The sequence below is a fragment of the Bacillus sp. NEAU-Y102 genome (assembly GCF_054788175.1).
On the sequence record NZ_JBTWFK010000006.1, the window covers coordinates 288,356 to 346,026 of the forward strand.

The following is a 57,671-nucleotide window of genomic DNA, read 5'->3' on the forward strand; positions in this document are numbered from 1 at the left end:
ACTCTACCGGGTTAAATAATGCTGATTTAAAAGGAAAACATCCTGAAGGAACAGATCCGACCGGAGAAAACTCCATGTCAGCTCGCGATATGGGTATTCTTGCAAAAACGATTATTACAAAGTATCCAGAAATGCTAGAGGATACAAAACAAAGATTTAGAAACTTCCCAGACAATCATCCAAAACCAATTCGTATGGAAAACTGGAACTGGATGTTACCAGGCGCTGCCTTCTCTTATGATGGAACGGACGGTTTAAAAACTGGTAGTTCTGATACCGCTGGATATGGGTTCACTATTACAGCGAAACGTGGTGATGTTCGTCTTATCTCGGTTATTATTAAAACAAAATCAATGGATGAACGCTTCACAGAATCTCGTGAATTAATCGAACATGGATTTAATAACTTTGAAAAACAAAAATTAAAAGTTAATAAAAACAATACAATCTCTGTAGTAAAAGGGAAAGAAGACCAAGTAACTGTTGCACCCGAAAAAGAAATAACAGTAATTGCGAAAAAAGGTAGCAAAGAGCCTTATAAAATTGGGACTGAATTAGATAAATCCCTTGCTGAAGATGGACATTTAGTTGCTCCTGTTAAGAAAGATACCAAAGTAGGCTCAATTACTTTAGAATCAACTGATAAATATGGTTTCTTAGACGGTAGTAAAAGTATGAAAGCTACTGCAAAAACGACAGAAGAAGTTGAAAAAGCAAATTGGTTTGTATTATCAATGCGCTCTATTGGAGATTTCTTCTCAAACTTATGGTCTAAAGTATTTTAATAATGATGAAAAGCTAGCTCACGCTAGCTTTTTTTATTTTCTTCTCTCCATGTAAAACTTCGTTTGGTTGTCATATCTGAGTCCTTTTCCTCATACGTATGAACTAGTAATTGTTACACACTTCATCTAGAGATAAAGTGAAACTTTAATCAGTGGGGGTTTTGTTCATCCCCACTGATTATTAGTTGAACTAATCGGGCTTTTACGGGCAGTTTGATCTCCCACCCACCTTCTTTGCTCCAGCCCAATTTTAAGGTGGGAGTCTTACTGCCCGTTAATGCGGGATAAACCTCTTTCCACAAGATATTCCAAAAAGAGAGGTGACACATAATGGGCGTTATTGCTTATAACGAAGAAGATGTAAAGTTATTAGCTAGACTGATGCGTGCTGAAGCCGAAGGAGAAGGACAACAGGGGATGTTGATGGTCGGGAACGTTGGGGTAAATCGTGTCCGTGGAAATTGTTTAGATTTTAAAAAAATACGTAATTTACGTCAAATGGTGTATCAAAATCCTGGTGGTTTTGAGGCAACACAAAAAGGGTATTTTTATCAACGTGCAAGGGAACAAGATATTGCTTTAGCAAGGCGAACGATTCAGGGACAACGCTTTTGGCCTGCAAATTTTGCCTTATGGTTTTTTAGACCTGAAGGCCCTTGTCCGTCAACTTGGTATAATCAACAAAACTCTGGTCGCTTCAAAAAGCACTGCTTCTTCCAGCCATCTGGCGAAGATTGTCCTAGCGTTTATTAAGGATTGATAATAAGGAGGGATTTTTGAATGGCACAGCAACAAAACCCGTATTACGGAACTGGATTTTATCAACCATCTGGAACTTATGTACAACCGCAGCAAATGACTCCACAACAACAGCAACAACAGCAAGCAATGCAACAACAAGCGGCGCAAGCTCAATATGCCGTTTCTCAAGGCATGTTACCATTAGAACAATCCTATATTGAAAATATCCTTCGTTTAAACAAGGGTAAGCAAGCTACGGTTGTAATGACTTATGAACGTGGTAGCTCACTCGGTACACAATCGTATACAGGTATTATCGAAGCAGCTGGTCGCGATCATATTGTAATTAGTGAGCCACAATCAGGGAAACGTTTTTTACTATTAATGATTTACTTAGATTATGTGGAATTCCCCGAAGAAATTACGTACTTACCTAGTCAACAAGCAACTTATGCTCCAAGACCATAAAAAAAGCTGGCATATGCCAGCTTTTGTTTTTTTATAAACCTTTTACAACTGCAGTTCCGACTAAAATCCATGCTACAATAAACGCTACGCCACCAAGAGGCGTAATTGGGCCAAAGAACTTAATACCTGTCGTACTTAATGCATACAAACTGCCTGAGAACATAATAATCCCAGCTACCATAAGCCAACCAGCAGTAGTTAAAAGTGATGATTGAACCTTATCCATCAATAAAGCAACTACGAATAGTCCACCTGCATGAAACATTTGATATGTAACACCTGTTTTCCAAACTTCTAACATTTTCGCAGAAATTTTATTTTCTAAACCGTGTGCTCCAAAGGCTCCTAACGCAACAGATAGCCCCGCTGCAATACAACCTAGTAAAAAGAAAATTTTCATCTTAATTCCCCTTTTTTACTTTTATCATAAGCAATTTTTTCATATAAGCCAAACGATTTAATCCTTAAAAATCAAATAAAGAATTACCATTTGCACCTTCTTCTTTAATATACACAGGTTCTCCAGAAACTGGCATAACTGGTTGAACTGTCTTTATAGGCTGCGATCCAATTACTTGCGATTGAATTTGCGGCTCCCTATACGTAGAAGATTCAACCTGTTCATCTAATAGTAAATCGCATAAAGCACGCACAACTAATAAATGATCTTTTGATTTTTGTCCTTCACTACTTTTTGCCTTTGCAATTTCATTCGCCATTTTATTTAAAATCTTATCGCTCGATATTTGCATTCCTTATCACCTCGTACTTTGTAGTTCTTTCTCAAATTGCTTCAGCTTCTCTACTAAACCAAATACTATTATCATATCATGTTCTTGCAGTTTTTCCTGCCCCGTTGGATTATGTATAATATCCCCATTTCTCAAAATCGCTAATATCGTTACATCAAACTGATTCCTCACATCACTCTCTAGTAACGATTTACCAACTAATATTGAATCTTTTCCAACTAAAATTTCTTCAATGACAAATGACTGTTCTATCCCATACAGCACTGTATCAATATAATGAACTGTTAATGGATTCGCAATACCTTTTGCAATATGAATTCCTGCCATACTGGATGGATTAATAACTTTATTTGCACCCGCACGCCTTAATTTCTCTTCAGTTTCTGGCTTTTCAGATCTCGCCACAATTTTAATTGCATCGTTTAATCCTCTTGCTGTTAATGTAATAAATACATTTTCAGCATCATTTGCTACGATAGCAACTAAACCAGCCGCTCTTGAAATTCCAGCATGATGTAAAACTTGATCCTCCGTCGCATCTCCATGTATATACAAAAGCTTTCCCTTCTCTAATACACTTTCATCTTTATCGACAACAACAAATGGAATTTTCTTTTCTTGCAATTCATGTACAACTTGAAGCCCCACTCTACCGCAACCACATACTATAATATGATTTTTCAACTGCGCTATTTGTTTATCCATCTTCTTCCTCCGCACTGCATGAAATAAATTCCCTTCAATAATCATAGCTGCCACTACCCCAATTGCATACGTAACAATACCTACGCCAACAGGAATAATAAGGAGCGCAAATACTTTCCCCGCTTGCGTTACAGGAACAGCATCTCCGTATCCAACAGTCAATACAGTAATCATCGTCATCCAAAATGCTTGAAACAAACTAATCTCTTCAATTGTCATAAATCCTATCGTTCCTAGAATTACAACAAAAGTCATACATATAACTGCGATCCATAATTGCTTACGTGCATTCATACCGTATTTCAACTCTTTTCTCTATCTACAATCTTTGCCAGTGGAAATAAAATACGTATATACTAGATACGGAATCTATGAAAGAGGTTGATATAATGAAGACATTTCTTTCCGCCTTACAATGGGCACTATTTATTTTAGCTGGAAGCCTTATTGTACCAATTAGTGTCGCAACTAGTTATGGTCTTGATGGCGCTGAAGCTATCGCATTCGTACAAAGAACATTATTTGTTCTAGGCTTTGCTGGTCTCTTGCAAGCTATATTTGGGCATAAACTTCCTATTCAAGAAGGTCCTGCTGGACTTTGGTGGGGAATTTTCTCCCTTTACGCAAGTTTAGGCGTCGTATTATTTGGATCAAACAATGAGACACTTAAAGTTCTTCAATATGCTTTCCTATTAAGCGGTATTATTTGTATTATTCTTAGCGCTTTTGGACTTATTGATAAACTCGTTCGCTATTTTACACCGACAGTCATTGGAACATATTTATTTCTTCTTGTTGCGCAGCTTAGTGGCTCCTTCTTAAAGGGAATGTTTGGCCTTGATGGAAAACATACAGAAGTACAACCTAACGTATTTATTCTTTCACTCATTGTTATTTTACTATCCTTTTTCATCATGAAGCTACCTATTATTGGACAATATTCTGTTCTTTTCAGTATCGTATGCGGCTGGATATTATTCGCATGCTTCGGGTTATCAAATCCAGTAACGCCTGTGACAGATATAATCCGTTTTCCGTCTCTATTTGTTTTCGGAATGCCTCGTATTGAATGGAACATGGCAATTACGGTCGTTTTCGTTACACTATTACTTCTAACAAATATGTTAGCAAGTATTCGTGTTGTGCAAAGGATTGTCTCTAAGTATGAAAAGAATGCAGCACCAGATCGTTTTAAACAAGCTGGCATTATAACAGGAATCAACCAATTGCTAGGCGGCCTATTTTCAGCTATTGGGCCTGTCGCTATTTCTGGATCAGCAGGTTTTATTGCAACGACTAATATTTATAAACGTCTCCCGTTTATATTAGGGTCAAGCTTTATTATTGTCGTTAGTATATTTCCAAAGATCACTTCATTCTTTGCAGCAATCCCTGTTGCAGTTGGTTATGCCGCTATTTATCCTGTATTCGCAAGCATGATTGGCCTTGCCTTTCGAGAATACGAAACTGTCCAGGATAAAGAACGATTATTTAAAGTAGCCGGTCTTTCAATCTTCACAGGAGTCGGAGTTATGTTTGTTCCAGCAGGAGCATATTCCACACTTCCACCATTTCTAGCATCGTTTTTAAGTAACGGTCTCGTTCTTGGATCTGTAATGGCCATTTTGCTAGAAATACTATTTTCTCGTTCCACAGCAAAACAAATATCGTAAATTGGAAAACTTCCATTATTGCACTCTACCTTTAGAGTTGTTACGATAAAATCAAACTTGAATCATTGGGGTTTTATCCATCCCCAATGATTATTAACCGATATTATGAGCAACACACTCATTATGATTTATCTACTTCTTTTCAAAGAGGTTTGATGTCTTACTATTATTCCTCAACATCTTCATGAACATGTATTTTGATTTCAATTAAAGAAAGGAATTTTCTATATGACTTATAAAATGATTGTTTTAGATTTAGATGATACTTTATTACGTGATGACCATACTATTTCACCTCGTACGAAAGAAGCGTTAATGACTGCACAAGAGCAAGGGGTAAAGGTTGTACTTGCTTCTGGACGTCCAACGTTTGGTATGCGCAATGTAGCCAAAGAACTTCGCTTAGAAGAATACGGCAGTTTCATTCTATCTTTTAATGGCGCAAAAATTATTAACTGTAAAACAAACGAAGAAATCTTTAGTAGTACACTATCTCCTGAAATCGTTCACAACCTATTTGAAATTAGTAAAACTGAAGATGTATGGATTCATACTTATATGGGCGATGATATCGTAACGGAAGAAAATAATCCTTATACTGAAATTGAGGGCGATATTACTGGTATGCCAATTGTTGTAGTAGATGACTTTAAAGCCGCAGTTAAAGAGCCTGTAGTAAAAGTATTAATGAATAAAGAAGCTGAACGCCTTGTTGAAGTTGAAAAGAAACTACAAAAACAACTAGAAGGCCAATTAAGCGTGATGCGTTCGAAACCATTCTTCTTAGAATTTACTGAAGCCGGTGTTACAAAAGGAACGAGCTTAAACAAACTGATTCAAAAGCTTGGCATTAAGCGTGAAGAAGTTATCGCAATGGGCGATAGCTATAACGACCAAGCAATGATTGAATTTGCTGGTCTTGGCGTTGCAATGGGCAATGCACCTGATGATATTAAAGAAATTGCAAATTACGTAACAGATACAAATATGAACGATGGTGTTGCAAAAGTTGTAGAGAAATTTGTTTTAAAAACGGATGTACTTGTTTAATATTTTCATTCACAAAACCTATTTGAAGTCAAATACTTCAAATAGGTTTTTATTTAAATTCTCATGCTTTTGTGACTATATTTTGAACTTTGCACTATTCTCGTAGTGTAAACTTTCTTTTTGTATATAATGAAACAAAATAGACTATTTTATTTTGAAAAAGAATACAAATTTACTATATACAAGCATACGTTAAAGGAGGCTACTTTATGTTATCTACACCAATCGGACGATTAAGAGCAATTGGACTAGTTGAGGGTATTTCTTTCCTATTACTATTATTTGTAGCAATGCCATTGAAATATTTCGCAGGATTTGCAACAGCTGTTAAAATTACAGGCATGGCTCATGGTGTTCTATTTATTCTATTCATCTTTGCAGTAATTCAAGTAACAATCGTACACCGTAAATCTATTTTATGGGCACTTGGAGCATTCGTTTCATCAGTTATCCCATTTGGTACTTTTGTACTAGATGCAAAATTAAAGAACGAGCAATAATAATAAAAAGGTAGTTAACGACTGTTAACTACCTTTTCTATTTATAAATTTGGAATTTCCCAATCAATTTCTCTTTCGCCCATATTAGCTAAAATCTTATTTACTTTAGAGTATGGCTTACTACCAAAGAAACCACGTCTTGCTGATAATGGACTTGGATGTACAGACTCGATAATATGATGATTCGGATTCGTAATTAACTTCTTCTTCGCCTGCGCATGGCGCCCCCACAATATGAAAATAACTGGCTTTTCACGTTCATTCAACAGTTGAATCACACGATCTGTGAAGTACTCCCATCCTTTTCCCTTATGAGAATTTGCTTCACTTTGACGAACTGTTAATACGGTATTTAGTAGTAATACTCCTTGTTCCGCCCATTTTACTAAATAACCGTTATTCGGAATTTCATAACCATATTCATCTCGAAGCTCTTTATACATGTTTAACAATGATGGTGGTGTTTTAACACCAGGTTGTACAGAAAAGCTTAAACCATGCGCTTGATTCGGTCCATGATACGGATCTTGTCCTAAAATAACAACCTTTGTATTTTCATAACTTGTATACTGAAGAGCGTTAAAAATATCTTCCACCTTCGGATAAACAACATGCGTGCTGTATTCTTCTGTCAAAAAACTGGATAGAGTAAGATAATACTCTTTCTCAAATTCTGGTGCCAGTAATGGTCCCCAATCATTTCTTAAAACATTTTCCATGCTTTCACTTCCTGTCCAATTAATTCAACATATCCTGTTTTGTAAATACTAAGAACGAAATAATAAGAGAAACAACTGCCCAAACAGTTAAATTCATCAAAGAAAATCCCATTGATAAGCCTTGTAATGCAGGTAATTTTCCTGATAAATAATCCGTTAATGATAAATTCACGCTAAAAATATATTTCGCGCCTTCCCAAGATGTTGCGAATGAGCTTAAGATACCGCCTGCAATTAATGCAGCTAGCATAACGCCCATACCAGCTGGTGTATTACGAATTAAAACAGAGACCATAAATGATATAGTTCCGACAACGATAGCAACAAACCAGGCTAGTCCATACGCCATTAAGATGTATTGCCACTGCGGAATAAGGTGCACAAAGTTCGTATTTAACGTTTCCTTATCAATGACGAATCCTGTTAAAACAGGTAAATTCCATCCCGAGTATCCAAATACAAGCCCTGATAATATGTAAGCAAACAAACCTACAAGGAGCAGTATGAGCGAAATGAAAAATAACATCGTCACGTATTTACTAAGGAGTATTTTCCAGCGCCGAATCGGCCGCGTAAGTAACATCTTCATCGTCCCATCACTTCGTTCTCCAGAAACGATATCAATGGCGACAATCATTACGAGAAGCGGAATAAACAATGTAATTCCTTGTTCAATAAATGCTCTGACAAAAGTCGGTGCACCTGGCGCCATCGGATTAATATCATGATCTAAATAATATTGTTGTTGTTCAACTCTTACCTTTAACCAATCACGCCATTCTTCTGGCAATCTAGAATTATTCAACCGGTTCTGAGAATCAACAATTTGCTGTTGCAATGAAACCTTCCAATCAGTTGTACCGAGTCTTTTTTGTGTCGTTTCTATTTCGCGATACTGCGCATACACAAAAAGCGGGATTAAGATTGCTAAAATAAGCATAACAACAAAAATACGTTTCTTACGGTAAATCTTTTCTGATTCATTTAAAACTAGATTCGCAAATTCACGCATGCTGCTCACCCCTTGTGAGTTCAATAAATAAATCTTCTAGCGTAAATACAAGCTCCTTAACACTATGTACATCTATTTCATTTTCTACCAAGTGTTTATTCCAACTACTTATAGATGCAATATCCATGCGGCATAATAATCGCTCGCCTTCTACACTCACTTCTCTTACTTCTTCGGCTGCTTCTAACATATCTTTCGCCTTAGAAATTGGTGTAACAATCCATTCTACACGATCACTTGCTGTTTTAATTAATTCTTCAACCTTGGCAACTGTTATCATCTTTCCTTTATGAATAATAGCAACGCGATCGCATATCATTTGCACTTCACTTAGCAAGTGACTTGAAATAAACACGCTCATATTTTCTTCTTTTACAAGCTTATGTATAAATTCCCTAAGTTCTCTAATCCCTGCTGGATCTAAACCATTCGTTGGCTCATCTAATATGAGCAATTTTGGATTCCCAAGGAGCGCCTGCGCAATTCCAAGGCGTTGTTTCATACCAAGTGAGTACGTTTTTACCTTGTCATGAATTCTTTCATCTAAATGAACCATTTCAGCAATTTCAATAATACGTTCATCTGATATATCACCTAACATACGAGCAAATTGCTTTAAATTTTCCCATCCTGTTAAATATGTATACAACTCTGGGTTTTCAACGATACTCCCAATTTGACGCATCGCCTCTCTGAAATTGTCCTTAATCGAATAACCACCGATAGAAATCGTACCTTCTGTCGCCGTAATCAATCCGACTAACATTCGAATGGTAGTCGTCTTTCCAGCACCATTTGGTCCTAAGAACCCGAACACTTCTCCTTGCTTTACATCAAAGGAAATGTCCTCTACAAGAGTCTTCTTTCCAATTACCTTCTTCAAGTCTCGTACGGAAAGTATCGTCGTCATTTTACCCCTCCTTGTTCTAGTTTTAATTTACTTACAACATTTTGAACTAAACGTTCTGCCATATACGTATAACCTACTTCGTTCGGATGAAAATGATCAGAGTATAATAAATCTTTTCCGCGGTTTTGGAATAAATCAAATGTCGGTGTAATATACACATTTTTATCGTTTAGCGCTAACTTCTCTAAAGATGCATTCCAGTCCACAACAATGTTTGAAGACCCTTTTAAATCTTCTACATCTTCAAAAGGATTGTATAAACCAAGCCAAAAAATCGGACTATCTGTATTTAATTTACGAATTTCTTCTATAATTTTCTTTGCTTCATTTTGAAACGTTTCTGTGTCAGGACGATACGTATCTAAATCTATCTTCCCAAGCGATTCCCAGCCTGGGAACAAATCATTCCCACCAATCGTTAACACGATTACATCTGCTTGCTTAATTGAATATTGAGCGCCATTACTTTCAATTTGTTTTAATAAATCGGGCATTTTTGCACCACTAACTGCTAAATTTGTTAATGCAATTTTTTGCTTATAATCTTTTTGTAAATCCTCTTTCATTCGCCCAACATAGCCAATTCCTTCTTTATCACCAACGCCACGCGTTAATGAATCACCTAAACTAACGATTTGTAACGTTCCCGTTTTCTTTTTCTCTTTTGCCACTACATCGGTCTTTTTAATTAAATTTGAAGCTTTCGGATTTAATACATCATTTACACCTGAAACAAAGCCATATGCAAATAAACAGAAAGATGCAATTGTAATGAGTAGAATTACTTTTACTACTTTTGATCTCATATCAAAACCCCTTTTAGCCCTCATAGATTGTCCATAATTATACCAAACGAAATTTTGAAAAGCGATTTTCACACCTTCTCAATTATGTCGTTTCTCTATCTACTAACTCTGGTAATAACTCTATATGCTTCACATCTAATTTCTCTTCATTAATCTTTTCATATAATAATTCAAACGCTTTCAATCCAACGTTTTTACTAGAATGCGAAATCGTCGTTATACCCAATATATCTGCCACCTCTTGATCATCACACCCAATAATCGTAATATCCTCTGGAATACGAATTCCTTGTTTTTTTGCTTCTGTAACCATCCCCGCTGCAATATGGTTACAAGATACAAGGAACGCCGTCGGTTTTACTGACATATGAGCCCATTCTCTAATTACATTGCGTCCATCTTCCACTGTAAAACACCCCTCAAATTTCCAGATCTCTAACGGTGTTACGATACTCTGTTGAAGCGAATCTTCATACGCCCTCTTTCGTCTTTGGCTATTAACGCTATTACTTCTTCCAATACAATATCCAATACTTGTATGACCGGCATCTATTAAGCTTTTCATCCCACGTGAAAATACTTTGTAGTAATCAATATGGACACTTGAAATGCATTTTGAATCTATTTCTTCACACATAACAATCGGGCCGAATTTCGTATATTCTTCAAGCTTCTCCTTACTATTTGCCCGAGAACAAATAATAACCCCATCAAGCTTTTTCATTTTTAACATATTTAAAATTTCTAGTTCTCTTTCTTCGCTATAATTTGTCTGGCAAAGCATCATATTATAATTATTCTTTGCCGTTTCTTTTGATATCCCCTCAATAATAGCGCTATAATATTGATCATTTACGTGTGGCAATAAAACGCCAATTACATTCGTTTTTCCTTTCACTAAATGAATTGCATTCACGTTTTGCGTGTAATTTAATTCTTCTATAATCGCTAAAATTTCTTTTCGTTTCTGTTCATTTACGTACGGATGATTATTTAGTACACGTGAAACAGTTGAAACAGATACTCCAGCAAGTTCAGCAATCTTTCTTATATTTGTCATCTCACTTTCCCCTTCTCACAAAAATTCTCTCTTGACCTGGTAAGCTTTCCACAATATATCCTTTCCTAGCAAATACATTTAGAAAGGATATACAACTATGCTTCGATTCAAATTAGAATATATATTTTTCATTGGCGGTTTACTCATTCTTGCCATCGGTATTAATATGATGACGACAATTACTTCCTTTGGACTTAGCCCTTATGATTCCTTCTTTATTGCACTATATCAAAATTTTGGGATAAGTATTGGTTTTTGGATTTTCATGATTAACTTTGCCTTTACACTTATCGTACTCTTTTGGAATAAAAAACAAATTACAATCGGTACAATTGTAACGATGGTTCTTATTTCTCTTTTTGTTGATTGGATTGGTTCCATTATAACTATTATGGACGCTATCCGCTCTCTTCCAAAATATATAACACTTATTTGCGGAAATCTATTCGTTGGAGCTGGAATTGGTCTTTACGTCTCTACAAACCTTTGCGCAGCGCCTCAAGAAGCTTTCGTTTTAACCGTTGCTGAGAAGAAAAAATGGACGTTTAGAAGAACAGAGATTTCATTAGCCTTTTTATTTTTAACTTTAAGCTTTTTATTAGATGGACCTATCTATTTTGGAACCATCATCTTATCCTTTACAACAGGCTGGATTATCCAAGCATTTATTCAAGTTGGTACACAGATTTTAAATAGAAAAGAACCTATTAAGCAAGCTGCTTAATAGGCTCTTTCTGTTTTATGGTAAGAGATACTACTTAGCATCACCTTCAATTCGATAGTTCGCTTTCAAACAATCTATTTCTTCATACCCTTGCAACGTATGTAGAATATAATCATAATCAGCAAGAGACGCACGATGCGTTACAATTACAATTTCAGCCTTTCCTTTCTCTTCAAGCGGCATTTGAATAATTTTCTCAAAGCTAACTCCGCGCTCAGAGAACAATGAAGTAATTTTTGCAAATACACCAATTTCGTCTTTTACATGCAGTCTTAAAAACTTTTTCACGACTATTTCGTCTGGCTCTTTTAATACTTTTTGATACTGTGGGACTACAGCACTATTTCCTGTTACCCCTAATCTAATATTTTGCATTACAGCAACTAAATCCGAAACAACAGCTGTCGCTGTCGGTAAACTTCCTGCCCCTGGTCCATAAAACATCGTTTCCCCAACTGCTTCACCGTACACATACACAGCGTTATATTCATTTTGTACTGCCGCAAGAGGGTGTGTATTTGGAAGTAAAGTTGGTTCAACCGTAACCTCCAATTTTTCACCATCTCGTTTTGCAAGACCGATTAATTTAATTGTATAACCTAAGCTCTTACTGTATTCAATATCTTCCTCTGTAATAGAGGTAATTCCTTTTACGTTCACATCTCCAAGCTCTACATTTGTAGAGAAACCGAGAGTAGCTAAAATCGTCATTTTTCTTGCTGCATCTAAACCTTCTACATCTGATGTTGGATCTGCTTCTGCAAATCCAAGTTGTTGGGCTTCTTTTAACACGTCGTTATATGCTCTCCCTTCGTCTGACATTTTCGTCAAAATAAAATTTGTCGTTCCATTTACAATTCCCATGACTTTCGTAATAAGATCTGAAGAGAGTCCTTCTACAATACTGCGTAGAATTGGAATTCCCCCTGCCACACTCGCTTCATAGAAGAGATCAGTTTTATTATCTTTTGCTGTCGCTAATAATTCAGCTCCATGTAATGCCATTAAGTCTTTATTTGCAGTTACAACATGCTTTCCGCTTTTTAAAGCTTGTAAAATATATAATTTTGCATCATCAATGCCACCCATTACTTCGATGACAACATCAATATTTGGATTATCTAAAATTTCATTTGCATCTTGTGTTAATAGAGTAGAAGGTACCTCTACTTCTCTCTCTTTTTCAATATTTTGTACTAGTACTTTCGTTACTTTTACAGGACAACCTACTTGGTGGATAAGTCGCTCTTGATGATCTGTAATGATACGAACTACACCACTCCCAACTGTCCCAAGACCTAATAAACCAACTTGAATTTCTTTCATAGTACTGTCCACCCCTCAAAAATTGTGTTTAGATGAAATTATATGAATAAAAAATCTGAAAAACAATGTATTTCGAACATTCGGAAAAATAAAGGTTAATCTTTACAAGGAAAACGTTGCCACGTGTTACACAATCTTTCTTTACAATATATAAGGGGTTTCTTGATACACGTAATAATTCAACCAATTAGAAAACAATAAATTCCCATGACTCCTCCACCTAACAAGGGGCTTTTCATCTGGATTATTATGTTTAAAATAGTTTTTTGGCACATCAATATTTAATCCCTTGTCACGATCTCGTTCGTATTCTTGCTTTAACGTATCACAACTATATTCACTATGCCCAAGGGCAAACACTTGCCTTCCTTCTTGCCCAATGACAAGGTGAACACCCGCTTCCTCAGAATTTGCTAATAATGTTAAGTCTGTCACCTCTCTAATATCACTCTCTCGTACTTCTGTATGACGAGAATGGGGAGCAAAAAACAATTCATCAAACCCTTGTAACAATTTCACATGTTGCTCGCAAACTTCATGTTCAAATACACCGAACATTTTTTCCTTAAGAGGATACTTTGGAACACCATAATGATAATACAAGCCAGCCTGTGCCCCCCAGCAAATATGGAGCGTAGATGTTACATTCGTTTTTGAATACTCCATAATACGTTTAAGCTCTTCCCAATAATCTACCTCTTCAAAAGAAAGAGTTTCAACTGGTGCTCCTGTTATAATGAGCCCGTCAAATTTTTCATTTTCAATATCACGAAATGTTTTATAAAAGCTCATTAAATGGTCCTGCGCTACATTGCGAGACAAATGTGATTCCATATGAAGCAAATGAACATCTAATTGCAACGGTGTGTTGCCAATTAAACGAAGTAATTGCGCTTCTGTTTCTTGCTTTGTAGGCATTAAATTTAAGATAGCAATTTTCAATGCCCGAATATCTTGTGTTTCTGCTCGCTCCTTCGTCATTACAAATATATTTTCCTTCTGCAACACTTTGCGAGCTGGTAAATCTTTATCAATTATGATCGGCATGTTCTTTGCCTCCGACTAGCGCCGCTTCTAAATCTGCAATAATATCAGAAACATCTTCTATGCCAACAGATAAACGAATTAAATCTGATGTAACGCCAGCTAGACGCTGATCTTCAGCACTTAATTGTCTATGCGTTGTGCTAGCAGGATGTATAACGCAAGTTCGTGCATCCGCTACATGCGTTACAAGAGTTGCTAGTTTTACATTTGCGATAAATTCTTTCGCCGCTTCTAATCCGCCCTTAATGCCGAATGTTAAAACACCACTAGCACCTTTTTTCAAATACGTTTGTGCTAACGAGTAATTTTCATTGCTATCTAATCCAGGATAATTCACCCATTCAATACGTTCATGGTTAGCAAGCCACTTAGCAACTACGAGAGCATTTTCACTATGACGCTCCATTCTTAAATGCAGCGTTTCTAAGCCGATATTGCTAATATACGCATTGAATGGGCTCATACAGTTTCCGTAGTCCCTTAATAATTGAACACGCGCCTTCACAATATAAGCTGCTGCACCAAAATTTTGAACGTAACTTACGCCGTGATAACTTGGATCCGGTTCAACAAGTTCAGGATATTTCCCATTTGTCCAATCGAAGTTCCCTCCGTCAATGACAATGCCGCCTAAAGAGCTTGCATGACCATCAATATATTTCGTCGTAGAATGAACGATAATATTTGCTCCGTGCTCAAATGCTTGGCATAAATAAGGAGTTGCTAATGTATTATCCACGATAAAAGGCACTTCTAACTCTTTCGCTGCATCTGAAAATTCTTTAAAATTCAAAACGTTCATCGCTGGATTTCCTAATGATTCTGCATAAATGAGCTTCGTCTTATCGTTAGCAAGTGCCGCAATTTCATCTGCCGTTAAATTGGGATTAAAGAACGTAACATCAATGCCAAGCTTACGTAAACTCACCCCAAATAAATTAAACGTTCCCCCGTAAACAGTTGAAGAGCAAAGTAAATGGTCTCCACTACTACAAATATTTAAAACTGCGAGCATAATAGCCGCTTGCCCAGAAGCCGTTGCAACAGCTCCTACCCCGCCTTCTAAATCTGATAACTTCTGCTCAAATGCAGCTAGAGTAGGGTTTCCAATACGCGTATAAATATATCCTTCTGCCTCTAAGTTAAATAGGGCTGCTAAATCATCCGAAGTATCGTATTTATACGTTGTACTTTGATAAAGTGGTAAAACACGTGGTTCACCATTCTTTGGCGTATAGCCACCTTGCACACAAATCGTTCCTTTTCCCCATGATTCTCCCATCTCTCATTCTCCTTTCTTTTATACAAAATAAAAAACTGCCCCTTTCCTGAAAACAAGAAAGGAGCAGTTTGAAAACACGCTCTAAAGGCTCTTTCTTATCTCTCAGGATTACTACCTGCAGGATTTGGCACAATTCCGTTATACGGCTGTTGCCAAGGTTTCATCGGGCCTGTCCCTCCACCTTTTCTTGATAAGACTATGCAATTACCGTTGATTTTATAGCAATAATTTCCTAATGTCAAACAGTTTTTCTGAATGTTCTAAAATAAATATTAACAATTTCATATAAAGCAACAAAAGAAATATATTCCATACTAACTCGAAAAAGACCTTTAGAAAAAATGATTCATGTAAAATAAACCCCAATCATCTATTTTCATTAAACAAACTGTTTTAATAGAGCGTATAATTCTTCAAAATTATGCACTTCATATGTCGGTATAATCCCACTATCATTTAATTTCCTTTCTGGATTAAACCAACAAGTATCAATTCCCGCTACATATCCACCTTTAATATCGGCACTTAATGAATCCCCAATAATCAGCCCTTCTTCAGGTGCAAAGTTAGGAATCCGTTCAAAAACATAATCAAAATACTCTTTCATCGGCTTTTGAAAACCTGTATCTTCCGAAACAAAAACATCTTTAAATAATGAATGTAACCCTGCATTACGCAAACGTTTATCTTGCGTCTTAGAAACACCATTTGTCACTATATACAACTCATACTCCCCTTGAATTTGATTTATAAATTCAAACGCACCTTGCATGAGTTGATTTCCTTCTTCTAAGTAGCTACGATAATTATTTTCGAATAATATACCGTCTACTTCTTCTCCATACTCTTTAAACAACATAGAGAATCGTTTATTTACAACTTCATTACGTGATAGTTCACCTTTTTCAAAAGCATTCCAAAGACCTTTATTTATTTTTTTATAACGAGCCCCTATCTCCTCTGTTAAAGGGATTCCCTTCTCTTCAAGAAGCACCTGTAAAGCTACTTTTTCAGCCTTTTGGAAATCTAATAATGTATCATCTACATCAAATAGCAATGTTTTATATTTTTTCATAAATTCATCACACTCTCTTTTCTACAAAAACAAATTTACATAAATCGTATCATTCCTTCTTGTAAAGATAATAGGAGATATCTCATACTATAAATAGGGGTGAAAATATGAAAATCAGCAAAAATGAAGAAGAAATTTATCAATACATGCGAATCCATCAATTCCATACCCTATTTTCATTTCATGTCTTGCCATATGTAGAGCTGCATTCTTTTCAAACGAAAGAGATGATATGTAGCGAAGGAAACGCCCTCCCTTATCTCTATTACTTAATTTCTGGGAAAGCAAAAATATATATGAATCATAAAAACGGGAAAGTTTCATTAATTAATTTTATTCAAGCACCATCTTTTATCGGGGAATTAGGATTAATAGGAGTAGAAAATATCACCAAGTCCGTTGAAGTACTAGAAGATTGTGTTTGTTTAGCACTTCCTCTTAAAGATTGTCAGCAACTTGTATTACAAGATGCAACGTTTTTACAGCACTTATGCAAATTTATTGGAGAAAAGACAATTACTCGCACTGAAAATTACGCAAAAAACTATAGTTATCCTTTCGAAAATCGATTAGCTGCTTTTATTTTATTAACAGAACAAAATAATTGTTATATAGAAAAGCATACTGAGGCTGCAGAATACTTAAATGTCAGCTATCGTCATCTTTTATATGTATTAAACCAGTTTTGCCAACAAAATTATTTAAAAAAAGAAGGCCGAACATATTATATACAAGATCGAAATACATTAGAAAAGCTTGCTGACGAGCTGAAAATATAAAGAAACAGCATTAACATAAACGTTAATGCTGTTTCTTTGAGTGACGATTATAATTTAAATTAAAATTTACTTGCTACTTTAGCTGCTTCTTCAAGACCTGCAGCAATGATTTCTTCTGCTTTATCTGGGAATTGGTTATGTCCTTCAATAACTACTGTTTCCATGTTTGTTGCACCGAAGAAGCCCATCATGCTTGCTACATATTTAACAGCCATTTCTACCTCAGCTGCTGGACCTTCTGAATATACGCCGCCGCGCGCGTTTAATAATGCAATCTTCTTATCTCCAATTAAACCAACTGGACCTTCTGGTGTATATTTGAACGTTTTACCAGCACGGTTTAAATAATCAATATATGTGTGTAACACTGCTGGAATCGTTAAGTTCCATAATGGGAAGCCGAAAACAATTTTATCAGCTTCTAGAAATTGATTTAAATACTTATCAGCAACTGCTACTGCTTTTGCCTCTTCTTCTGTTAAATCAAATCCTTTACCTGCCTTAAATGTACCATTGATCATGTCTACACCTACATATGGTAATTCTTCTTTATATAAATCAAGTTCTACTACTGTATCATTTGGGTGTGCTTCTTTATAGTTCGCTAAAAATGCCTCATATAATTTTACACTAACTGCTTGTTCCGCTGGACGGTTGTTTGCTTTAACAAATAAAACTGTTGCCATTATTTCTTCCTCCTAGTACTCACTCTTATGTTGTTATATGCTTTCAAAAAAGGTATCCCTTGTAATTGTTGTTTTGTTGCTTACAAACATATTTTATCTTTATATCAATACATTTTCGTCCTCACATAGACGTATTTTTCCATAAAAAAAGTCCACCTTCTAAAGGCGAACTAGGTCTTACGACTTTTGTCTTATACAATTCCATTTTTCACTGCATATAACGCCGCTTGCGTGCGATCAGATAAATTCAACTTACTCAAAATACTACTTACATGAGCTTTTACCGTTTTTTCTGTAATAACTAAAACAGAAGCGATCTCTTTATTACTCATCCCTTTCGCTAATAGCTGCAGCACTTCATTTTCTCTCGCCGTTAGCACATCCACTTGAATAGAAGGTTCTTCTTCCTTTTCTTCCACAGGTAGTGTTTGAGAGAGAAGAGTATTTGCTATATCCGGATGTAATTGAATATTACCTTTATATGCGCTTCGAATAGCTTCAACAAGCTGATCCGGTTCTACATCTTTTAAAATATACCCACTTGCCCCCGCCCTTAACGCTGGTAAAACATGCGCCTGATCAGAAAAGCTAGTTAATACAATTACTTTCACATTCGGATATTCTTTTTTGATGCACGCCGTCGCCTCGACACCATCCATTTCGGGCATATATAAATCCATTAATACAACATCTGGATTCGTCTCCCCTACTTTCACTAACGCTTCTTTCCCATTATTTGCTTCTCCAACTAACGTTAAATCTTCCTGTGTACTTAAGAAAAATGCTAATCCTTTTAAAACGACTGTATGATCATCGACTAACAATACTTTTATTTTCACAAACTTCCCTCATTTTCACATCATAATGGTACATTTACTTTTACGCTCGTTCGCTTCTTACTACTTACAATTTTAATTGTTCCACCAACTAATTCTACTCTTTCACGCATCGTAGTCATGCCGAGTGATTTCTTCTCTTTTATATCCTTTTCTACAAAGCCGTTTCCTTGATCGACTATTTCTAATGATACATTCTTCTCTGTCACTTTGAAATAAATCGTTGATTCTCTGACATTCGCATGTTTACTTACGTTATTCAAAGCTTCTTGTCCAATTCTCCATAACGCTTCCTCTACTACACGCGGTAAATCACGAACACCTGTAACTTGTTCCCGAATTTTCAGTCCCAAGTTTTCACCGTACTGCTTTAAAGCTGGTAATAAACCTTTTTCTAATCCTGCCGGACGAAGCTGCCAAATTAATGTTCTCATTTCCTTTAAAGCTCCTTGCGCTAGTTCCCGCATCTCATGCAAAGATTGGTCAACCTTTTCATTTTGACCTTTTAAAACGGCCTCAGCCCCTTTTGTCATAAAGGTTAATGAAAATAATTTTTGCGAAACAGAATCATGTAAATCCCTTGCTAATCGGTTTCTTTCTTCCAGTCGTACGAGTTCACGGCGCTGTTCGTTTAACCTTAGATTCTCTATTATTAATGAAACGTGATTCGATAATGCTTGAATTATATCTATTGTATTAACATCAAATTCTCCATTATTTAAACTAACACATAAAACACCAAATATATGATTTTGAATATGTATTGGCGTAGCAATAACAACTCCATTTACACGTTTTAATAGAGCTAGCTCACCTTGTTCTAACGCCTTCTTTGCCGCTTCTTTTACATCCTCTTGTAACTCTTCCTGCCCATAAGAAGCTCGCAAAGATAACTCTATTTCTTCCCTAATAAAAAACGCCACTTGATTCCACTGAAATACTTCACCTACGTGATTTACCACCTTTTCAGATAATACATTAAACTTATGAATCGTTTTTAAAGCTTGAATAAACCGCTCCAATTTCACATAGTAATGTGCTCTTCGCTTTTCATTTTCATATAATTTTGTTCGCTTTAAAGCCGTCCCGATTTGGAAAGCAACTGATTGGAGCAATACTAATTCTTCTTCCGAAAAATGTGTTTTACCTGGGCTAGCTACATTTAAAACACCAAATTTCTCTCCTCCAGCCTTTAAAGGAACCGTAGCATGATGAAGAATTCCTTCTGTATCTCCCCAATTATATTCAATTGCATTATTAATTCTTTTACATTCAATAATATTAACGGCTCTCTCTAATTTCCCATCTACGAAGCCGCGTAAACACCAACACTCACCTTCACACATCGGGCGTTTATTTTCATATTTAAGTGCCTCTGGTAACTGGTAATCGATCACCTTCGTATACTTCCCATTTTCATCCGCAAGAAAAATCCAGCCTGTCGTTAAACCTGTTACACTGAGCAATTTTTCTAGTACTGCTTGCAATACATGATATGTATCATTTGATGTATTTAATGTTTCTGCAATTTCCTTTAATATAACTAATTCATTTGTACGATTATCTCGAAACATACTCAGTCTCCTGCATACAAGATTTTAAATAGCTCTTAAAATAAATCATCTACTTTTCACTTTGTACTTATTCGTAACATTGATATAATGGTGAAAACATAGTTTTCATTATATCACTTGAGGGGGCTTTCATAATGACATTAAATAAAGCACTTACTATCGCTGGTTCTGACACAAGTGGCGGTGCTGGTATACAAGCAGATTTAAAAACATTCCAAGAACTTGGCGTATACGGAATGACATCTCTTACAACAATCGTAACGATGGATCCACATAACGGTTGGGCACATAACGTATTTCCAATCCCAGCTTCTACATTAAAACCACAATTAGAAACAACAATTGAAGGTGTTGGCGTAGACGCTTTAAAAACAGGTATGCTTGGATCAGTAGAAATTATTGAAATGGTTGCAGAAACAATCGAAAAGCACAATTTCAAAAATGTAGTAGTTGACCCTGTTATGGTATGTAAAGGTGCAGATGAAGCATTACATCCTGAAACGAACGATTGCTTACGTGACGTTCTTGTGCCAAAGGCATTAGTTGTAACACCAAACTTATTTGAAGCTTACCAATTAAGCGGTGTGAAAATTAATTCTCTTGAGGACATGAAAGAAGCAGCGAAGAAAATCCACGCTTTAGGTGCCAAATACGTACTAATTAAAGGTGGAAGCAAACTTGGTACGGAAACTGCAATCGACGTCCTATATGATGGAGAAACATTCGATCTTCTAGAATCAGAAAAAATCGATACAACCAATACACACGGTGCAGGTTGTACATATTCTGCTGCAATTACAGCAGAACTTGCAAAAGGAAAACCTGTGAAAGAAGCAGTAAAAACTGCTAAAGAATTCATCACAGCTGCTATTCGTTACTCATTCAAAATTAACGAATACGTAGGTCCAACTCACCATGGTGCATATCGTAAATTCGTTGTATCAAAAGAACTTGTCTAATATATAAATAAAAACACTCACAAGGTTCATACATTGCCTCTGTGAGTGTTTTTTATAAGCTTTATGTCTTCTGGTCATCTTATCTTTAAGATGCAGAGCTGACCTTATTTCTACCATTTCGTTTCGAGTAGTATAACGCATCATCCGCCGCTTGAATAAATTGCTCTGATGACCCTTCATACTCTGAAACCCCTACCGAAACCGTAATTTTTATTTTTGTTCCATCTAACAATTGAAATGGGTGACTTTCAACAGCTATACGAATTTGCTCGCCCATACGAATTCCGTAAGCTAATCCCTTATTCGGTATCAAAAGCGCAAACTCCTCTCCACCCTTTCGAAAAGCCAAATCTGGAAATTGTGAAGTTTCTCGTAAAATACATCCTACTTGTTTTAACACTTCGTCCCCTGCAGGATGCCCGTACGTATCATTTACATACTTAAAGTGGTCAATATCTATAAGTAGTAAACAAAGCGAATCATTTTTCATGTTCTTATTACTAATATGACGATTCATCTCTAAATCAAACTGTCTTACGTTTCCTAGACCTGTCAATGCGTCTACCGTTGCGTATTGCTTCATCGTTTGGAATAACTCATTGGATTGTAAAACGTAATTTGCACTTATGAATGTTATGTAGCCTGTAATAATACTAGAAATTAAATATAATCCTACTATGTTAATATCTTTAATTAACCATATATATAGTGAGGGGATTAGAATAGATAAAATATATGTATGTAACCATGCCCACTTTTCTCCTAGAGAGATATTTAGACGCGAAATAAAGATACTACCTACTCCTATCGCAATAATTGTATAAAAAGCTACTTGAGAAGCTAATGAATAATCCATAAATAATAACCTAGTTACTAAAATCATACTAACAGCTATAGTACTCGCTATCGGGCCTCCAATTATAACAGCTAAAATAACAGCTAAGTAGCGCAAATCCAATAGGATGGTACCAACATGAACACCGAAATACATTAGTAATATACCTAATATTCCAGTAAGAATACCTACTACACATTTCTGCCAAAGAGAAAACTCTTCTTTTAACGGCCTATCTCTTAAAAGCTGACCTCCAACAAAAATAAAGGAAAGAATAATTGTTGTATTTACAAATAAGTCCCTTAACATAAAATACTCTCCCTACTTTTCCATCTATCCCCTTCCCCACTTTATTGTATACGAAATCCCTATAATTCCCAAAGTTTTTTGTTTATTTTTTTGCTGTTCCACGTGAAACAGCAAAAAAATAAAAAGGGCGAAAACTCGCCCTTTTTCATTAACAACAGCGTGATATTTTTCCACCCTTTGCATTAAATCTTGCTTCTTGTGCCTCAGCAAAAAATTGCTTTTGACATACAACCTCTTCTTCAGGATGATGCTTTTTCATATGCTCCACATATACTTCATAACTTGGTACCCCAACGAGCAAACTAATAAAGCGTTTTCTTTCCCCCCATACTTTCCGTAGTCGTTTAAGCATAATAGTTCCTCGACTCACTTTCATCTCTAGAAATATATGCTGCCTCTTTTAGCAGCATCGGCTTATTTCTTAATACTTGAATCCAAATTCGAATTGCAGAAATTAATACAGCGATTACAACTATCATAAAAATCCCGCAAAGCGCTGCATCAATATAATCATTGAAAATAATTTGCTTCATTTGAGCAACATTTTTAGCTGGTGCTAACACTTTCCCCTCATCTAATGCTCCCTGGAACACCTTTGCATGAGATAGAAATCCTATTTTAGGGTTTTCATGAAATAGCTTTTGATAACCCGCCGTCATCGTTACAATAAGCAATCCAACAGTTGGAATAAGTGTCACCCAAACATATGCCTTTTTCCCCATTTTGAACAAAATTGTCGTTCCAAGTAATAATGCAATACCTGCTAACATTTGATTTGCAATACCGAAAAGTGGCCATAATGTATTAATTCCACCAAGCGGATCTACTACCCCTTGGTACAAAAAATAACCCCATCCTAATACACATAACGTTGTAGCTATTACATTCGCTAATGTAGAATCTGTTTTCGCAAACGGCTTATATACATGCCCTAAAATATCTTGAATCATAAATCGTCCTACACGCGTTCCTGCGTCAATCGTTGTTAAAATAAATAGGGCTTCAAAGAGAATAGCAAAATGATACCAGAATGCCATCATCGCCGTTCCACCTATTACTTGTGAGAAAATATATGCCATACCTATCGCTAACGTTGGTGCGCCACCTGTACGTGATAAAATTGTTTGCTCTCCAACATTTACAGCAAGTTCTTTTAGTTCATTTGGTGTAATAGCAAATCCCCATGAAGAAATAACTTGAGCTGCCTGCGATACATCCGTACCAATAAGTGCTGCCGGACTATTAATCGCAAAATAAGTTCCTGGTGTTAATACACAAGCTGCAATCATTGCCATCGCAGCTACAAACGACTCCATTAACATTGCTCCGTAACCAATTGGCTGTGCATGTCCCTCTTGTTCAATCATTTTTGGCGTCGTACCTGATGAAACAAGAGCATGGAATCCAGAGACTGCACCACAGGCAATCGTAATAAATAAGAACGGGAATAAATTACCGGAGAAAACAGGACCTGTTCCATCAATAAATTGCGAAACTGCTGGCATTTGTAAATCAGGTGCTACAATTAAAATACCAATCGCCAATCCAACAATTGTTCCAACTTTTAAAAATGTACTTAAATAATCACGTGGTGCTAATAACATCCAAACTGGTAATGCAGATGCAATAAATCCATATACAATAAGCATAATAGCAATTGTTTCGCCACTAAATGTGAACATACTTGCAAGTGTTGGATTTTCTGCTACATACTGTCCTCCAATAAGAGATAAAATAAGTAGGATAATACCAATTACTGACCCTTCTCCAACACGACCAGGCCTAATATAGCGCATGTAAACTCCCATTAAAATAGCGATGGGAATCGTTGCTGCTATCGTAAACATTCCCCAAGGACTTCCAATCAGTGCCTTTACTACGACTAACGCTAATACTGCTAATAAAATAATCATAATTCCTAAAATACCTATCATTGCAATTAGTCCTGTAACAGGCCCAATCTCATCCTTAATCATTTCTCCTAACGATTTACCATTACGTCTCATCGAAGCAAATAAAATGACAAAATCTTGGACAGCCCCCGCAACAACTACTCCAACAATAATCCAAATGGTCCCTGGTAAATATCCCATTTGTGCTGCTAAAATCGGTCCTACTAAAGGTCCCGCCCCAGCAATCGCTGCAAAGTGATGTCCAAACAATACCCACTTATTTGTTGGAACATAGTCTTTCCCATCGTTTAATGTATGGGCTGGTGTTTGACGATTATCATCTAAATTAAAAACCTTTCTCGCTATAAATCTACTATAAAAGCGATAAGCAACTGCATATACACATACAGCAGCTACTAAGAGCCATACAGCATTAATGGTTTCACCTTGTGATAAAGCTATTACCCCAAAAGCCCCTGCTCCTACTGCTGTAATAACGCCCCAAAGTAAGATCGATTTCAATGTCTTCACATACAATTCCCCCAATACTATTTCTTAGTGGAGATTGTACTAAATTTTCTGAATATTTAACTTGAATCCTCCCTATCATGAAGGATTTTCAGTTTATCATGTTAAAATACTCTCATTACCTACTATAATTCAATGTTATTTCGAAGGCGTTTTACATAATTACGACTGACTGGAATCGGTTGCTCATCATACCTATCTAAATACAAATTATACGTGCCATTATAATAAGGTTTCAGTTCTTTTACATATGACATATTAATTAAATAGCTTTTATGCACACGTAAAAAATCATATGCATTTAGCTTATTTTCTAATTCCTGAAGTGTATATGTTGAAATATACTGATTATTCGTTGTGTAAATTGAAACAGTTTTATTTTCTTTATTTTTACTTACATATACGATATCTTCTGGAAGAATATATCGTATACCCTCTTGACTTTCTATCGGTAGTTTCCGCAAATAACTCTTTGCTTTCTCACCTTGTTCTTTACCTATTTTATATAAAAGAAATTGTAAATCTTCTTCACGAAATGGTCGTAATAAATAATAAAATGCTTGGAAACGAAAAGCTGTAATAGATTCCTCTATGTTTTCACCTACAAAAATAAATTTTGTATAGCAATTTATTTCTCGTAATAAACTTGCATATTCAAAACCAGTACCATCTAGTAATTTGGAACTTAAAAAAACAAAGTCTGGTATATGTTTTTTCATCATAAATAAAGATTCTATTCCTGTCTTTGCTTCAAAACATTCTACATTTCTCATATTTTCAGTGAAATTTTCAGCTAACTCTCTTCTCTCTTCTGCCTCTTCCATGATCAGTAAAATTTTCATTTCTTCAACCACCTAATTCTTTGTCCATATGTCCTGCTGTATACATTCGCTTTTATAAGAAATAATCCCTTTTTCTTACTATACCATTATTTATCTAAAAAAACAGAAAAAAGGAAACCACTTCGGTTTCCTCTCCCCCTTTATCCTACATTAACTGCCTAGAAAGAGCGGAGTAGTGTAGGGTAATAAACGGTCAGGGCTACGTTTAAAATTTCACTTTATACTAATTCTCGTTGCTTCGTTTCCTGTCCAAGTATTACTACAGCGAATACACCAATTAAAATTGATCCGCAGAAAATCGTAAATATTAGTGATAGTGAAGCTTCTGAGGCAACTAAATACCCCACTAATAGTGGCCCAAGAATACCACCAATACGCCCAAATGCTGCTGCCATTCCTGCACCAGTACCACGAATAACCGTCGGATACTGTTCAGGTGTATAGGCGTATAATGCTCCCCAAGCACCTAAGTTAAAGAAGGATAGTAACATACCTGCCACGATTAATACTGTTAATGAATCCGCAACCCCAAACAAATAGGCACTGCAAGCTGTCCCGATTAAATACGTAACCAACACAAATTTACGACCGAGACGTTCAATAAACCAAGCAGCGGTGAAATATCCTGGAAGTTGAGCTAATGTCATAATAAGTACGTATTGGAAACTTTTTATTAAACTAAATCCTTTTAGCACCATTACACTCGGTAACCAAAGGAACATTCCATAATAAGAAAAGACAACACAAAACCATAGAATCCATAGCATAATTGTTGCTTTACGATATTCCCCAGACCAAACTGATTTTATATTTTCAATAACAGATGGTCTTTTTTCAACTTTTTGGAACCTTGGGGAATCCGGTAAATTCCATCTTAAATATAAAGCATATAGTGCTGGAACTGCACTCAATACCATCGCAATTTCCCAACCATATTTAGGAATAACAAAATACGAGATAAGGGCTGCAATTAGCCATCCACCTGCCCAAAAACTTTCTAATAACACAACAATTTTCCCACGCTCATGCGCTTCAACACTCTCTGATACTAGTGTAGAGGCAACCGGAAGCTCTCCGCCAAGCCCCATACCAATTAAAAAGCGTAAAACGAGAAACATCGCGAGTGTCGTTGTTAATGCAGTTAAACCACTACCGATAGAGAATAATAATAATGTAATAATAAAGACTGATTTTCGGCCTATTCTATCTGATAGTATCCCAAAAATAAGCGCTCCTACTGCCATACCGATTGAGTTAATACTGCCTATCCAGCCCATTTCCTGGCTCGTTAATCCCCAATCCTTTTGCAAGGCTACCATTACAAATGAAAGCATTCCAACATCCATTGCATCAAATAGCCATCCAAGTCCAGCTATACCAAGTAGTTTGCGCTTCGAAATTTCTTTTACCTTGCCCACTAGAAGTCCTCCTCACACAGGTGTCTTTACACATCATTTTACATGTGTGAATTGTATAAGTAAAATACTTTTGTGTAAAAAATTCTCCTTCATCATTCCCAAAAAGTAAAACGTCTATCCCGATTGGTGAGGGCTAATAATCAGTAGGGATGCCTCACTGATTAAAGTTTCACTTCATTAAAAATGAATAAATAAAAAAAAGTAGCGATATTTCGCTACTTTTTCGAACGCATTACTTCTTTTAAAAATTCCGCTAATACTAACTGACGACGCCAGCGTGTTGGATTACTACATAATCTATAAAACCACTCTAAATGAATCGCTTGGATCCATTTTGGTGCACGTTTTACCTCTCCAGCCCATACGTCTAAACTTCCACCCACTCCAACAGCCATTTTCGTTTCTAAACGATGCTTATTGTTTTGGATAAAGTTCTCTTGTCTCGGGAAACCGAGTGCAACAAGTAATAAATCTGGTTTTGCTTCTTGAATGCGAGAAATAATATTCTCTTCGTCTTCTTGTTTGAAATAACCATCTTGTGTACCGGCGATGGATACAGCTGAATATGTCTTTGTTAAATGATCTGCTGCAGCTTGTACAACATGCGGCTTTGCACCTAATAAGAAAACAGATACTGGTTTACTATCTTCTGATAACTTCGCAAGTAAATTACACATTAAATCAAAACCTGCTACACGTTCTTTTAAAGGTGTACCAAGCATGCCGCTTGCCTTTACAACCCCAATACCATCAGGTGTAATTAAATCTGTATTCAATAATGTTTGATAGAACTTTTCATCCTTTTTTGCGCACATAACAATTTCAGGGTTTGCTGTTACTACCTGAAACGTATGAGTTCGCTCCGCTTCTAGTTGTTCTTTTAAATATTGGACCGTTTCATCCATTGTCATTGTAGAAAAAGGAACGCCTAGAATATCAACTGTTTGTACTGCCATAGTTAACTATCCTCTCTATCATTACAAGTTTTTCGCTATTAATTGCTTATATGTTTCCTTTGTATCTTCATATAGTTTTTGAAGTGAGAAATTCATAGTAGCGTGCTCATAAATATGTTTACCCATTGCTGCTAATTCTCCAGTTTTCCACTTATCATACGCTTCTTCTAAAGCTAATGCTAATGCCTTTCCATCACCTGTTGGCACAATCCATCCGTAAGTTTCATCTGCGATTAATGGTTCAATTTCTCCAGCCCTAGTCACAATTGATGGTACGCGTTGATTTGCCGCTTCTAATAAAACTAGTGGGAACCCTTCACTATGAGAAGTTAATAAATTTACATGTGACGACGCAAATAATTGTTTTACATCTTGACGATGTCCTAAAAACTCTACTTTATCGTTAATCCCTTTTTCAGTAGCTAATGACTTTAGATTTTCTTCTAATGGGCCATCGCCAACTAATAATACTTTAATTTTCTCCAATTTTGTTTGTTGTAACGCATCGAATAAAACTTCATGTCCTTTGACAGGATGTAATCGCGCTACTTGGATTGCCGTAAATACATCTTCAGCAATATTGAACATTTCTTTTTTATTATAGCCTTCTGCTTTTTCATTATCATATTCAATTCCATTATAAATAACATGCATCTTTTCATTTGAAATCCCTAATGCTGCCAGGCTTTTTTTCAATCTATTTGTTACTACGAAAAATAAGTCTATATTTTTTAAGGCTTTCAAATTTAATTTCGTAAAAATCCAACCTTTTAAGCCCTGTTTAGTAAAGTCTTGAAATGGATCACTATGAATAGTCGTTACCCATTTTGCCTTTATTCTCTTTTTCATTAAAGAAACATAGAAATTAGCCCTAGGACCATGCGTATGAACTACATCAAATTTTTCTTTATTAATAAATTCACTTATATTCTTTAAAATGGATAAATCATAGCGCGATTTTTGTGAAAACACATGGACTTTTATCCCTAATTCCCTTGCTTCCTTCGCAACAATTCCATCTTCAAATACTGCTAATTCTACTTCACCAGTTGGAAACTGATCGAGAAGTGAAATAATATGTGTTTTCCCTCCCCCATCTTCTGCTCCTGCATTCATATGCAATATTCTCATGTTTTTTCCTCCTTTAAATCCTCGCTACGTTTCCAGCTATTTTTATTTTACTGTACTAAAAAATAAAAGCTAACAAAAGTTAGCTTTTATTTTTATCATTCAATTTCTAGGTCTACTATTAGATAAGCTAGCACCACTACAAAGTAAATCCCAACTCCTGGTGCTGCTAAAATATGTCCTGCAATATAAGCAATACCTAACGCTAACAATAAGCTTGCTGAAATCATTCCATATTTTATATTAAATATGTCCTTAAATCTCGTAGCAAATGCTAGTAGAATTCTTAGCCCGTAATAAATAAATGGAATCATTAGTAATACAAAGCCAATAATCCCGAAATCATAAAACCAATCATGGAAGTCCATTTCAATTAATTTTGGATCTGGCTGCTTTTGTTCATTGTATTTAAAGTTACCTGCATAACCCATTCCTAATAACTTTTGTGACATTGGCGCTTCTTTAAAGAACTGCTTATGTCTTTCTTCATATACTTGACGTCCACTGAAAATAAGGTTTTCTTGATTTTCTTTCTTTTGCTCTTTCTCAAGCTCTTTCTTAACTTCCTCTTCTATCTTCGCCTTTTCTTCTGGTTTTTCAGCCTTATGGTGCTTTTCTTCTTTTTCTTTAAGTTCTTGCTCTTTTTTCAGCTTCTCTTTAATTTCTTTTTCTTTTTGACCTTGCTGTGCCACATTTTGCTCTGATAAATAATTATTGTGAATACCCATATTTTGTGCTAATGGCGTTTGTTTAAACGTTCCAACTACACCGGCCAATAGGATAATAGCAATTACTGCATTAAGCGCAAGGGATTTTTTGTTCGGATTTTTTCTATCAAATAATAATTGAAGTAAAATAATCCCGATTGCTGCCGCTAACGTAGCACCAATTGAGCCCATTCCTACTTTCGTACCAACCTGAATTAGCGAATAAATCATTAAAATTGATGGAATCCAATATAAAATGTGTTTCCAGCTCTTTGTTTTTTGAATAGAATATAGTACCACAATAGGGAAAATAATAGCTAAGATTGAACCTAGTTCATTCCCTGCATAGAACCAACCTCGAGAACCAACCTTCATCCATTCATAACTACCAAAGTCAGTAGATGTTGAAATAGAAATAACCATAATTGCATTAATGATTAATGTAGAATATACAATACTATTTCGAACCTTATCACTAATATTAACTGTCTTTTTCAATGATTTTAAAGCTAAAATGTATGACCCCAGCATAATATATATATATAATGCTTTCGCAACGAATTTAACTTCTTCACTAAGTACAATGGGATCCTTAACTAGTTTATTATTAATAAATCCTACCCCTAAAACTCCGGCTAATAATATAAGATAAATTAAAAACTTTCTATTTTCCTTCTCTTTTGCCTGAATTAAAATGTAAATACCACCAACAGCCATAATAAGGAATCTTACTAAAATTCCAACGGTAGCATTTGACTTTAATAAAGTGATGCTAAGAGACGTTAATAAATCTAAAACAGGCTGTAAAATAATAAAAAAGAGCAAAAAATGCTCAAATCTAACCCTAGCTTGATTTGCTAACATTCCAAGACCTCCATACAAAATCTTAACATTATCTTTTAATCATAATTTATTATCGTTAAAACACACCTAGCAATTATAACATAACTCATATTTAAATTGAGAACTATTTTTATACCGAAACTAGCCAATCCATCGTAACTAGTAACTAGAAAATATTATCCTTTAGCTATCCTTCCCTATCTCTATAAAAACTATCTAACACTCTTTCACTTATTATCAGCATTATAGCAAACATTTATTAATCATTTTATTAATATATAGAATTTAACGGTTAAAAAATAACATTCACTCGGCTACCCTACAACTAAAAATTAACCTTGCTTCGTTTTCCCCTAAACATTTTCAAACGCTTTCTTTATGTATTTTATCCGTTTTTCTACATGTAACGAAAAGTAATTGTTATTTCCAATACTTTAGTGTATATTTTTTCTCTGGAACATCTTTAAGAGGAAGGGATTAAGGCCATGTTATTAATCGATATATTTACGTTTCTTGGCATTATCGCCGCTGCCATTTCTGGTACATTAGTTGGTTTAAAAAAAGATTTAGATTTATTTGGTGTCCTTTGTTTAGCTGTAGCTACTGCGCTCGGCGGCGGTATTATTCGTGATATCATGATTGGTAACCTGCCCCCTGTCGCATTTGTAAAACCCATTTACTTTTTCGTAAGTGTATTATCAGCATTATTTACTTGTATGTTTTTTGAGCGCATCAATAAACTTCAAATCGTTATTATGCTTTCTGATGCTGTTGGCTTAGGCGTTTTTACAGCTATTGGTGCAAATGCGGCAATGTCACATCATGTTGACGCCTCATTTTTAGTTGTTTCAATGGGAGTCATTACAGGTATTGGAGGCGGTATTTTGCGTGACATTTGTGCTCAAGATATCCCTTACGTATTCCGAAAAGAGATTTACGCAATCGCTTCTATCTTAGGAGCAATTAGCTTCCTAATCACACACGCTATGGGCGCGCACGTATTAGCTTTCTATGTTTGTTTATTAGTAACATTCGTTATTCGTGTCGTCACTGTAATATATAATGTGCATTTCCCTGTTTTCTTTAAAACACATGCTAAAATTAATAAAGGCCATTAAGAGAATTCTATCTAGAATTCTCTTAATTTATATACTATTCTACGAACTAATATAGAGTAATTATATATAAGCATATATAATTACTCTATATTAGTTTTAAAATTGAAAACGTTTTATACACAGGGGGAAGAATGATGCTTGGGGTTTTCAAAAAAAATATTAATAAAACAAACGCTAGTATAATCGAATTAAGTAAGGACCAACAAATAACTTTTAATGTACCTACTAATTCTGAACTGAAAATTCAAATGGATATGCTACACATTTCAAAAGAAGATTTACAAGTTGTAAAAGTACTACAGCCTTTTATTTATGCAGAAATTGATTGGATTACTGAAAAATTCTATGCCAACATTACAAAACAACCTAATTTAATTACTATTATTGAACGTTACAGCTCTATTCCAAAACTAAAGCAAACTTTAAAAACACATATTAAAGAATTATTCAGCGGCAATATGCATGAAGATTTTATTGAACAGCGTGTTAGGATTGCCAAACGACATGTACAAATTGGCTTACATCGAAAATGGTATACTGCTGCTTATCAAGAATTATTCCGCTCTATTATGAAGATTTTGCAAACAAAAATAACAACAATCGATGATTTTTCCTATTCTATAAATGTCATAAATAAATTATTCACTCTTGAACAAGAACTTGTTCTTGCAGCTTATGAATCTGAATATGAAAGAATGCAAAAAGAGCATGAGAAAGAAAAAGAACTAACTGCTATGACAATTACGCATATCGCAACAGAACTAGCTGCTGTATCTGAAAAGACAAGCTCTTCTATTCAAAAACTAACCGCTAAGTCTGAAACTATTGTAGAGATTGCTAAAACAGGTACATCATTAGCTACAACATCTGAAGAAAAAGCGAATAAAGGGAAAGAACAATTAAACCAGCAAAACAAACGAATGGGATCTATTCAAATGAATATGGAAACGATTATTACAGATACTCATGAACTTCTCGATATTTCTAACAAAATTAACGAAATCATAGATATCGTTAAATCGATCGCGGAGCAAACAAATTTACTCGCACTAAATGCTGCTATCGAGTCTGCACGTGCTGGAGAATTTGGGAAGGGGTTTTCTGTTGTTGCTGGTGAAATCCGAAAATTATCAGAGCAAACGAAAGAATCGATATTTAACGTTACAAAGCTCGTCGAAAAAACAAATGAACAAATTACCCGTGTCTCGTCTTCCGTGAAACAAATTAGCTCTCTCGTATCGGAAGGAACGGATAGTATGTCGGCAACAGATCGATACTTCCAAGAAATTGTAAAAGATATGTCTAACTCAAAAGAACAGAATAAGAAAATTGAACATGAGCTACAAACTATTTCACAAGTCATGAAAGGAATTCAAGATGATTCCTCACAAATGGCTCTAACAGCCGATAATTTGCAACTAGAACTAAATCGATAAGACAAAATTCAGGTCAGGCATACTTTTCATCTGCACTGACTACTAAATTTCATCTTTCATCAAAAAAAGAATCCAGAATGGATTCTTTTTACTTTCTGAAAAATATTTTTTGACAATACACATAACTCATATAAACACCAAAGCTCTGCAAAATAAACAATGCCGGCATAATTACATTGTAATATGCCATATCTACTTGGAAGAGCTTTAACAATACGTAGCCACTAATTAAAAATAAGAACAACATATATCCCTCATTTTGTTGTTTCTTAATTAGGAAGTGTAATAGAGCTATATTCATAAACAATGTTACGGCTATATATATCAGTTTTTCACATTTGAAAAGAATAGAATTTATCCCCTCCTCTGAAAACTGATTTATCATCGGTTCTAAAAGTTTAAATCTTTCTCCCTCAATCTCTTTTAACTTTTGATCAATATGCTCTGTTACACTTTGATTTTTCGATATTTTTTCCTCATGTTGCGTTTTTCCAATTAAGACAGATTGAACATACGTCTCATTCGCAATCGTATATTGTGACAGTCCCATTGTCTTAATTCCATAATTCACACTAAAATGAGCAATATAAAATAGAATAAGTATCCCTATCATCTTTAGTAACACTTTTTGTTTCGTTGCTGATTGAAACACTTCAATTAATAATATATATACCGTGATAAAAATAGGAAGAAATAATCCCATTGGGAAAATCATATTACTAAATGCAAATAAAATCGCTGAAAACACCCACATATAAGGATGATCTAATCCTTTATATAAAAGTATGTAACAAGCAAAATAAAATAAAAATATTGCAAGTGACTCAGGAGTTAATACGGAACTCATGAATATATTTGGAATATACAGAGCATAAAATATAGAAGCAATACGCCCGCATTCTTCTCCAAAAACCATTGCCGCAATACGATAAATAAAAAATGCGGTTCCTGCGCAAAATAACACATTAAATAGTTGTAAAGCGAATAATGTATCACCAAATATACGAATAATTACTGACTCGTATATAATAAAAGGCAAATGAGTTACAGTCCCTATATTATTACCAATTGCAATCTGCTTTGCAGACTCATACATCACTTTCATATCACCAATTATTGGAGCATCTACAAATAACAGCATACTAAGTCTCACAACTATAGATATACTTATAAGAAAAATAAGAAATTGTTTATCTGTAAAACGATATTGTAGGATTGATGCCACTAACAAAATGAGTATGACGAAAATTGCCAGTATGATTGTTACACTTGTTGTACTTCCTCCAAAAAATTGCTTACTTGTCTCAAATGCTGCCCAACAACTATAAACAAAAAATGCGAGCATCGCACCGATCGTAATTTTATTGAAGAAAGATGAAAAATTTGTTTGTATATGATTCATATGTCCATTGCACCTCTATTTCCATTCATAACAAAACGATTCTATCATGAATGGGTACACGGCTGATAGGGAATTTCTATGACAAATACATAGTCATTACTTTTTACTTGCAATGTAAGCGAATCCTCTTTTACACTACATTTTAGATAAAATAAATTTTCTTTCAGTTATATGAATACAAATACAGAAGTTTAAATCATTCTCTTTTGGAATACACTTTACTTCATTAAATATCTAATATGAGTACTCCGCTTACACATATTATTCTGATTGAAAACAGACTATAGGGGCTGAATATATGGAAAAGAAATTCATGCGAGAATCTAAAGCAATTAAGACAACACGTGTTTTTCCTAACGATTTAAATAATCACCAAACACTTTTTGGAGGGAAATTATTAGCAGAAATTGATAGTATTGCTTCAATTGCGGCTGCAAGACATAGTCGTAAACATTGCGTAACAGCATCTATTGATTCAGTTGATTTTTTAACTCCAATTCACCAAGCTGATTCTGTTTGTTATGAAGCATTTGTATGTTATACAGGGAAATCTTCAATGGAAGTTTTCGTAAAAGTAATCGCAGAAAATTTATTAGCAGGCGAGCGTAGAATTGCTGCTACTTGCTTCATTACATTTGTGGCAATAAAAGATGGAAAACCTTCGTCCGTACCACAAGTACTCCCTGAAACTCAGGAAGAACATTGGTTACACACAACCGGTTTAGAACGTGCGGAAAACCGAAAAAAGGGACGTTTAAAAAGTAAAGAGATGGCTGAAGTTTTAACTTTAAGTAAGCCATGGAATATATAATACGCTACTCTCACTTCATACATGCACAGGTTTATTTCATCCTTGCATGTATTTTTTATTATAAAAAAATTCCAGCTCTTATCTTTTATTTACTGTTTGTCTCCTAAAATAACCCACCAGTTTTTCCTTTATTTTGCTATACTATTAATGGTATATTAGATAAGGTTCGTTTAAAAATAACTATAATATAATTAAGTATATAAGGGATGGTGCGATAATGTCTATTGAGGTACCAATTTCAATACCAAAAACGTTAATTATTATTCCTGCGTATAACGAGGAAGAAGCAATTGCAGATACATTAACAAGACTATTAAAACTAAAACAGCATTTTACAGAATTAAGCATTTGCGTTATTAATGATGGATCACATGATAAAACAGCTCAAATCGTAAATGATTTTCCTGTTCACCTTGTGAACTTACCATATAACCTAGGTATTGGCTCAGCTGTACAAACTGGTTATAAATACGCTTATGAAAATGGATATGATATTGCAATTCAGTTCGATGCTGATGGGCAACATAATCCTGATGACTTGTACAAAATTATAAAACCTATTGCTGAAGACCAATGCGATATGGTGCTAGGTTCACGTTTTACAGAGAAAACAGCTTATAAAGGTAGTATTTCCAGAAGAGTTGGTATTTTTTATTTTACTGCTCTACTGAAAGTACTAACAAAACAAACCTTTATGGATCCAACTTCTGGGTATCGTGCTATCAATCGAGAAGTAATTAAGATTTTTGCACATAATTATCCAAAAGATTATCCAGAACCAGAAGTCCTTATTCATTTAAAAAAGAAAAAATTACGCATTAATGAAATATCCGTAAATATGCAAGAGCGCCAAGGGGGACAATCTTCTATTACACCTCTTAAATCTGCATATTACATGATTAAAGTAAGCCTTGCTATATTGATGCAAAAAATTGTGAAAGGTTGATAATAAATGCCTATAATTACCTTTTCATTTATCTTCATTCTATTATTATTTTTATTAATTATTAATTCCATTCGTCGTGGAGCTTTAGAAACTAAATATGCCATTTTATGGATTTTCGTTTGTGTTTCAATGGCAATTTTAAGTTCTACTGAAAAAATTATAAATTGGATTGGACAACTATTACACGTAGAATATCCTCCATCTGTTTTATTTTTATTTGGACTATTATTCTGTTTCATCTTAATTTTTGACTTAACAAGAAAAATTTCTAAATTACATCATCAACTTGTAACATTAACGCAAGATTATGCGTTATTAAAGCAAAAATTAAAAGTAACGCAAACTGAAACCGATAACGAATAGTTTTCTATTTAAATATGAATATATACAAAAAAACATCTTAATTTTTTAAAAAAATTAAGATGTTTTTTATTGCAAATTATTTTTTTCTAATTAATAATTTATTAATTTTCATAATCGTTGCCACGGTCCCTACTCCAATTATAATAAATAAGAATGGTATTAACGGTAATGCATATCGTTCATATGCAACATAAAAACATGTTAAAGCTGTTTGCAGTAAAAGGATTGACCATAAAAATGTAGTCTCTCTCCACCTTTTTAAAAGGAAAATAAATGAAAGTACTGTACATATTAAAAACGTCGTCTTAATAAAATTATATATTTCATTCATATCCTTTGCAGAAACATTGAATACTTCAATATTATGCTCTATAGAATAATACGGTTTTTTCCAAAGAATTTCTGGTTTCAAGACTAAATAACTCTCTATCATAGAGCCCTTATTCGTTTTCCACCATTCTTTCATTTTATCAATGGCTATTTTTTCTTCTAACTCCATAAATTCATGCGCTTCAAGATTAGGGTACTTTGCATGTAATTCTATTTCAAGTTCCCCCATATCCTTACCTTCTGGGTAACCTTCCCCTTGATACGTTCCAAGTAATAACGGATTCCCTGCCCCTGCAGTTAGTGGGATAAATTTATCAAATTGAATGTAATTGCGGGCCCACCATGGTCCAAGTACGATAAGTCCTATTCCTATGCTTATAATCGCCTGCTTCATCATAATCCGGAATGGATAGCGTTTCATTAAAAGATACCCAAATAATAAGATTGGATATAAGGCAATTTGTACGCGGAGGTACAGTGCTAAAAAATAGAAAATTAATACAATCAGAAGATGTTTCGTTTTATGAGTATCAGCTAATTTTAAACTCCAATATACTAATCCTAATGAAAGGAATAGAAACGGCCCTTCTGTTAAAGTTAAATTTTCCATAACAATCTCTGGAGGATACACAGCTAATAAGAAAGCACCTATTAATCCTGCAGCAGGATTCAATAAATAAGTACCAATCTTATAAGTTAGCAAAATACTAAGTACCCCTAATAGAATAATGATTAATTTGGCTATAAAAAGACCTTCACTGCCATTTCCAAAAAAGTAAAATACAGCAGCTAATAAGGCTGGAAAACCCGGCATAATATGAATCGTTGGTTTATCTGGTTCATGGTATGTTAACATCCCTGTTTCCAATAAAATATTTGCCGTTTTTTGATAACCTATATCATCGCTAGCTATAGATAGATCTGCACCATGTGTTTGTAAAGTTGCAAAACGAAGTGCAAACCCGACAATCATAATAATCCCTAAAAGGACTATATTAGATTTGCGAGTAAATCGCCCTAACATCTCATCTTCTCCCTTCAGATACATAACCTTCAAAAATTTTTTCTATATTTTTACAACACAATACGTTCTATAATAAATACTTTTTATACAAAGTACAACAATAGAAAGTTGATTTACAAAGTTTATATGCGTTAAACTTATACAGATGTTCTTGTAATCTTCTCCCTTTCAAAGGGCTTGTATATATGGTGCAAGACATAAAAAACTTGAGGAGATAAAAATTCTATGATGGAACAAAAGCAACTTGTTTCTGTTGTCATACCTCTGTATAACACGGAAAAATATATTGAAGAAACGATGCAGTCAATACTAGATCAAACATATAAAAACATTGAAATTGTAATTGTAGATGATGGAAGTAAAGATCAATCACCTTCTATCGTGAAAAACCTTGCCGAAAAATATCCGGGTCAAGTAAAGTACGTTCACCAAAAAAACCAAGGTGTTTCAGTAGCTCGTAATACAGGGATTGAAAATGCTAGCGGAGAATACGTCGCTTTCCTTGATAGTGACGACTTATGGCATCCAACTAAAATTGAGAAACAAATCGAGAGTATGCATAAAAACAACATGGACGCGTGCTATTGTGGTTATATGAATTTCTACGAAGAAACAGGCGAAAAGGTTGAGCATACAACAAACTTTATTAAAGGTGATATGGCAAAAGCATTCTTAACACACCAAGTTGTTGCTCAAACAAGTACTTGGATTTTCAAACGCTCTATCGCAATGAATCATAATATCCGTTTTACACCAGGATGTAGCTGGGGAGAAGACTTGGAGTTTTTATTTAAACTAATGAGTGTGACAAATGTATGCTATGTCGATGAATATTTAACATATTATAGAATCTTATCAGAAGGAAATCTTTCTTCTAAATATAAAGATTACGAATTAAAAACAACTAAAGAACTGGAAGTATTCAATCGTATGAAAGACTGGGTACATAATAAATCTCAAGACTTCATTACGAAAGACCCTCAGTCACTTATTGAGATTCTTGAGACTTATTTATTCCCTTATACGGTTATCAATAATGCTTGTATATACATTAAAGAAAACTCTCAATTAAATAATGCCCAAGTTCAATTAATCAAAAAAGATATAAAGAAATATTGCCGTAAAATCTATTCAAAAAACGGAAAGCGTAGTAAAAAACTATATGCAATGCTTTGGTTTGTACGAATTAAATTTCTGTTTTCTTAAACTGAAAATATAGTACTCACCTCTCTTTCCGTAAACAAATCAAATTTACAAATAGGACAGACAAAAAAGGTCCTAAAGAATAGAAAGGTTTTTTCCCATGAAAACAAATAAGATTCTTAAAAATGCCTCCTACCTATTTGTAGGAAATATTACTGTTCGATTTGTACTGGCTATTGCAACCATTTTCTTTGCAAGATATGTTTCTCCAAGTGATTACGGTATGTTTACAACTGCGTTAGCAGTTTCAGCTGTTATTTGTTACTTTACAGATGCAGGCTTGACACATACGTTTATGCGTGAAGGAACGAGAAGCGATGCTAATATTAGCGTGCTAATAAGTAGTTATTTACGTATTCGTTTAATATTAGCTATCGTAATTTCTGTACTTTTCGCTATTTTTGCCCAGTTCTTCTATCCCGATGCTTACTTACGTGCGATGGTATATTGGGTTGTTCTACCAACAATGTTCGGAGCAACCTTACAAGGTGTTGGGATGGCTTACTTCCAAGTAACAGAACGCATGCAATTTACAGCTATTATTTCTGTACTACAAGGTGTAACAGCTGCTGCTGCCCTATTACTAGGGATGTCTTTCCAATGGTCACTTATGATGGTTGCTGCCATGTACGGGGTATCTAGTCTTGTAACAGGTGTTATCGCCTTTATAATGACAATACGCTATACGAAAGTCCATAAGGGTTGGGATAAAGGTATTTTAGATCAACTACTTATTTTCACAATCAATGGAATCATCATTATGCTCTTACCACAATTGGGGCCTATTATCTTAGAAAAGGTTTCAACATATAATCAAGTTGGATTCTTTGGTGCTGCATCTAAAATACCAGCTGTACTATATCAAATACCGGGAGTAATTGCAGCTGCCTTTTATCCAAGGCTTTTTGCTTTTGGTAATGAGAAAAACATCGAAGAACATAGAAAATTATCAAGTTTTGAATTAAAACTTATGTCTTTTTTAGGAATGGGAATTTCTATCCCCTTTATTGCTGATCCAAGTTTCTGGATTGTTAGTTTATTAGGAGAAAAGTACGCTCCCGCTGGTGACGCTCTTGCTATTTTAGCGTTTATGGTTATTTTACAATCAATTAACTATCCACTAGCCGACAATTTAACAACAATTGGCCAGCAATGGAAACGCGCAACAACAATGACTATTGGATTAGTTGTTGCCATCATAGGTTATATTGTACTAGGTAGTAAATATGGAATGATGGGGGCAGCTGCCGCAGCTATCCTTACCGAAATTACACTATTAATCGGATTTACCCTCTTTATTCGTAAAGGCATGCAATTATTAGTTAAAGGAATTATATTTAATTCCTTAGCCTTTATTATTAGTTACGGTATATACCGAATCGCATTAATCAACTTACCACCATTAGTTGCTTTAACGCTTACTGGTATACTATACGGTATAATCGGGGTTTTAATTGACCCTCAAATACGTGGATTCGTTTTAGGGTTTATAAAACAAAAGCTCATTCGCAAACATGCTTAAAAACAAAAAGCTTTTCCTATTTAAAAATGGAAAAGCTTTTTGTTTTTTTATATACCACTATTTTTCTTCAGTAAAAAAATTCTATATATTCCAGGTCAAATTGACTTACTTTCTGAAAATGCCTTATACTAAATTACATGTAAACTATGAATTTCAACGCCTGTAAAAATATATATGCTTCAACAAAAATATATATTTTCTCATGTTAAAACTAAAGAACACACCTTTAAAAATTGGTGTGTTTTTATATGCTACCTAAAAACAAGTTGCTACATGATAACAACTTTTAAAGGAGGATTATCAATTTTTATGAGCATAAAGCCGAATAATAAGTTCTTTTCCAAGAAAACGATAATAATTATGCCAATATTATTATTGTGTGCTTTTGCTTTTCATTATTTCTTTTTAACATCTAATCAAGCCTTTTCTGGTACAGGGGATGCATTACGCCAATTTGGCTTCTTTACGTTTCTTCTGCAACATGCCTTTAAAGATGGCAACCTTTTCTGGTCTTTTGATTATGGGTTAGGTGGAGATTTATTTGGAGAGTTTAGTTATTATTACAGCACATCACCGTTTTTCTGGATTACACTGTTACTACCTAAACTAAGTCTTGAGCAAGTGTATGACGTGAAATTATACATGAGTATTTTAAAAAACTTTTTAGCTATGTTATTCATGTATGGCTCTTTACGTTACCATAATAAAACAGCATTCTCATCTTTTGTTGCTGCTATTATATATGGTGGCTGTATTACTTTCATCCGCCACTCTTTACTATGGGATTTCATGGCTGATGCCATTGTATTTTTACCATTAGTAATATGGGGACTTGATAAATATATTATCGAAAAGAAGCGCGGACTTTTCCTAATCGCTGCTACTTTAATGTTAGCATCAAACTTTTATTTTGCTTTTATCACAAGTATTTTCATATTCATTTATGCATTATTCCAATACTTTGCGACACAAAAAAATAAAACGATTGTCTCTTTTCTAACTTATTATATTAGAATCGGCTTATTGTACGGACTATCACTCGGTTTAGCCGCCGTTTGCTTCCTCCCATCAGTTAATGCCGTATTTAGCGCCGATCGACTATCAAAAAAGTTTGAGATACCACTATTATTTGAAGATAAATTTTATAAAGATTTAATGGAAAATATTTTCTTCATGTATAGTGCTGAAAATCATCAACTAGCTTTACCAGCTTTAATTTTATTCTTAATCGTATTTGGAATGTTTATACGTGATAAACTCGTTAAAAATAAAGTATTCTTTACGTTATTCATGTTCATTCTGTTTATGCTTCCATATACATATTCTGTATTTAATGGTTTTTCAGCAATGCAATCTAGATGGTTTTATTTATTTGTATTTGTCATTGCCCAAACAATTGCATACATTCTAGATTGGATGATTATTCATAAGAAAGACTACAAATTACCTTATTTAATAAGTTTATTAGTGTCTATTGGATTATTCATTTATGCATTTTATAGAAAAGCAAATATAAATGTAACTGATAAACCTTTACAAGACGTTGATAACATTTTACTCGGAACTGTCGTTCTTTCTGTTATTACAGTATGTTTATGGCGTTATATTTCTAAACCTTTCATACAATTTTTAGTTGTATTGAACATACTCGTTAGCACAATTTCTATGAATTATATGTATGCGAATAATATACTTAGTACCGTTTACGGACAGAGCCAGATTTCAACTGAAAAGTTACACGAACCAGGCTATGATAATAAAGAAGAAATTGCTGCAATTCGCTACATACAAGAAAATGATAAAGACTTTTATCGTATTCTTAATCCATATAGCGAATATAACACACCAATGCTACAAGGATATCATGGCGTAAGTACATATCAAAGCTTGGTTAATTATTATGTCCATGACTTTATGAAAAATAAATATGGCGTATTCCAAATGTACGATACACCCTCAATGTTTTATCAAGCTGATAGTCGACTGCTACTTGAAAATATGCTAGGTATAAAATATCGCGTATTAAGTGCTGATACAGATCCAAAGAATGTACCTTATGGATATAAACTATTACAGCAAGTAGGACCATATAATATTTACAAAAATAACTATACCTTACCGTTAGGGTATGTATATGATTCGGCTATAAGTGAAGAAGAGTTTTCTAAATTAAACTTCGCTCAGCGTGATCAATTATTATTACATGCTGTTGTCGTTAATAATACAAAAGAATTTTCATTAAACCATTTTAATAAACAAGACCTTAAGTCAAAGGCAGTATCTATTAAAATGGAAAAAGCAAAATTCGAAAATATGGTAAAAGAAGGAAACAAACTAATTGTTCATGGCTTTGGAAATATGATCGTACCTATCAATTATCCTAATACGCCTGGTGACCTACTGATAGAATTAAAATTGAAAAATACAGGTACATTCAATGCAACTGTTAATGGAAAAACAATCGGAAAAGGTGACGATGCTGGTGCATACTCGTATCCGTTAGAAAGATTTGTTTACAATTTAGGCACTGAGCGTCCAGAAAACCTAACTATCTCTATTGATATGGCAGGTGAGTATGAATTAGGTGACTTACAAGCAAATATCGTAAACTATGAAAGTGTACAAAAAGAAACAAAAAAATTAACTGAAAATAGACTTGAAAATATTTATTATAAGAACAATTATTTAAAAGGGGATATCAACTCAAATAAAGACGGGCTCCTATATTTATCTGTTCCATATAGTAAAGGTTGGACTATAAAAGTTGATGGAAAAGAAAAGGAATTTACGAAAGCGAATTCTGCCTTTATCGGTGTTCCCATTACAAAAGGCTCACATGTAATCGAAATGACTTACGTTACACCTTACTTCAAATTAGGTATGATTATATCAATTATCTCACTAATTATTTGTGTAGCTTTACTAATTTTCACAAATCCAAAAGCACGACGAAAATTTTCTTTTAAAAAGCAATAATGAGTAATCAATGAATCATGAAGCTATCCAATTGGATAGCTTCATATAAAAACGCATAACATTGTTTTAACCCACTACAAACAAGGAGTGTCAAAAATGACTCTTTCAATCGTTGTACCATGCTACAATGAAGAAAAGGTGCTTCGAGCCTTTTATTCAGAGACTTCTCTTGAAATTCATAAATTAACTACCGATTATGAATTTGTTTTTGTTAATGATGGTAGTAAAGATGATACATTAAATATTTTACGTGATTTAGCTAGTTCAGATTCATCGGTACACTATATATCGTTTAGTCGAAACTTCGGAAAAGAAGCTGCAATGTTAGCTGGCTTAAAATACGCTACAGGCGATGCCATTGTTATTATGGATGCTGACTTACAACACCCTCCTACGTTAATAAAAGAACTGTTAGAAGGATATAACGATGGCTACGACCAAGTCATTGCAAAAAGGACAAGAACTGGTGATTCTCCCGTTCGCTCTTTCGTCTCTCGTCTTTACTATAAGGTGATGAATAAGTTTGTAGATATTGAATTAGTAGATGGTATTGGTGACTTTAGACTTTTAAGTCGAAGAGCAGTGGATTCATTAGTATCCTTAAGTGAGTACAACCGATTTTCAAAGGGCTTATTCTCTTGGATTGGTTATAACGAATTAATTATTGAATATGAAAATGTATTACGTTCTGATGGAGAAAGTAAATGGACCTTCTCGAAATTATTAAATTACGGAATTGATGGTGTAATTTCATTCAATAATAAACCGTTACGCCTATCTATATATCTTGGATTACTAACAACCATTTTTGGACTTTTATATGTAATCACTACGTTCGTTCAAATTATCCTTGGTGGTGTGGAAGTTCCTGGTTACTTTACTCTCATTTCCGCTATACTATTTATTGGCGGTATTCAACTCATATTCCTAGGTGTTATTGGTGAATATATCGGTCGTATTTATTATGAAACAAAACGTAGACCGCATTTTATTGTAGCTGAAAAGAAAGTTAGTGAAGTTAAACAAAAGGCATAACAAAAAAGTTACTTCTGTAGGTAGAAGTAACTTTTTTATATACTAACATTTACACACCCTTTTTTTGCATAGATATAATCATTTCTTTTAGCCCATTATAATACGAAGTTTTTGGTATATCCCCGATATACCTCTCATATTTCTCCCCGCTTAATACAACTGGTTTTTCCGTCAAATATAGCATTTCCATAAATTCTTTCATCTGCTTATCAAACAGACCAATAAACTGGATCATTCCTCTTTTTACAGTTATTACTCGTTTCGTATATCCCGTTAATTCCCGTATGTGTTGAATCATTTCCTCACCTGTAATAACACCATAACCCGGTATGTTCCAATTTTGTCCATAGGCCTCATCATGTAAAGCTAATTCAACCATTGCTTTTGCACCATCTGGTGTAAAAATATATTCACGGGCAATCTTTTTATCTCCAACAAAGCTAGACATTTTATTTGCAAGTATTCCCTTTAATGTATGATGAACAAGTGTGCTTTCTGCATTTGGACCATAAAAGTCTGGGAAATGAGCAATAAACATTCGTACATTAGCTTGTTTTGCCATCTCTTCAAGTTGTAAACGAATCTTCCCTTTCTTTGTGTGTGGTCTTTTTTTAGCCTCTTCTTTTACAAGCCCTTCCCCTTGTCTTCCATACGCATAAATATTATCAACTATTCCTAGTTTGATACCGTAATGTTTCGATACCTCTAATATGTTTATTAATAATTTCTCTTGCTGTTTCTCCCAATCTGAATACGGAATATTTACAACATGAAATATAATATCAACATCTTTAGCAGCATTCATTATATCCTCTTTTACAAATACATCGCCGGCTACAACTTCTACATGTTTGTTCCCAGAAAATAATGCACCTAATCTCTCCTTATTTCTTGCAAAAGCAACCACATGAATCCCTCGGCCACATAATTCGTTTACAATTGCATAACCCATTGAACCAGAAGCACCTAATACTAAAGCCTTTTTCATTATAAATCCCCTCCTAAATTAATTAACCACTGTTCAATTAATATTAAAAAGAAAATCACTTACATAAGAAGCGATTTTGAAATAAACTCTACATGTACCTTAGCCAAACCTTGTAGTTCTTCAAACGTTTGGCCACTTCTGCAATAATGTGCTACAAATCCATGTAATGATAAAAAAACAGACCATATTATCATCGCATTTAATTCCCCATCACATAAAAAAGAAATAACCTTCGCAAATTTTTCATAACTAACATTAGGACTATTTGCCAAACACTCTTTTAATTCGGCATCTTTAATTAAAAACATAATTTCATAATGACTCTGATTTCTTAGACCAAATTCAATAAAACCGAATAAAACTGCTCTTAGTTGCTCTTCTCTCGATAACTTTTGATTACAAATTTCATCTAACTTTTTGTTTAATAATTGAAAATCCTGTTCCACCATTGCGTAAAATAGCTCTGCTTTGTTTTTAAAATGATAATAAATCGAACCATGGCTATATCCAAGTTCTGTTGCAATTTTGCGCATTGAAGTATGTTGATATCCTTGTGCTATAAATAGCTCCCTAGCTACATTCATAATCATTTCTCTTGTTAGTTCTTGTTTAACTGCTTTCCTTGGCGACATATTTCATACCTCACACATATAATTAACCACTGTTCAATTATATTATATATTTTCAGAAAATTAATGCAACCCTTTTTTTGAAAAAATATACATTTTGAAATGATGGCATTATATGAAAGAATTTAGTATCATGATTCAAGGTACTATTTCAAGTTGGACGGAGGATACTATGAGCTTATTAACAGTTGAAAAATTAGGACATACATTTGGCGATCGTACATTATTTAAAGATGTATCTATGCGATTATTAGCAGGTGAGCACGTTGGATTAGTTGGTGCAAACGGTGTTGGTAAATCAACATTTATGAATATCATTACTGGTCAGCTTATTCATGACGAAGGTCGTGTAGAATGGACACCAGGCACACATTACGGTTACTTAGATCAGCATACGGTTTTAACGCCTGGACGTACAATTCGTGACGTACTAGCGGATGCATTTTTACCGTTATTCGAAAAGGAAACAGCTTTAAATGAAGTTACAGAAAAAATGGGAACTGCTACACCAGAAGAACTAGAAGAACTTCTTGAGCAAATGGCAGAAATACAAGATGCACTTGAAGCAGGTGGTTTCTATTTACTAGATATGAAAATTGAAGAGGCTGCACGTGGTCTTGGAATTGATGCTATTGGTTTAGATCGTGATGTTTCAGCACTAAGTGGTGGACAACGTACAAAAGTATTGCTTGCAAAGCTATTACTTGAACAACCAGAAGTGTTATTGCTTGATGAACCTACTAACTATTTAGACGTTGAACATATTCATTGGTTAACAACTTATTTAAAAGAATACCCACATGCATTCTTATTGATTTCTCATGATACGGAATTTATGAACAAATGTGTTGATGTTATTTTCCATCTAGAATTCACAAAAATGACACGCTATACAGCGACATATGAAAAATTCCTAGAACTAGCAGAAATCAATAAAAATCAACATATAAACGCTTATGAAAAGCAGCGCGAGTTTATCAAAAAGCAAGAAGACTTCATTGCAAAGAACAAGGCTCGTTATTCAACGACAGGTCGTGCAAAGAGTCGTCAAAAACAACTTGATCGCATGGAACTTATTGATCGTCCGGAAACAGCAATCAAACCTGAATTCTCATTTAAAGAAAGTCGTGCAAGTAGTCGCTTCGTCTTTGAAGGTGAAAATGTAGAAATCGGATATACACATCCGCTACTACCAAAGTTATCAATGACAATTGAGCGTGGTGAAAAAATTGCTATTGTTGGATGTAATGGTGTTGGTAAATCAACGCTACTAAAAACAATCTTAGGTAAAATTAAACCTTTAAACGGTAAAACAAGTCTTGGTGACTTCTTAGAGCCTGCATACTTTGAGCAAGAAGTTAAAGCTGATAATATAACACCAATTGATGATGTATGGAATACATTCCCTGGCCTAGACCAGCATCAAATTCGTGCGATGTTAGCAAAATGCGGATTAAAAAATGAACATATTTCTCGTCCATTAAGTCAATTAAGTGGTGGAGAACAAGCAAAGGTTCGTTTATGTAAGCTAATGGGTGAAGAAAGTAACTGGCTACTATTTGATGAGCCGACAAACCATCTTGATGTTACAGCAAAAGAAGAACTTAAGAAGGCTATGAAAGCATATAAAGGAACAATTCTCCTTGTATGTCACGAACCGGAATTCTATGAAGATTGGATCACAAAGGTTTGGGATGTAGAAAAATGGTCTCAAAATAGTAAGTAATCTTTAATAAAAAACTCCTTGTGTAGACAAGGAGTTTTTTATTAAGAATTTTTTATATTGTAGTATCCTATAAGGCGTAAGCGAAATTCTTTTAATTCCGGATAAACCTCTAAATTTGCTAACATGCCTCTAATTACCGGAATTCTTGGATTAAGCAATCGCATTTCCGCCTCTAAAACATCTAATGTTACTAGCAGCTCATCGTCCTCTAATTGATCAGCTAGAGTACGCTTAAATCCAATAATTTCTTTTAAAAAATGCTCTTTAACCTGTTCCTTAATGAGCTCTGATTTACAAAGAAATTCTCCAAGCTTTTCTTCGTGTAAAATAGGTTCTTCCGAAGATTCTACCAAGCCATCTACTAAATTATCTACTCTTTTTAAAATAAAAGCAGAGACGTAAGATAAATCAATTTCTGTTGCTTGTAAAATAATTAATTCTAAATACCCACGGCATATGCCTTCCACCATAATTACTAAATCCAATAAATATGGCATAATCTTTTCACCATAAATGGACAATAAACTATTTCGATAAAATGCATGAGACTCTAACTTCATCCGCATCATAAATTCTTCCACTTCTTTATTAAACGGAATCGCATTTTCTCTCGCATGCATAATAATAAACTCTTTATGCTTTTGTATATCATTAAACTGACAATGTAATTGTTTTGCAAATTTTTCACGTGGTAACAAAGACTCTTGCTCAATATCCAGCATTTTCTTTTGAATTTTGTCATAATAATATCGAAGTGTCGCTAATAAAAGCTCATCTTTTGATTTAAAATATAAGTAAAAAGCTCCCTTAGATATACCACTAGCTGTCACAATTTCCTGCACTGATGTCGCATTTACACCCTTAGTAGCAAATAACTTCATAGCCGATTCTATAATTAAACGCTCTTTTTCTTTCATATCTTCTCTCCTAAATTTAATCTCGCATCTTATTATGGATTTATTATACCATCTCTTTTTATTGACGATTGACCAAATGGTCAGTTATATTATGTATTAGACTGACCAGTTGGTCAATATAATACAAAGGGAGCGCAAACATGAACAAAATCATCAATTTCTCGTTAAAAAATAAGTTCGCAGTTTGGCTACTAACCATTATTGTTACTATTGCGGGAATTTACTCTGGCCTCAATATGAAGCTGGAAACAATTCCTGATATTACAACACCGATTGTGACAGTAACTACGGTCTATCCTGGTGCTACACCAGAAGAAGTAGCCGATAAAGTTTCAAAGCCGATGGAAGAACAACTACAAAATTTAAGTGGTGTTAACGTTGTTAGCTCATCATCTTTTCAAAACGCATCTTCTATTCAAGTAGAATACGATTTTGATAAAAATATGGAAAAAGCAGAAACAGAAATTAAAGAAGCTCTCACAAATGTAAAGCTCCCTGACGGTGTTAAAGACCCTAAGGTTTCACGAGTAAACTTCAATGCTTTTCCTGTTATTTCGTTAAGCGTAGCAAGCAAGAATGAATCTTTAGCTACCTTAACTGAAAATGTAGAGAAAAATATTGTACCGGGCTTAAAAGGACTTGATGGTGTTGCATCTGTTCAAATTGCAGGTCAACAAGTAGATGAAGTACAGCTCGTCTTCAAGAAAGATAAAATGAAAGAACTAGGACTAAGTGAAGATACTGTAAAAAATGTAATTAAAGGATCGGATGTATCTTTACCACTTGGCCTATACACGTTTAAAGACACGGAAAAATCAGTTGTTGTAGATGGCAATATTACAACGATTAAAGCATTAAAAGAACTCAAAATCCCAGCTATACCTTCATCACCTAACGGTCAAGGTAGTCAAAATGCTGGCGCTGGTGCACAAACGCCGCAAATGAATCCAGCTGCTATGAACGGAATTCCAACAGTTACATTAGACGAAATTGCTGAAATTAAAGAAGTTGGGAAAGCAGAATCCATTTCTCGAACAAATGGAAAAGAAGCAATTGGAATTCAAATTGTGAAGGCCTCTGATGCAAATACAGTTGATGTTGTAAATGCAGTAAAAGATAAAGTAAAAGATCTTGAGAAAAAATATAAAGATTTAGAGATCATTTCAACATTCGACCAAGGTGCACCTATTGAAAAGTCAGTTGAAACAATGCTAAGCAAAGCAATTTTCGGTGCTATCTTTGCGATTGTTATTATTATGCTGTTCCTACGAAATATTCGAACAACGTTAATCTCTGTCGTTTCAATACCACTTTCGTTATTAATTGCTGTTTTAGTCATAAAGCAAATGGATATTACGCTTAACATTATGACGCTTGGAGCAATGACAGTTGCTATAGGCCGTGTTGTTGATGACTCAATTGTTGTTATTGAAAATATTTACCGACGTATGTCGTTATCAGAAGAGAAATTGCGCGGAAGAGATTTAATTCGTGAAGCTACGAAAGAAATGTTTATTCCGATTATGTCTTCTACCATTGTGACAATCGCTGTATTCTTACCGCTAGGACTTGTAAAAGGTATGATTGGTGAAATGTTCTTACCATTCGCCTTAACTATTGTCTTCGCTTTATTAGCATCGTTACTAGTGGCTGTTACAATCGTACCAATGCTTGCCCATTCCTTATTTAAGAAAGAAAGCACGAGGGAAAAAGAGGTACATCATGAAGAGAAACCAAGCAAATTAGCAAATGGGTATAAACGTATACTTGAATGGGCTTTAAATCACAAAATTATTACATCTAGTATTGCTGTCCTTCTATTAGTTGGTAGTCTCGCACTTGTACCGGTTATCGGTGTAAGTTTCTTACCTTCTGAAGAAGAAAAAATGATTATCGCAACATACAAACCTGAACCAGGTCAAACATTAGAAGACGTTGAAAAAATTGCAACGAAAGCTGAGAAGCACTTCCAAGATAATAAAGACGTGAAAACAATTCAGTTCTCATTAGGTGGAGAGAATCCAATGAGCCCTGGTCAAACAAATCAAGCTATGTTCTTCGTTCAATATGATAACGACACGAAAAACTTCGAAAAAGAAAAAGAACAAGTCGTGAAAGATTTACAAAAAATGTCTGGAAAAGGTGAATGGAAAAACCAAGACTTCGGAGCAAGTGGCGGTAGTAACGAAATTAAACTATACGTTTACGGAGATAGCTCAGAAGACATTAAGCCTGTCGTAAAAGATATTCAAAATATCATGAAGAAAAATAAAGACTTAAAAGATATAGATTCTAGTATTGCAAAAACATATGCAGAGTACACTTTAGTCGCAGATCAAGAAAAGCTGAGTAAAATGGGCTTAACGGCTGCTCAAATTGGAATGGGACTTTCTAATCAACATGATCGCCCTGTTCTGACAACAATTAAAAAAGACGGTAAAGATATCAATGTATATGTAGAAGCTGAAAAACAAAATTATGAAACAATCGATGACTTAACAAATCGCAAAATTACAACACCACTTGGTAATGAAGTAGCTGTAAAAGATGTTATGACTGTAAAAGAAGGTGAAACATCGAATACAGTAACACACCGAGATGGCCGTGTTTATGCAGAGGTTAGTGCAAAATTAACATCTGATGACGTTTCAAAAGCATCTGCTGCAGTCCAAAAAGAAGTAGATAAAATGGATCTTCCTTCTGGTGTAGATGTTTCTATGGGCGGTGTTACTAAAGATATTCAAGAATCATTCAAGCAACTTGGCCTAGCGATGTTAGCTGCGATTGCCATTGTATACTTCGTTCTTGTCGTTACATTTGGCGGTGCCCTTGCACCATTCGCAATTTTATTCTCGCTACCATTCACAATTATTGGGGCCCTTGTTGCCTTATTAATCTCTGGTGAAACATTAAGTGTATCTGCAATGATTGGGGCGCTTATGTTAATCGGTATCGTTGTAACAAACGCAATCGTGCTTATCGACCGCGTTATTCATAAAGAAAATGAAGGTTTATCAACACGTGAAGCTTTATTAGAAGCTGGTGCAACACGCTTGCGTCCTATTCTAATGACTGCAATTGCAACAATCGGAGCTCTTATCCCGCTTGCATTAGGATTTGAAGGTAGCGGCTTAATTTCTAAAGGACTTGGTGTAACAGTAATTGGTGGATTAACAAGTTCAACGTTATTAACACTTCTTATTGTTCCAATTGTTTATGAAGTATTAAGCAAATTTAAAAAGAAAAAAACAAAATAGCAAAAAAATAACCTCGCTAACTGCGAGGTTATTTTTTATTTCCAAACAAGATTAAGAAATCGCCATAACCTTCTTTCTCTAATTCCTCTTTTGGAATAAATCTAAGAGCTGCGGAATTAATGCAGTAACGAAGCCCATTCGGTTCTGGACCGTCTGGAAATACATGCCCAAGATGCGAATCTCCCTCTTTACTTCTCACTTCTGTACGTGTCATATTATGACTCACATCCATCTTTTCTTTCACACTTGCTGACATAACTGGTTTTGTAAAACTAGGCCATCCACATCCACTATCAAATTTATCTAGAGAAGTAAACAACGGCTCACCTGAAACGATATCTACATAAAGACCTTCCTCTTTATGGTTCCAATACTCATTTCGAAATGGTGGTTCTGTACCATTTTCCTGTGTTACATAAAACTGCATCTCATTGAGTTTTTCTTTTAAATGAGCATTATCCTTTGGCCAATGTTCCTTAATAAAAGCATCTCGTCCTGAGCCTTTACGATATAACTCATAGCGGAATGTGTTTTTCTTATGATATCCTTGGTGATATTCTTCAGCTGGATAAAATGTAGCTGCTGGTAGTATTTTTGTCGCAATTGGTTTCGAAAAGCGCCCACTCTGCTCAAGCTCTTCTTTTGAAGCTTCTGCTTTTTTATGTTGTTCTTCATTATGATAAAAAATCACCGTTTCATAAGACTGTCCGCGGTCATGGAATTGTCCCCCAATATCGGTCGGATCAATTTGTCTCCAATATATATTTAACAATTCCTCATACGGCATTTTATTTGCATCAAATGTAATTTGTACCGCTTCATAATGTCCTGTTGTTTCCGAGCACACTTCTTTATACGTTGGGTCCTCTTTATGACCGCCTGTATAACCTGAAACAACCTGTATAATTCCCTCCATCTCTTCAAATGGAGAAACCATACACCAAAAACACCCTCCAGCAAATGTAGCCAATTCTACCTTTTCATTTACAGCCATTACTTCACCCCTATTCTATATTCTCCTTACAGTATGGCATAAGAAACATAATGTTATAAAAGAAAAAGCATCGAACATCGATGCTTTTTCTCTACTTCACTTTATTTTGTTCCAACATCCTTCTCCATTTCATCACTTGTCACATCTAAGACATCTAATAAGAAAATGAAAATTGGAATACCGATAATCAGTCCCCATACACCTAAGAAGTGCTCTGAGAAAATTAATACCATAAAAGTATAGAAAATCGGTAAATTTGTTTTTTGCGACATAAACTTCGGATTTAATACGTAACTTTCAAGCGCATGAATAACTGTTACGATAACTAAAATATAAACAACGTACATAATACCGCCAATATTGTAAGCAATCATACAAAGTGGGAATAACGAAATGATAACCCCCGCTACTGGAATTAAGCCAAGCAAGAAAATCATTAACGCTAAACCTAATAATTGTGGGAATCCTAATATCCATAATGCGATAACTGAAAGAACACAGTTAACAACAGCAATTAAAAATTGCGCTTCGATTACCTTTCCAAATGAACGTGCAAATTTCTTTCCGAAGTACTCAATTTCAGTATAGAAAATTGCAAGCCTGCTTTCTTTAAACTTTACAGTAAAACCAACAATACGAGATTTTTCTAGTAAGAAAAACAAACTCAAAATTAAAGAAAGTAAAACTTGAAGGCCAAATTTACCAACATTCGTAATCGATTTATACAAAATGTCTACGCCTTGTCCTACATATTTAGAAAGCTCCATATGATTGACAGCATTAACTGCATACTTAATTAGTTCACTATCTGGTGGGTTTCTTAAAAATACATTGAATTGGTAAATCAATTGTGAAATTTGTATCGTTAATACTGGTAAATATTTAAATAGCGTAATAGCAATTCCACCAATTAACATTACATATAGAAATGCTATAATAATTTTTCGATTAATAGGCATGAAATGATCTAATTTGCGGGAAATAAACTTTTGGAATCGATCCATTAAATACGTGAGAATAAACGTAATTAATATTAAATTCAACATACTTTGCAGCCCGTATAACACGAGAGCAAGTATTACTAATACGAGTAACCTCTGAAATCCTTTGCTTTGAAACAGGTTTTTTATTTGCATAATCGACGAATACTCTCTCCTGTCCTATAAACTAAAACGTTAATAAGTAGATTTCTCTCTTTTCTACTTTTAATTATTCATTCATATTAAGATTTTTATAAACTCATTATATGCCTATCTTAACAGGTATATAGTAGATTACTTCTTATTTTACAATACAATGACCTAATTCAAAACGTATTCTACATAGTATTAATGAAGATTTAAGGAAACTTACATTTTTTTAAATAGGTCTTACCACTACTGTAACATAAAAAGCAAGCTATCAGTAGAAATCTGTCCTACAAATAGCTTGCTTTTCTTATTTTTTAAGTAAGTTTTACTATCCAATGAATGGCATAAACATTGGGATGACAACTACTGTTACAACCCCAACTACCGTTACAGCAATACTTGCCATCGCTGCCTCTACCTCACCCATTTCAATTCCTACTGCAACTCCTAATGCATGGCCCGCTGTTCCAAGTGCTAAACCTTTTGCAATCGGATGCTTAACTCTAAATGTTTTTAAGAATAATGCCCCTAATGCGTATACGATAACTGCGTTGAAAATAACTGCAAACGATGTAATTGCTGGAATACCACCAATACTTTCTGAGATTGGTAACGCAATTGCTGTTGTTGCTGCTTGTGGTAGCATTGAATTCATTACTGCTGTATCTAAACCGATTGCTTTTGCAACAATGAACACGACAATTACTGAGCAAATAGATCCCACCACGATAGCCGATAAAATTTGCCACCAATATTTTTTCAACTTATCCACTTGCTTGTATAGTGGGATAGCGAATGCAATTGTTGCTGGTTCTAAGAAGAAACTAATCATTTTTCCGCCAGTATTATATTCTTCAAAAGTAAAGTTACCTACCTTTAGAAAGACAATCCCTAATACCATCGCTACAAATAATGGTGTAAATAAGAAGAATCCTTTTGAATGCTTGAATAATAACGTTCCGATCCCGTATGCGATTAATGAAACGACGATTCCGAAATATGGAGTCATTGTGCTTGCCATATTCATTACCTCCTAACAATATATAAATGCAATGGTTACGCAACCTTTCCGTGCTTGCGTCCTTTATTTACTACTTTCAATTCTTTTGTATCTTCTGTTTCTTTTTCATCTTTTCCTAAAATAAATTGTGCAAATAATCCTGTTACAGCTAGTAAAATAACTGTTGCTACAACAATTACAGTTAAAATTTGTACAAAATATTGTCCCATTACACCAAGAGAATTAATAACTGAAATACCTGATGGGACGAAAAGGAATCCGATAATACCTGTTAAAGCTGTTCCAAGTGATTCAACTTGCTCCAATTTAATAACTTTTAAACATAATAGACTAAATAAAATAACTAACCCGATTACCGATGAAGGCATCGGAATTGGTAAATGTGTTGCAATAATATTAGAAATTAACATAATAGCTGAGAATATGAATGCTTGTGATAAGAAACTGTATACTTTTTTCGTGCTCATTTTGGCCACCTCTTTCGATTTGGTACCTTTATTGTATAAGATGTAAGTAACGAGGTAAGCGTTTACATAACAGAACGTCAAATATACAGAATCAGTTACAAATATAAAAGGATGAAATACAAAAGCTGCTTCTTAAATACGAAGCAGCTTCTTGAGTTCTTTGGCATATGTACGGCTAACAGGTACTTTCGATCCTTCTTTCATGATTAAATTATAAGTAGAATTGAACCATGGCTGAATTTCAGTAATATGATTAATATTTGCAATAAAGCTACGATGGACGCGCATGAAGTTTGCTTGTGGTAACTTCTTCTCTAAAATTACAAGTGTATCATGTGTTACATATGTTTCCCTCATTGTTTTTACTGTTACTTTCCCATCTACAAGCCCTACATATATAATATCTTCAATATTCACAAGTACGATTGATTCTTCAATTGGTAATGCTAATTTATGCATCTCTGCTGTTACATCTGTCCCCTTTATTTCGTGCTTCGTTTCTATTTGCGCTTGTTTTTGTTTTTTATACTTCTTTAATGTTTGCACAATACGCTCTTCATCAAATGGTTTTAAAATGTAGTCTAACGCATCTACTTCAAATGCTTGCAACGCATATTGATCATAGGCAGTAGCAAATACAATTGCAGGTGGATTTTTCATCTTCTTTAATATATTCGCGATTTCAAATCCGTTATCATCGGATAATTGAATATCTAAAAATACAATATCTGGTCTACATTGCATTAGTTCTTCTAATGCGTCTTCCACACAATCAGCCTCACCAACTATCTCAACTTCTTTCGTTCTCTCTAATAAATACTTTAGTTCATCACGTGCTAACATTTCATCGTCAACTACTAATACTTTTAACACCTGGCTCTTCCTCCCCTACTTTTTTTGGAATAATAAAGGTAATCTCCGTCCCTTTATTTAATTCACTTTCGATATGAAGCATCGTTTCTTTCCCAAATAACCCAATAAGACGTTCATTAATATTATATAAAGCTGTTCCAGTCCCTTTCTTTGACGAAACTACCATCTTTCCTAATTGTTCTAAACGTTCTTCCTCAATTCCCTGTCCATTATCTTTTACTTCAAAGTGAACCATACCCTCTTTTTCAAAAACATGCACTTCCACTTCACACACTGGTTGCTTCTTCGGAAAAGCATGTCGCAATGCATTTTCAACCAATAGTTGAAGAACAAATGGTGGTACTAAAGTTGTCTTTAGCTCATCCTCAATATACATCTTTACCTCATACTTATTTGGGAACCTTGCTTGTTCTAGTGATAAGTATGCCTGTACATGGTTTAATTCTTGTTCCAGTGGAATCAATAACTGACGTGCTCCTTGCAAATTACAACGGAAATACACGCTAAGCTGTAATAATAACTTCCTTGCTTTTTCTACATCTGTTCGGCATAAAGCTGATACTGTATTAATCGCAT

General features: G+C 34.6%; 54 protein-coding genes, 1 pseudogene and 1 riboswitch (2 of these 56 running past the window's edge). Of the genes and pseudogenes, 21 read left to right on the forward strand and 34 right to left on the reverse strand.

Annotated features, from left to right (window positions below; all coding sequences use genetic code 11):
- From ACYFX0_RS17500 to gerQ, 3 genes are all read left to right on the forward strand, one after another.
- Window positions 1–785: the 3' portion of a serine hydrolase gene (locus ACYFX0_RS17500; protein ID WP_106081704.1), read on the forward strand. It extends 487 nt beyond the left edge of the window; 785 of the gene's 1,272 nt are visible here — the last part of the coding sequence; its start codon lies off the left edge, out of view; it ends in the stop codon at window positions 783–785.
- A gap of 330 nt (window positions 786–1,115) precedes the next feature.
- The gene (gene cwlJ, locus ACYFX0_RS17505; protein WP_000538161.1) at window positions 1,116–1,538 is read left to right on the forward strand and encodes a cell wall hydrolase CwlJ; all 423 of its coding nucleotides are present in this window, start codon (window positions 1,116–1,118) and stop codon (window positions 1,536–1,538) included.
- Window positions 1,539–1,565: 27 nt separating this feature from the next.
- Window positions 1,566–1,994: a spore coat protein GerQ gene (gene gerQ, locus ACYFX0_RS17510; RefSeq protein ID WP_000068647.1), complete on the forward strand. Its 429-nt coding sequence runs from the start codon at window positions 1,566–1,568 to the stop codon at window positions 1,992–1,994.
- Window positions 1,995–2,025: 31 nt separating this feature from the next.
- Here gerQ and ACYFX0_RS17515 read toward each other — a convergent pair whose 3' ends face one another.
- From ACYFX0_RS17515 to ACYFX0_RS17525, 3 genes are all read right to left on the reverse strand, one after another.
- A complete protein-coding gene (locus tag ACYFX0_RS17515) occupies window positions 2,026–2,394 on the reverse strand; it encodes a DUF423 domain-containing protein (protein WP_000688315.1) in 369 nt (122 codons plus the stop codon).
- 64 nt (window positions 2,395–2,458) lie between these two features.
- On the reverse strand, window positions 2,459–2,746 hold the full coding sequence (locus tag ACYFX0_RS17520) for a YwdI family protein (protein WP_001167339.1): 288 nt from the start codon (window positions 2,744–2,746) through the stop codon (window positions 2,459–2,461).
- Window positions 2,747–2,752: 6 nt separating this feature from the next.
- The gene (locus ACYFX0_RS17525; RefSeq protein WP_142398821.1) at window positions 2,753–3,745 is read right to left on the reverse strand and encodes a potassium channel family protein; all 993 of its coding nucleotides are present in this window, start codon (window positions 3,743–3,745) and stop codon (window positions 2,753–2,755) included.
- A gap of 95 nt (window positions 3,746–3,840) precedes the next feature.
- Here ACYFX0_RS17525 and ACYFX0_RS17530 point away from each other — a divergent pair, with 95 nt between their 5' ends.
- From ACYFX0_RS17530 to ACYFX0_RS17540, 3 genes are all read left to right on the forward strand, one after another.
- Entirely contained in the window at window positions 3,841–5,124 is a 1,284-nt protein-coding gene (locus ACYFX0_RS17530) for a purine/pyrimidine permease (protein WP_000847020.1), read from the forward strand.
- A 228-nt stretch (window positions 5,125–5,352) separates the two neighbouring features.
- Complete coding sequence (locus ACYFX0_RS17535; protein WP_000221382.1) at window positions 5,353–6,174, forward strand: Cof-type HAD-IIB family hydrolase; 822 nt, start codon at window positions 5,353–5,355, stop codon at window positions 6,172–6,174.
- Between the two features lie 209 nt (window positions 6,175–6,383).
- Window positions 6,384–6,674, forward strand: a complete 291-nt coding sequence (locus tag ACYFX0_RS17540; RefSeq protein ID WP_000953395.1) for a DUF3817 domain-containing protein — start codon at window positions 6,384–6,386, stop codon at window positions 6,672–6,674.
- A gap of 41 nt (window positions 6,675–6,715) precedes the next feature.
- Here the strand turns inward: ACYFX0_RS17540 and ACYFX0_RS17545 are convergent, their stop codons facing one another.
- Genes ACYFX0_RS17545 through ACYFX0_RS17565 form a run of 5 tightly spaced genes read right to left on the reverse strand, consistent with a single transcriptional unit; the run spans window position 6,716 to window position 11,181 of the window.
- Window positions 6,716–7,393, reverse strand: a complete 678-nt coding sequence (locus ACYFX0_RS17545) for a uracil-DNA glycosylase (RefSeq protein ID WP_106081707.1) — start codon at window positions 7,391–7,393, stop codon at window positions 6,716–6,718.
- Between the two features lie 19 nt (window positions 7,394–7,412).
- Window positions 7,413–8,405 carry an ABC transporter permease subunit gene (locus ACYFX0_RS17550; RefSeq protein WP_001206482.1) on the reverse strand — a complete coding sequence of 331 codons (993 nt, stop codon included), beginning with the start codon at window positions 8,403–8,405 and terminating at the stop codon, window positions 7,413–7,415.
- Entirely contained in the window at window positions 8,398–9,315 is a 918-nt protein-coding gene (locus ACYFX0_RS17555; RefSeq protein ID WP_000207706.1) for an ABC transporter ATP-binding protein, read from the reverse strand. The genes ACYFX0_RS17550 and ACYFX0_RS17555 overlap by 8 nt, the downstream gene beginning before the upstream one ends.
- Window positions 9,312–10,193, reverse strand: a complete 882-nt coding sequence (locus ACYFX0_RS17560; RefSeq protein WP_002083539.1) for an SGNH/GDSL hydrolase family protein — start codon at window positions 10,191–10,193, stop codon at window positions 9,312–9,314. Before ACYFX0_RS17560 ends, ACYFX0_RS17555 begins: the two co-directional genes overlap by 4 nt.
- Before the next feature lie 10 nt (window positions 10,194–10,203).
- The gene (locus ACYFX0_RS17565) at window positions 10,204–11,181 is read right to left on the reverse strand and encodes a LacI family DNA-binding transcriptional regulator (RefSeq protein WP_081143286.1); all 978 of its coding nucleotides are present in this window, start codon (window positions 11,179–11,181) and stop codon (window positions 10,204–10,206) included.
- A gap of 97 nt (window positions 11,182–11,278) precedes the next feature.
- Between ACYFX0_RS17565 and ACYFX0_RS17570 the strand changes: the two genes are divergently transcribed.
- The gene (locus ACYFX0_RS17570; RefSeq protein ID WP_000943409.1) at window positions 11,279–11,905 is read left to right on the forward strand and encodes a YczE/YyaS/YitT family protein; all 627 of its coding nucleotides are present in this window, start codon (window positions 11,279–11,281) and stop codon (window positions 11,903–11,905) included.
- Window positions 11,906–11,935: 30 nt separating this feature from the next.
- Here ACYFX0_RS17570 and ACYFX0_RS17575 read toward each other — a convergent pair whose 3' ends face one another.
- The 4 genes from ACYFX0_RS17575 to ACYFX0_RS17590 all read right to left on the reverse strand — a co-directional run bounded on the left by ACYFX0_RS17575 (window position 11,936) and on the right by ACYFX0_RS17590 (window position 16,635).
- Window positions 11,936–13,231 carry a homoserine dehydrogenase gene (locus ACYFX0_RS17575; protein ID WP_000659105.1) on the reverse strand — a complete coding sequence of 432 codons (1,296 nt, stop codon included), beginning with the start codon at window positions 13,229–13,231 and terminating at the stop codon, window positions 11,936–11,938.
- Window positions 13,232–13,372: 141 nt separating this feature from the next.
- Window positions 13,373–14,278 (reverse strand): homoserine O-acetyltransferase MetA, encoded by a 906-nt coding sequence (metA, locus tag ACYFX0_RS17580; protein ID WP_001121544.1) that lies wholly within the window; start codon window positions 14,276–14,278, stop codon window positions 13,373–13,375.
- A complete protein-coding gene (locus ACYFX0_RS17585; protein WP_000504772.1) occupies window positions 14,262–15,560 on the reverse strand; it encodes a bifunctional O-acetylhomoserine aminocarboxypropyltransferase/cysteine synthase in 1,299 nt (432 codons plus the stop codon). The genes metA and ACYFX0_RS17585 overlap by 17 nt, the downstream gene beginning before the upstream one ends.
- Before the next feature lie 92 nt (window positions 15,561–15,652).
- Window positions 15,653–15,757: riboswitch (SAM riboswitch) on the reverse strand.
- A 182-nt stretch (window positions 15,758–15,939) separates the two neighbouring features.
- Window positions 15,940–16,635 (reverse strand): YjjG family noncanonical pyrimidine nucleotidase, encoded by a 696-nt coding sequence (locus ACYFX0_RS17590; RefSeq protein WP_106103430.1) that lies wholly within the window; start codon window positions 16,633–16,635, stop codon window positions 15,940–15,942.
- Between the two features lie 107 nt (window positions 16,636–16,742).
- Here ACYFX0_RS17590 and ACYFX0_RS17595 point away from each other — a divergent pair, with 107 nt between their 5' ends.
- Window positions 16,743–17,414, forward strand: a complete 672-nt coding sequence (locus ACYFX0_RS17595) for a transcriptional regulator YeiL (RefSeq protein WP_000703317.1) — start codon at window positions 16,743–16,745, stop codon at window positions 17,412–17,414.
- A gap of 59 nt (window positions 17,415–17,473) precedes the next feature.
- On the opposite strand, the gene ACYFX0_RS17600 is transcribed toward ACYFX0_RS17595, so the two are convergent.
- From ACYFX0_RS17600 to ACYFX0_RS17610, 3 genes are all read right to left on the reverse strand, one after another.
- Entirely contained in the window at window positions 17,474–18,100 is a 627-nt protein-coding gene (locus tag ACYFX0_RS17600) for an FMN-dependent NADH-azoreductase (protein ID WP_000246718.1), read from the reverse strand.
- Window positions 18,101–18,291: 191 nt separating this feature from the next.
- On the reverse strand, window positions 18,292–18,939 hold the full coding sequence (locus ACYFX0_RS17605; protein WP_000695816.1) for a response regulator: 648 nt from the start codon (window positions 18,937–18,939) through the stop codon (window positions 18,292–18,294).
- Between the two features lie 20 nt (window positions 18,940–18,959).
- Entirely contained in the window at window positions 18,960–20,510 is a 1,551-nt protein-coding gene (locus tag ACYFX0_RS17610) for a GAF domain-containing sensor histidine kinase (protein WP_000488150.1), read from the reverse strand.
- Between the two features lie 134 nt (window positions 20,511–20,644).
- Here ACYFX0_RS17610 and pdxK point away from each other — a divergent pair, with 134 nt between their 5' ends.
- Window positions 20,645–21,469 (forward strand): pyridoxine/pyridoxal/pyridoxamine kinase, encoded by an 825-nt coding sequence (gene pdxK, locus ACYFX0_RS17615; protein ID WP_000174252.1) that lies wholly within the window; start codon window positions 20,645–20,647, stop codon window positions 21,467–21,469.
- Window positions 21,470–21,554: 85 nt separating this feature from the next.
- On the opposite strand, the gene ACYFX0_RS17620 is transcribed toward pdxK, so the two are convergent.
- From ACYFX0_RS17620 to ACYFX0_RS17655, 8 genes are all read right to left on the reverse strand, one after another.
- Window positions 21,555–22,613: a GGDEF domain-containing protein gene (locus ACYFX0_RS17620; protein ID WP_000942921.1), complete on the reverse strand. Its 1,059-nt coding sequence runs from the start codon at window positions 22,611–22,613 to the stop codon at window positions 21,555–21,557.
- Window positions 22,614–22,761: 148 nt separating this feature from the next.
- Complete coding sequence (locus ACYFX0_RS17625; protein ID WP_000919819.1) at window positions 22,762–22,965, reverse strand: YbdD/YjiX family protein; 204 nt, start codon at window positions 22,963–22,965, stop codon at window positions 22,762–22,764.
- Entirely contained in the window at window positions 22,958–25,036 is a 2,079-nt protein-coding gene (gene cstA, locus ACYFX0_RS17630; RefSeq protein ID WP_000854306.1) for a carbon starvation protein CstA, read from the reverse strand. The genes ACYFX0_RS17625 and cstA overlap by 8 nt, the downstream gene beginning before the upstream one ends.
- A gap of 122 nt (window positions 25,037–25,158) precedes the next feature.
- Entirely contained in the window at window positions 25,159–25,875 is a 717-nt protein-coding gene (locus ACYFX0_RS17635; protein ID WP_106103433.1) for a LytR/AlgR family response regulator transcription factor, read from the reverse strand.
- Window positions 25,876–26,093: 218 nt separating this feature from the next.
- Window positions 26,094–27,293, reverse strand: a complete 1,200-nt coding sequence (locus ACYFX0_RS17640; protein ID WP_000521109.1) for an MFS transporter — start codon at window positions 27,291–27,293, stop codon at window positions 26,094–26,096.
- A gap of 215 nt (window positions 27,294–27,508) precedes the next feature.
- Window positions 27,509–28,249, reverse strand: a complete 741-nt coding sequence (locus ACYFX0_RS17645; protein ID WP_000290751.1) for a WecB/TagA/CpsF family glycosyltransferase — start codon at window positions 28,247–28,249, stop codon at window positions 27,509–27,511.
- 21 nt (window positions 28,250–28,270) lie between these two features.
- Window positions 28,271–29,380 carry a glycosyltransferase family 4 protein gene (locus ACYFX0_RS17650; protein ID WP_106081711.1) on the reverse strand — a complete coding sequence of 370 codons (1,110 nt, stop codon included), beginning with the start codon at window positions 29,378–29,380 and terminating at the stop codon, window positions 28,271–28,273.
- 95 nt (window positions 29,381–29,475) lie between these two features.
- Window positions 29,476–30,948, reverse strand: coding sequence for an O-antigen ligase family protein (locus ACYFX0_RS17655; RefSeq protein WP_460271069.1), 1,473 nt, complete (start codon window positions 30,946–30,948; stop codon window positions 29,476–29,478).
- A gap of 464 nt (window positions 30,949–31,412) precedes the next feature.
- Between ACYFX0_RS17655 and ACYFX0_RS17660 the strand changes: the two genes are divergently transcribed.
- From ACYFX0_RS17660 to ACYFX0_RS17670, 3 genes and pseudogenes are all read left to right on the forward strand, one after another.
- Entirely contained in the window at window positions 31,413–32,045 is a 633-nt protein-coding gene (locus ACYFX0_RS17660) for a trimeric intracellular cation channel family protein (RefSeq protein WP_000924367.1), read from the forward strand.
- 134 nt (window positions 32,046–32,179) lie between these two features.
- Window positions 32,180–32,725 (forward strand): annotated as a pseudogene (locus ACYFX0_RS17665) (protoglobin family protein); the annotation flags it as partial.
- 54 nt (window positions 32,726–32,779) lie between these two features.
- Entirely contained in the window at window positions 32,780–33,481 is a 702-nt protein-coding gene (locus ACYFX0_RS17670; RefSeq protein WP_374058700.1) for a methyl-accepting chemotaxis protein, read from the forward strand.
- Between the two features lie 88 nt (window positions 33,482–33,569).
- On the opposite strand, the gene ACYFX0_RS17675 is transcribed toward ACYFX0_RS17670, so the two are convergent.
- A complete protein-coding gene (locus ACYFX0_RS17675) occupies window positions 33,570–34,883 on the reverse strand; it encodes an ArnT family glycosyltransferase (RefSeq protein WP_001015635.1) in 1,314 nt (437 codons plus the stop codon).
- A gap of 298 nt (window positions 34,884–35,181) precedes the next feature.
- Here ACYFX0_RS17675 and ACYFX0_RS17680 point away from each other — a divergent pair, with 298 nt between their 5' ends.
- From ACYFX0_RS17680 to ACYFX0_RS17690, 3 genes are all read left to right on the forward strand, one after another.
- Window positions 35,182–35,694 carry an acyl-CoA thioesterase gene (locus ACYFX0_RS17680; RefSeq protein WP_000412126.1) on the forward strand — a complete coding sequence of 171 codons (513 nt, stop codon included), beginning with the start codon at window positions 35,182–35,184 and terminating at the stop codon, window positions 35,692–35,694.
- Between the two features lie 217 nt (window positions 35,695–35,911).
- On the forward strand, window positions 35,912–36,640 hold the full coding sequence (locus ACYFX0_RS17685; RefSeq protein ID WP_000021478.1) for a glycosyltransferase family 2 protein: 729 nt from the start codon (window positions 35,912–35,914) through the stop codon (window positions 36,638–36,640).
- Window positions 36,641–36,646: 6 nt separating this feature from the next.
- Window positions 36,647–37,003 carry a DUF2304 domain-containing protein gene (locus ACYFX0_RS17690; RefSeq protein ID WP_001121769.1) on the forward strand — a complete coding sequence of 119 codons (357 nt, stop codon included), beginning with the start codon at window positions 36,647–36,649 and terminating at the stop codon, window positions 37,001–37,003.
- A 76-nt stretch (window positions 37,004–37,079) separates the two neighbouring features.
- Here the strand turns inward: ACYFX0_RS17690 and ACYFX0_RS17695 are convergent, their stop codons facing one another.
- Window positions 37,080–38,357, reverse strand: coding sequence for a glycosyltransferase family 39 protein (locus ACYFX0_RS17695; RefSeq protein WP_000901472.1), 1,278 nt, complete (start codon window positions 38,355–38,357; stop codon window positions 37,080–37,082).
- A 225-nt stretch (window positions 38,358–38,582) separates the two neighbouring features.
- Between ACYFX0_RS17695 and ACYFX0_RS17700 the strand changes: the two genes are divergently transcribed.
- The 4 genes from ACYFX0_RS17700 (at window position 38,583) to ACYFX0_RS17715 (ending at window position 45,093) form a co-directional block, all read left to right on the forward strand.
- The gene (locus ACYFX0_RS17700; RefSeq protein ID WP_000970526.1) at window positions 38,583–39,563 is read left to right on the forward strand and encodes a glycosyltransferase family 2 protein; all 981 of its coding nucleotides are present in this window, start codon (window positions 38,583–38,585) and stop codon (window positions 39,561–39,563) included.
- Between the two features lie 97 nt (window positions 39,564–39,660).
- Window positions 39,661–41,082 (forward strand): oligosaccharide flippase family protein, encoded by a 1,422-nt coding sequence (locus tag ACYFX0_RS17705; protein WP_000856134.1) that lies wholly within the window; start codon window positions 39,661–39,663, stop codon window positions 41,080–41,082.
- A 309-nt stretch (window positions 41,083–41,391) separates the two neighbouring features.
- The gene (locus ACYFX0_RS17710; protein ID WP_106103436.1) at window positions 41,392–44,058 is read left to right on the forward strand and encodes a YfhO family protein; all 2,667 of its coding nucleotides are present in this window, start codon (window positions 41,392–41,394) and stop codon (window positions 44,056–44,058) included.
- A 96-nt stretch (window positions 44,059–44,154) separates the two neighbouring features.
- Window positions 44,155–45,093: a glycosyltransferase family 2 protein gene (locus ACYFX0_RS17715; RefSeq protein WP_000175828.1), complete on the forward strand. Its 939-nt coding sequence runs from the start codon at window positions 44,155–44,157 to the stop codon at window positions 45,091–45,093.
- Window positions 45,094–45,142: 49 nt separating this feature from the next.
- Here ACYFX0_RS17715 and ACYFX0_RS17720 read toward each other — a convergent pair whose 3' ends face one another.
- Window positions 45,143–46,081, reverse strand: a complete 939-nt coding sequence (locus ACYFX0_RS17720) for an NAD-dependent epimerase/dehydratase family protein (RefSeq protein WP_000709952.1) — start codon at window positions 46,079–46,081, stop codon at window positions 45,143–45,145.
- Window positions 46,082–46,140: 59 nt separating this feature from the next.
- Complete coding sequence (locus ACYFX0_RS17725; protein ID WP_000074952.1) at window positions 46,141–46,713, reverse strand: TetR/AcrR family transcriptional regulator; 573 nt, start codon at window positions 46,711–46,713, stop codon at window positions 46,141–46,143.
- A 169-nt stretch (window positions 46,714–46,882) separates the two neighbouring features.
- Here ACYFX0_RS17725 and ACYFX0_RS17730 point away from each other — a divergent pair, with 169 nt between their 5' ends.
- Window positions 46,883–48,436 carry an ABC-F family ATP-binding cassette domain-containing protein gene (locus ACYFX0_RS17730; RefSeq protein ID WP_002083531.1) on the forward strand — a complete coding sequence of 518 codons (1,554 nt, stop codon included), beginning with the start codon at window positions 46,883–46,885 and terminating at the stop codon, window positions 48,434–48,436.
- Window positions 48,437–48,477: 41 nt separating this feature from the next.
- On the opposite strand, the gene ACYFX0_RS17735 is transcribed toward ACYFX0_RS17730, so the two are convergent.
- Window positions 48,478–49,353: a TetR/AcrR family transcriptional regulator gene (locus ACYFX0_RS17735; protein WP_000659642.1), complete on the reverse strand. Its 876-nt coding sequence runs from the start codon at window positions 49,351–49,353 to the stop codon at window positions 48,478–48,480.
- A 140-nt stretch (window positions 49,354–49,493) separates the two neighbouring features.
- Between ACYFX0_RS17735 and ACYFX0_RS17740 the strand changes: the two genes are divergently transcribed.
- Window positions 49,494–52,610, forward strand: coding sequence for an efflux RND transporter permease subunit (locus ACYFX0_RS17740; protein ID WP_086402524.1), 3,117 nt, complete (start codon window positions 49,494–49,496; stop codon window positions 52,608–52,610).
- A gap of 28 nt (window positions 52,611–52,638) precedes the next feature.
- Here ACYFX0_RS17740 and msrB read toward each other — a convergent pair whose 3' ends face one another.
- From msrB to lytS, 6 genes are all read right to left on the reverse strand, one after another.
- Window positions 52,639–53,604: a peptide-methionine (R)-S-oxide reductase MsrB gene (gene msrB / locus ACYFX0_RS17745; protein ID WP_460271077.1), complete on the reverse strand. Its 966-nt coding sequence runs from the start codon at window positions 53,602–53,604 to the stop codon at window positions 52,639–52,641.
- Between the two features lie 101 nt (window positions 53,605–53,705).
- Entirely contained in the window at window positions 53,706–54,740 is a 1,035-nt protein-coding gene (locus ACYFX0_RS17750) for an AI-2E family transporter (protein ID WP_001166012.1), read from the reverse strand.
- A gap of 322 nt (window positions 54,741–55,062) precedes the next feature.
- Window positions 55,063–55,755 (reverse strand): antiholin-like protein LrgB, encoded by a 693-nt coding sequence (gene lrgB / locus ACYFX0_RS17755; RefSeq protein WP_000168869.1) that lies wholly within the window; start codon window positions 55,753–55,755, stop codon window positions 55,063–55,065.
- A gap of 35 nt (window positions 55,756–55,790) precedes the next feature.
- Window positions 55,791–56,222 carry an antiholin-like murein hydrolase modulator LrgA gene (gene lrgA / locus ACYFX0_RS17760; protein ID WP_000104901.1) on the reverse strand — a complete coding sequence of 144 codons (432 nt, stop codon included), beginning with the start codon at window positions 56,220–56,222 and terminating at the stop codon, window positions 55,791–55,793.
- A gap of 132 nt (window positions 56,223–56,354) precedes the next feature.
- A complete protein-coding gene (locus ACYFX0_RS17765; protein WP_000921846.1) occupies window positions 56,355–57,095 on the reverse strand; it encodes a LytR/AlgR family response regulator transcription factor in 741 nt (246 codons plus the stop codon).
- Window positions 57,073–57,671, reverse strand: the end of a protein-coding gene (gene lytS / locus ACYFX0_RS17770; RefSeq protein ID WP_000933588.1) for a two-component system sensor histidine kinase LytS. It continues 1,171 nt past the right edge of the window; the window shows 599 of its 1,770 coding nt (coding positions 1,172–1,770); the start codon falls outside the window, past its right edge; the stop codon is at window positions 57,073–57,075. Before lytS ends, ACYFX0_RS17765 begins: the two co-directional genes overlap by 23 nt.

What these genes read in the sequence shown, in the direction of transcription:
- ACYFX0_RS17590 (WP_106103430.1), bottom strand. Translation starts at nt 16,635, where the DNA reads ATGAAAAAATATAAAACATTGCTATTTGATGTAGATGATACATTATTA.
- ACYFX0_RS17715 (WP_000175828.1), top strand. Translation starts at nt 44,155, where the DNA reads ATGACTCTTTCAATCGTTGTACCATGCTACAATGAAGAAAAGGTGCTT.
- ACYFX0_RS17690 (WP_001121769.1), top strand. Translation starts at nt 36,647, where the DNA reads ATGCCTATAATTACCTTTTCATTTATCTTCATTCTATTATTATTTTTA.
- ACYFX0_RS17730 (WP_002083531.1), top strand. Translation starts at nt 46,883, where the DNA reads ATGAGCTTATTAACAGTTGAAAAATTAGGACATACATTTGGCGATCGT.
- cwlJ (WP_000538161.1), top strand. Translation starts at nt 1,116, where the DNA reads ATGGGCGTTATTGCTTATAACGAAGAAGATGTAAAGTTATTAGCTAGA.
- ACYFX0_RS17575 (WP_000659105.1), bottom strand. Translation starts at nt 13,231, where the DNA reads ATGAAAGAAATTCAAGTTGGTTTATTAGGTCTTGGGACAGTTGGGAGT.
- ACYFX0_RS17735 (WP_000659642.1), bottom strand. Translation starts at nt 49,353, where the DNA reads ATGAAAGAAAAAGAGCGTTTAATTATAGAATCGGCTATGAAGTTATTT.
- ACYFX0_RS17705 (WP_000856134.1), top strand. Translation starts at nt 39,661, where the DNA reads ATGAAAACAAATAAGATTCTTAAAAATGCCTCCTACCTATTTGTAGGA.
- ACYFX0_RS17650 (WP_106081711.1), bottom strand. Translation starts at nt 29,380, where the DNA reads ATGAGAATATTGCATATGAATGCAGGAGCAGAAGATGGGGGAGGGAAA.
- ACYFX0_RS17585 (WP_000504772.1), bottom strand. Translation starts at nt 15,560, where the DNA reads ATGGGAGAATCATGGGGAAAAGGAACGATTTGTGTGCAAGGTGGCTAT.
- ACYFX0_RS17700 (WP_000970526.1), top strand. Translation starts at nt 38,583, where the DNA reads ATGATGGAACAAAAGCAACTTGTTTCTGTTGTCATACCTCTGTATAAC.
- ACYFX0_RS17740 (WP_086402524.1), top strand. Translation starts at nt 49,494, where the DNA reads ATGAACAAAATCATCAATTTCTCGTTAAAAAATAAGTTCGCAGTTTGG.
- ACYFX0_RS17710 (WP_106103436.1), top strand. Translation starts at nt 41,392, where the DNA reads ATGAGCATAAAGCCGAATAATAAGTTCTTTTCCAAGAAAACGATAATA.
- ACYFX0_RS17550 (WP_001206482.1), bottom strand. Translation starts at nt 8,405, where the DNA reads ATGCGTGAATTTGCGAATCTAGTTTTAAATGAATCAGAAAAGATTTAC.
- ACYFX0_RS17685 (WP_000021478.1), top strand. Translation starts at nt 35,912, where the DNA reads ATGTCTATTGAGGTACCAATTTCAATACCAAAAACGTTAATTATTATT.
- ACYFX0_RS17555 (WP_000207706.1), bottom strand. Translation starts at nt 9,315, where the DNA reads ATGACGACGATACTTTCCGTACGAGACTTGAAGAAGGTAATTGGAAAG.
- ACYFX0_RS17540 (WP_000953395.1), top strand. Translation starts at nt 6,384, where the DNA reads ATGTTATCTACACCAATCGGACGATTAAGAGCAATTGGACTAGTTGAG.
- metA (WP_001121544.1), bottom strand. Translation starts at nt 14,278, where the DNA reads ATGCCGATCATAATTGATAAAGATTTACCAGCTCGCAAAGTGTTGCAG.
- ACYFX0_RS17515 (WP_000688315.1), bottom strand. Translation starts at nt 2,394, where the DNA reads ATGAAAATTTTCTTTTTACTAGGTTGTATTGCAGCGGGGCTATCTGTT.
- ACYFX0_RS17545 (WP_106081707.1), bottom strand. Translation starts at nt 7,393, where the DNA reads ATGGAAAATGTTTTAAGAAATGATTGGGGACCATTACTGGCACCAGAA.
- ACYFX0_RS17725 (WP_000074952.1), bottom strand. Translation starts at nt 46,713, where the DNA reads ATGTCGCCAAGGAAAGCAGTTAAACAAGAACTAACAAGAGAAATGATT.
- ACYFX0_RS17520 (WP_001167339.1), bottom strand. Translation starts at nt 2,746, where the DNA reads ATGCAAATATCGAGCGATAAGATTTTAAATAAAATGGCGAATGAAATT.
- ACYFX0_RS17620 (WP_000942921.1), bottom strand. Translation starts at nt 22,613, where the DNA reads ATGTTAAGGGACTTATTTGTAAATACAACAATTATTCTTTCCTTTATT.
- ACYFX0_RS17600 (WP_000246718.1), bottom strand. Translation starts at nt 18,100, where the DNA reads ATGGCAACAGTTTTATTTGTTAAAGCAAACAACCGTCCAGCGGAACAA.
- ACYFX0_RS17610 (WP_000488150.1), bottom strand. Translation starts at nt 20,510, where the DNA reads ATGTTTCGAGATAATCGTACAAATGAATTAGTTATATTAAAGGAAATT.
- ACYFX0_RS17675 (WP_001015635.1), bottom strand. Translation starts at nt 34,883, where the DNA reads ATGAATCATATACAAACAAATTTTTCATCTTTCTTCAATAAAATTACG.
- ACYFX0_RS17530 (WP_000847020.1), top strand. Translation starts at nt 3,841, where the DNA reads ATGAAGACATTTCTTTCCGCCTTACAATGGGCACTATTTATTTTAGCT.
- ACYFX0_RS17720 (WP_000709952.1), bottom strand. Translation starts at nt 46,081, where the DNA reads ATGAAAAAGGCTTTAGTATTAGGTGCTTCTGGTTCAATGGGTTATGCA.
- ACYFX0_RS17660 (WP_000924367.1), top strand. Translation starts at nt 31,413, where the DNA reads ATGTTATTAATCGATATATTTACGTTTCTTGGCATTATCGCCGCTGCC.
- gerQ (WP_000068647.1), top strand. Translation starts at nt 1,566, where the DNA reads ATGGCACAGCAACAAAACCCGTATTACGGAACTGGATTTTATCAACCA.
- ACYFX0_RS17645 (WP_000290751.1), bottom strand. Translation starts at nt 28,249, where the DNA reads ATGGCAGTACAAACAGTTGATATTCTAGGCGTTCCTTTTTCTACAATG.
- ACYFX0_RS17570 (WP_000943409.1), top strand. Translation starts at nt 11,279, where the DNA reads ATGCTTCGATTCAAATTAGAATATATATTTTTCATTGGCGGTTTACTC.
- pdxK (WP_000174252.1), top strand. Translation starts at nt 20,645, where the DNA reads ATGACATTAAATAAAGCACTTACTATCGCTGGTTCTGACACAAGTGGC.
- ACYFX0_RS17750 (WP_001166012.1), bottom strand. Translation starts at nt 54,740, where the DNA reads ATGCAAATAAAAAACCTGTTTCAAAGCAAAGGATTTCAGAGGTTACTC.
- ACYFX0_RS17670 (WP_374058700.1), top strand. Translation starts at nt 32,780, where the DNA reads ATGACAATTACGCATATCGCAACAGAACTAGCTGCTGTATCTGAAAAG.
- msrB (WP_460271077.1), bottom strand. Translation starts at nt 53,604, where the DNA reads ATGGCTGTAAATGAAAAGGTAGAATTGGCTACATTTGCTGGAGGGTGT.
- ACYFX0_RS17680 (WP_000412126.1), top strand. Translation starts at nt 35,182, where the DNA reads ATGGAAAAGAAATTCATGCGAGAATCTAAAGCAATTAAGACAACACGT.
- ACYFX0_RS17595 (WP_000703317.1), top strand. Translation starts at nt 16,743, where the DNA reads ATGAAAATCAGCAAAAATGAAGAAGAAATTTATCAATACATGCGAATC.
- ACYFX0_RS17535 (WP_000221382.1), top strand. Translation starts at nt 5,353, where the DNA reads ATGACTTATAAAATGATTGTTTTAGATTTAGATGATACTTTATTACGT.
- ACYFX0_RS17565 (WP_081143286.1), bottom strand. Translation starts at nt 11,181, where the DNA reads ATGACAAATATAAGAAAGATTGCTGAACTTGCTGGAGTATCTGTTTCA.
- lrgB (WP_000168869.1), bottom strand. Translation starts at nt 55,755, where the DNA reads ATGGCAAGCACAATGACTCCATATTTCGGAATCGTCGTTTCATTAATC.
- lrgA (WP_000104901.1), bottom strand. Translation starts at nt 56,222, where the DNA reads ATGAGCACGAAAAAAGTATACAGTTTCTTATCACAAGCATTCATATTC.
- ACYFX0_RS17625 (WP_000919819.1), bottom strand. Translation starts at nt 22,965, where the DNA reads ATGCTTAAACGACTACGGAAAGTATGGGGGGAAAGAAAACGCTTTATT.
- ACYFX0_RS17695 (WP_000901472.1), bottom strand. Translation starts at nt 38,357, where the DNA reads ATGTTAGGGCGATTTACTCGCAAATCTAATATAGTCCTTTTAGGGATT.
- ACYFX0_RS17655 (WP_460271069.1), bottom strand. Translation starts at nt 30,948, where the DNA reads ATGTTAGCAAATCAAGCTAGGGTTAGATTTGAGCATTTTTTGCTCTTT.
- ACYFX0_RS17635 (WP_106103433.1), bottom strand. Translation starts at nt 25,875, where the DNA reads ATGAAAATTTTACTGATCATGGAAGAGGCAGAAGAGAGAAGAGAGTTA.
- ACYFX0_RS17525 (WP_142398821.1), bottom strand. Translation starts at nt 3,745, where the DNA reads ATGAATGCACGTAAGCAATTATGGATCGCAGTTATATGTATGACTTTT.